The sequence below is a fragment of the Psychromonas sp. SR45-3 genome, assembly GCF_014163575.1.
Taxonomy (GTDB): domain Bacteria; phylum Pseudomonadota; class Gammaproteobacteria; order Enterobacterales; family Psychromonadaceae; genus Psychromonas; species Psychromonas arctica.
On sequence record NZ_JACJDP010000008.1, the window covers coordinates 1 to 57,671 of the forward strand.

A 57,671-nucleotide genomic window follows, 5' to 3' on the forward strand; every position below is an offset into this window, starting at 1 on the left:
CCCTAGCCCAAACACAACAACAAAATCCCACCGTTAAATTTTCCTAAGCCAACAGCTTATTTTAGTAAAGACAAACAGGACGTTTGTCTTAAGCTCGTTCGGTACAGGGACGTACCGTAAGAGCTGGTACGGTTAAAATAAACAGCTGGTTTAGAGAAGAAAATGCTCGGTGTCAGTCTCTTTGCTTCTTTCTCTTCTGATAAGAGAAAGAAGATCGCCGTCAGGGCGAAATGCGCTGCAAATAAACACCAAGATGCATCAATGAGCAAAGACGAAAGCTAAAAAAATAATGTTTATTACTTACATAGATTTTGACCTAACCTTCTTCACCCTTCGTGCCTTCGTAGTTAAATGCTTTTGCTTGGGATCTTAAAAACACAAAGCAACCACGAAGCCGCTATGCTGCACAGAGAGCACGAAGAAAAGCGAAACAAAAACCAGTGAATAAATATAAACTTTAAATGCTGTTTAATAATAGTAATGATTTTGACCTAACCTTCTCCACCATTCGTGCCTTCGTGGTTAAATGCTTTTGCTTGTGATTTTAAAAACACAAAACATTATTTCTAACGTTTTTTACCTAATTTCTTCGGTCACCCGCCCTTGGTCGTTAATTGCTTTTTGCTTTTGCTTAAATAAACAGAGCGGGTATAATCCTGCCTCCCTAATAAACTGAGAAAAATAATGCATATAACGCTTGCCCCAATGGAAGGTGTGATGGACTTTCACATGCGCCAATTTTTAACCCAGATTGGAGGTATTGACCGTTGCGTGACCGAGTTTGTACGTGTTGTCGAATTACCCTTACCTTCTCGTGTATTTTATCGTTTATGCCCTGAATTACGCAATGCTAGTCGTACCGAATCTGGTACACCTGTGCGTGTGCAATTGCTTGGACAAGATCCTGCGTGTTTAGCTGAAAATGCTTTTCGAGCGATTAAGTTAGGCTCAGAGGGGATTGATTTAAACTTTGGTTGTCCGGCTAAAACAGTTAATAAAAGTCGCGGTGGTGCAGTGTTATTAAAAGACCCTGAAGCTTTACATCAAATCGTTAAGGCAGTACGTGATGCAGTACCTAGTGAACATATTGTTAGTGCCAAAATTCGTTTAGGGTATGCGGATAAAAGCTTAGCGATTGAAAATGCGCAAGCCATTGCAGAAGCAGGAGCTAGCGAGTTAGCGGTTCATGCGCGTACCAAAGAGGAAGGTTATAAACCACCCGCGCATTGGCATTGGATAAAAAAAATTAAACAATCAATCGATATTCCAGTGATTGCGAATGGTGATATCTTTAGTTTTGAGGATGCACTACGTTGTATTGAAATCAGTGGTTGCGACCATTTAATGATTGGGCGTGGTTCTCTGGCAGTGCCCAACCTTGCGAATGTGTTAAAAGGTACTGAGGCGCCCTATTCCTGGTTACAAAATTTACAGGTGATGGAGCAGTATTTTCAATGGCTACGCGAAATTGAAGATAAAGAAAAATTTATGCCAAGTCGTATTAAACAGTGGTTGATGTTTATGAAGTTACAGCATCATCAAGCGGATCCTTTTTTACAATCAGTGCGTGCAATCCGTCAGCCAAATGAAATGTTACTCGCTTTACAACAAGCGCAACACACTGAATTAGCTATCTAAGTAGGCGTTTAAAAGTACATCCATTGATTGATTAAAATAAATCGCTACACCCAGTAAATTAGCCCTATTAACAACTATATCGACATCTATCTTCACATAAATTAATGATATTTTAATCCAACCCGTAATAAATTTAAAAAAAGCATTCAAAATCAGTTCTATTTTGTCATTATTAGCCTACCCTTGTTGCAGTAAGAATAATTGTAGGCGCTGTTAGCTTAGTTACATTTGCTTTACAACTTCGCTAGTCTTGTACCGATGACATATAATAGGAATAATATGCCCTTACCCATTTTAATCTGTGATGATTCTGCATTAGCCAGGAAACAAATTGCTCGCTCATTACCCAAAGATTGGGATATTACTGTCAATTTTGCTGAGAATGGCAAAATTGGCTTAGAAACTATTCGTCAAAAAAAGGGAGATATTGTATTTCTTGATTTGAATATGCCGATCATGGATGGTTACCAAGTTTTAGAAGAGATTCAGCGAGATGATCTACCCGCGATTGTGATTGTTATCTCCGGTGATATTCAACCGGAAGCACATCGCCGAGTAAAAGAACTAGGTGCGATTGATTTCATAGAAAAACCGATCAACAATGTTAAATTAATGACCATTCTGGAACAATATGGCATTTATAAACCAGGTAGCCATAATTCACTTACAAGCCCTGAAAGCCTAGAAAAAGTGAGTGTTCGAGATGTATTGCAAGAAGTATCTAATATTGCAATGGGCCGAGCCGGTGACTTATTAGGCCGACTATTAGATGTTTTCATCTTATTACCTATCCCCAATGTAAATACCTTTGAAAGTAGTGAGTTGCACATGGCCCTCACGAATATAGCTAAAGATAATGCTGTTTCTGCCGTCACACAGGGATTTATTAGCTCTGGGATCAGCGGTGAAGCAATTGTTATTTTCCATGACTCAAATTTTGATGAGATGACGAAACTGCTCAAATATGAAAATATGATCTGTGATCATTTAGAGTTGGAAGTGATGAACGATATTTCTAATATTCTGGTAGGTGCATTTTTGAATGGCTTAGCTGAGCAGTTAGATATTCACTTTAGCCAAGGTCAACCTAGCGTGTTAGGGCAACATGGAAAAGTCGAAGATTTGATTAAAAGTCGTCAAAAAGATTGGCAGAAAACATTAACTATCGAGGTCAGCTACAGAATTCAAGATCACGACATTAAATGTGACCTGTTACTTTTATTCACTGAAGAGTCGATTAAAGTCATTCAACATAAAATAGGATACCTCTTAGACCAATGAGTGCAAACATAGAATTAAAAGATATCCACTGGCTCATTGATATGGTTCATAACATAGATGTAGGGCTAGTGATCATCGATAAAGACTTCAATGTCAAAGTATGGAATGGTTTCATGGAAAATCATTCTGGTTTATTAACTGCGCACATGGTTGATAAAAAAATAACCGATGTGTTTACCAGCATCCCTGAGGACTGGTTACAACAAAAAGTGAACAGTGTTTGTTTATTAAAAAATAAAGCGTTTACTACCTGGGAACAACGCCCTTATTTATTTAAATTCAAAAGTTATCGACCGATTACCAGCAATGCTGAATTTATGTATCAAAATGTAACCTTTTTACCCTTAACCGACATAGTTGGTACAGTCACACAAATATGTATGATTATTTACGATGTAACCGATGTGGCATTAAATCGACAAGCTTTGCAAGAAGCGAACCACAAGCTTGAACATTTAAGCCATACAGATGGATTAACACAACTGATTAATCAAAGCTACTGGCAAGAAAGGTGTAAAATTGAATTTAAACGCCATCAGCGGGCGCACCACAAAACATCGATGGTGACGTTAAATATTGATCATTTTAAAAAGATTAATGATACCTACGGGCACCCTTTTGGTGATCAAGTGATCAAAGGCGTCGCAGAAAGTTTACGTCAAAATCAACGAGAGACAGATATTGTCGGTCGTGTTGGCGGTGAAGAGTTTTCACTTTTATTAGTTGATACTGACCTAGCGGGTGCAAAAGTTGCCGCTGAACGCATACGTGCCGCTATTGAAGCAATGCATTTTGACTGTGATGGAAAAAAAGTTAAGGTCACCGTCAGTTTAGGTATTGCACAAATAACGGATAGTATTGAAGACTTCGAGGCTTGGATTAAAATGGCCGAGTTAGGTTTGTACTTGGCCAAAAATAATGGTCGAAATCAAGTCGGATTTAGTGTCCACTAGTCTTATCGATCAGATAATTTAGAGACTGTGACTAAATGACAGCATTTAAAATGAGTATTAAATGCTGTCATTTTTTATCTTGTTCAGAAGCATTATCGGTATAACTAGATTGTCACTAACTAAGTTGGTATAACTGAATCGGTACAAACTAGTTGTTATTGATTGGTAGATAGTCAGTTCTATTAACCCGCAGCCTTTCACTTCCTTGTATTACCTCTGATGGTGAGTTTTCTTGAAACTTTTACTAAAGTGAAATTGTTCATAAAAATTCAGCTCAATAGAAACTTGATTAACGTTATAGTTTTTCTTGTCTATTAAGAAAAAAACGTTTCTAACTTATACCATATTCCGTTAATTTAATGATCAAATATTACGCAGGAAAAAAGGAGCTAGTTTAAGGTAAAAGTTGCCGTAAATGTTGATCTCCTTACAAAACTTTTAATACAAAAATAGTTCCTTTTAACCAGTAAAATTGATCAGTTAGTTAGCTGAGCTGGTATTAATCACGATTACAAATTAGTGATTCATTTGCTCACAAGCGATGAACTATACGATAGAAAAAATGCCCCCGATGAGTTAAACAATCTTATTGCATCACCAAAACATGAAGTGATTCGAGACTAAATACATGATACTTTATTAGCCTATATGAACTCCCTTTCCGAAGCTATTAATGGGCAATTAGACCATGGCGAAAAGGGCTTGAAGCACATTGAATGGGCCTTTTAGACCCAAACCACGCGATGGATTCTCTAACGTAGTACGAGATGATGATACTGACATGCCCACTTAAGGTATCAAAGTCGAAGATAAAAAACAAAAGTTCTAAACGACTATTTAATTTATGCCCAAGTGAAGTCCAGATAAAACTTAGGCATATAAAATATATTTTAATAATGTGTTTATTATGACTCGAGTAATATTATGAAATGGATCAAACAAGGCAATGCCCCTGACTATCGCTTCTCATTAGCCAATGAACGTACTTTTTTGGCATGGATCAGAACCTCACTCGCGTTTTTAGCTGCGGCGATTGGTTTAGATCAATTAGCGCCCAATTTAGCGTCGCCAGCAATCAGAGAAATGCTTTCTTTGGCTTTGTGTTTATTTGCAGCTTTGTTAGCGCTTTATGCTTATTTACGTTGGGTCGCAAATGAAAAAGCAATGCGCCAAAATACAGACCTGCCATACACTAAAATTTTGCGTTTGGTGAGTATTTTCATGACTCTCATCGCTTGCGCCATAATATTGATGATTAGCAATGCCATCTAGCCGTATAGCAAGACGCCATGACGACCCTGGGTTACAACCCGAAAGAACCTCATTATCATGGTATCGAACGCTATTTTTAATCGTCGGTGTTTCGATGTTATTTTTAAGATTAGGGTTCGTTAAAAATGACCTAATTTTAGTCGCAGGCAGTATTATTTTATTGCTTTGTAATATTGGTGTTTGCATCTATGCCTATCAACGCAATTTGTTCGATGTGAAAAGTACTGTACTCACTTCTTACGGCTCAGTAATAGTTAAAAAAATGATCTGTTTTGCTATCATTTTTAGTGCGCTTGTATTTGCATTATCAATCATTATGTCTAGTTATAATCGTATATTTGAATCGTATCTGATCTAGATAAATTACGTCAGATGAATTGTTCAATAAGTAATTGGTGAAACAGAGGGGTAAGATAAATAGTCGCTGTCATGTCATGGCCAAACCAACTTTCTCGATCTGTAATTTAGACTGTACTTATTACTGCTATTTAGAAAAATATAAATTGTATCCAGAAAACTCAGCAACTTCAAAAAATACGCTAAACATAAAAAATCAATAATTGCTTACAAGCTAATGGCCTCATACACCCCGCTCTTGGTGTGAGTTTTTTTACTGATTTATACCCCACCCAACATGGTGTTTGGAGTAATGTTTGTGTGCAGAATGCGTTTTCTCGGGAGGTTAAGTACAGGTAGTAAGTTATTCAGTGATTACCTCAAAGAACGACTTCAAAATAGACCTTAAAATAACGCATCCACTTAATATTAAAACCAATCTTCATGGCTGTATCGCATGAGAAAAATCGATTAACATAAATTCTACTCGCCATCTTTTCTAGCCAATCAACATGCATTGATTTTAGGCTATTGGTACAAAGAGCCCACCGAGAGGCAAGCATCTAGTTTTCATAAGGTTTATAATCCGTAGTTACCGCATCAATGCATATTACGTGCAATTGCAATCCCATCTTTAAGTGTTCGAGAGAATTGTAATTTACGTGGTTTAAAGCGAATACCAGCACGTCGTAATTTCAACACCATACGCGGCTGCAGATTATTAATCACTAAGCCTATCTGCTGTTTATCAAGACTTTCTTTAATCGATTCAATTGCAATAATAGCACTCATATCCAGCATAGTGACTTCCGACATATCGAGTATGATAACGCGAAGGTTGGGTGTGACAATTGAAATGCTTTGTAATGCTTTTTGTGCTGACCCAAAAAATAATGAACCGTTAATATCATAGATAACAATGCTGTCTGAGAGATCATCATAAACTTCATGATCTTTCTCCACTCGCGAGGTATCTGTCAGAGTAATGCTTCGGCGAATAAACAACATAGCAGCTAATCCAATTCCAACGGCTACTGCAATAGTCATATCAAACAGTACCGTCAGAACAAAACATAAAATAAGTACAATAACATCATCTTTAGGTGCAACTTTAACCGTGCGGATAAAATGTTTCGCTTCACTCATATTCCATGCAACGACTAATAGTAAAGCCGCCATCGATGCCATGGGTATATAAGCTAACAAAGGTGTCAATGCGAGTATTGAGCCAAGAATAAATAAACCATGAACGACAGCAGCTAAAGGAATCGTACCGCCTGCTTTGATATTTGCCGCCGTACGCGCTATCGCAGCGGTTGCTGGAATACCACCAAACAATGGAGCAATCATGTTACCAATACCTTGACCGATAAGTTCATCATTGGGGTTATGTTTCTTGCCTGACATTCCGTCAGCGACTACTGCACATAACAAAGACTCAAGCGAGCCTAAAATCGCAATAGTGATCGCAGACGGTAATAGCATTTTGATAAGATCAAAGCTGATACCAATTGGCTGGCCATCTGCATTGGGTAAATTCCATGGCCATTCAAAAGCAGGTAAAATGGCGGGGATACCATCACCGGTTATGCCGTTTATATCATAGTGAAAGCGACTGCCAATAGTCGCAACGGAAAAGTCCGCATAAAAATATTGAATTCCCCAAGCAGTAAGAGAACCAACAAGCAGTGCAATCAGATGGCCTGGCACTTTTGAGTGTACTCGTGGCCACAATAACAAAATGACAATGGTAAGCCCACCGATGAAAAATTCTTGAAAATTGATCGTCGGTAATGAAGAGATGATTAAAGAGAGTTTATCAAGATAATCCCCTTCAAATGATGCAATGCTCAGCCCTAAAAAATCTTTTATTTGCAATGTACCTATAACAACCCCAATACCCGCTGTAAATCCAATAATGACTGGGTAAGGAACAATCTCAATCAGCTTTCCAAGCTTACCTACCCCCATCAAAATTAAAAAGATACCCGCCATAAACCCACTAATTAACAATCCACCGATTCCAAATTGATGAACAATTGGTAACAAGACAACCACAAAGGCAGCTGTAGGTCCTGATATATTTACTTTTGAGCCACCACAAACAGCAATAAAAAGGCCGGAAATAATAGCGGTATATAATCCATGTTGGGGGGGGACACCACTGGCAATAGCTAATGCCATAGAGAGTGGTAAGGCAATAACGCCTACGGCTAACCCCGCTAATACATTTGCTTGAATATCAAAAAGTGTCGGTTTGCTCGAAATAGATTTTTTTAATGCAGAAAACAAGATGTGCTCACTTATAGGCTCTAACGATAAAATTCGATCTTACTCTTTCATCTTACATTTCTCAATAATTCATAAAAAAATAGAAGTTTAACTGAATTATTACCTTTAAAGTAAAGACTAAATTATGCAGTTAGCTAGCAGAGTTGGTATTATATAGCCTGAACAACACTGTTACAGCAGAAACAAAAACAGCGCTAAAAAGCGCTGTTTTTTATTACTTTATTTACTGGGACTTTACTAGGAAATTAAAGACCTAGTTTAGCAAGTTCTTTTTCTACTACAGCGACTGGTAGTGGTATGTAACCATCTTTTTTCACAATACCTTGACCTTGCTCAGATAACATTAGTTTAATGAACTCAGCTTGCAGCGGTGAAAGTGGTTTGTTTGGATGCTTATTAACATAAACGTATAGGAAACGAGATAACGGGTATTTACCGCTAATTGCATTTTCCATTGTTGCTTCAACGAATGGTCCGCCTTTCTTAGACAACGCAACTGCTTTAACACCCGCCACTTTATAACCAATACCAGAGTAACCGATAGAGTTTAAAGAAGAGGCTACAGACTGAACCACTGATGCAGAGCCAGGTTGTTCATTAACAGAGTTCTTATAATCGCCTTTACATAACGCTTTTGATTTAAAGTAACCATAAGTGCCTGATACCGAATTACGACCAAATAATTGAATATCTTTATCTGCCCAGTTCCCTGTCAAGCCAACATCTGACCAACGAGTGGCATTTTTATCATTGCCACATTTTTGAGTAGATGAAAAAATAGCATCGACTTGTTTGATTGATAAACCTTCGATTGGATTATCTTTATTAACGAATACGGCTAATGCATCAATCGCTACGCGAATTTCTGTTGGTTTATAACCGTAATGCTTTTCGAATGATTCTATTTCTTTAGACTTCATTTTACGGCTCATTGGACCGAACTGAGAAGTACCTTCAGTCAGAGATGGTGGCGCAGTTGACGATCCTGCCGCTTGAATTTGAATGTTAATATTTGGGTATTGGCGTTTAAACTCTTCCGCCCAAAATGTCATCATATTTGCTAAAGTATCAGAGCCAACAGATGAAAGGTTGCCAGAAATACCACTTACTTTCGTGTAAGAAGGCAAAGTATGGTCTGCTGCAAGAACAGGTGTCGACATTAATGATGCAGTACCTAAAGTAACCGCTGCGGCTAACATTTTAAGTTTCATTCAAAACTCCATTTTCTACTAAGTTAATTTAGTTGATTTGTATTTCATTAATTATTTAACAAAATATCCATTACGCTTGGTAGCGATGTTGCTTAATATGAAGCTTTAATGTGACACTTTGATTACAAGTGAATTATTTTATTCATTTTTTATTAATTTTTTTATGGGCAGAAATAAAAAAAGCTTATTACATTCTTGCAATAAGCCTTTAAATCAACAAGTTAAAAAATAGTCAAATTATAGAAATTACGTCATATAACTTAACTATTCAATTTATGCTGTTTTATTATTTTTTCTAAAGAAGCGACGTGTCAGTAACAACGGTAAAGCAAATAACCATAACGCAAAACTTGCACCGCCACCGCTACGCTCGTAAGAAGCATCACTATTAACTAACGCTGAAGACTCCCAACAGTTAGGGCTGTTATTCGGCTCAGAGGTTAAATCAGGCGTTAATTTCACCATTATCTGTCCTGCATTAGCTTTATTAGTATAGTCGTCAATTGTATCGTACTGGTAACCTTGAGCCAGGATCACACCGTTATCATTAATCGCCGTTGCACTTTGTAGACGAATTAATGGGTGCGAAACTTTACCATTCGCATCCGCGCTACATAGTAAATCCTCTAAGAACCAACTATCACCGCTGGTATTATCATATAAAAATGCACTTTGTGTACGAGGGCTACCACCAGTAACAGGACCAATTTGGTCATAAGCATCGGCTTTACCGACAATCAGACCACTGTTATTCATATCATAACCTCTACTGTTCGCACCGTCTCTAGCACTACTATCGCCTGCTAAACGTTGTTTAGTCGATAATATTTTTTTATTTAACAGAGGGAAATCAATGCTGTTATTGTCGATATTATAAATAAACATTTCAACAGGTTTATTTACATTTTTAGATGATGAGTATTGTCGATTACCCATTACGATATTATCGTCAGTAATCGTTTGAGCCCATGAGTTATAGTAAGTATCTTCATCATCATAATCACCACTTGCATCATAACTTTCATCTGTTGCTGAAGTAATTACTGTTGGCTCCCCATAAACGCCATCGTCGCTAGGGGTCATGATGATCGCACGTTGACGCGCGCCTAGATCACTATCACTATATTCAAATGATGAAACACCAACCGCAATACCCGCACTATTAATATCTAACGCTGCTGCACTGTATGTCGCCTTACTGCCTTCGTTTGTTGTATTATCATCTAACCACTCGGTTGCCAGAGCAAAACCTGTTATTTCAGTTCCAGCACCGTCGTACTCCCAAGCCCAAGCTTGTGTATCAAAACCGGGGCAATAAACAAGGTCATTGAGAGTCTCAACCTCATTGGTATCACCGCTGCTATAACAAAGGTCAAAATTATCAGTATCATCATCACCACCAGACAATGACTTGCTGCTGTTACCTACAATTAGCGTCTTCTTATCGCCATTGCTGTATTCCACATCACGCATTTTATACGCGCTAGTAAAACCACCGTCGGTATCAAAATCTGGCATCAATGAAACAGATGCAGTACTAGTACTCGCATCAGTGATAAAACCACGACGAACAAAATCACGTGCGGCATCTGATGCGTAAGGCGCAGAGCCATATCCGACAGCAAAACTGCGACTTAATAAACTAGAATCTACAACATCAGTCACTTTAACATCGGTATCGCTGCCAAAACCTTCAACATTGATATTACTGGTTGCACCAAAGAAATAACTACTTGGGTCAGCATTTCCAGCATCAATATCAAACATTGCATTACGCCAAGCTTGATATGCATTTTCAAAGCTTAACTCAGTACTACTCTCACTACCTTTAAATACGGAATCACAAACGTCATCATCATAAAAACAGGTTTGATTAAAGGTAAAAGGTAGCCCTAAATCTATATCTTGTTCTAATTGCGCTTTGAAAGCGTATGCAGCAAATAAACTACCTTCTTCAGTAATAGCTGACGGGAATGGTCCAATATTACTGCCATCGGTATCAACAGATAATATTTCAAAACTATAATAAGGTGTTGTAGTCGCGGCCCAAGCACTGCTTGCAGATAATAGGGCGATAATTGAGATACTTTTTGTGTATTTCATGTAAACATTACTCTCCGTTTTGTAACTCGTCCAATTCTTCCCAACGTGCAAAAGCGGTGTCTAGCTTCTCTTCCGTTTCAGCTAATAGCGCTAAGAATTGGTCGGCTTCTTTTTTATCTTTAGTAAAAAACTCAGGCGTATTAATGGTTTCTTGTAATGTACCTACTTGCTCTTCTAATTGTTCTAGTAAAGCGGGTAAACCATCTAACTCAAGTTGAATTTTATATGACAATTTTTTCTTTTTAGCAGGTGCTTTAGACACCGTTTTTTCAACAGTAGCAGGTGCTGATTTTTTTTCTTTAACCACTTCGATTGGTGCTTCACTTTGCGCTTTATGACGCACAGCATCACTGTAACCACCAACAAATTGTTGAATATTACCATTGCCATCAAAAAACCATGTATGGGTTACTGTGTTATCAACAAAACTACGGTCATGGCTCACTAATAATAAGGTGCCTTGGTAATTTGCTAATAACTCTTCTAATAACTCCAGCGTTTCGACATCAAGATCATTAGTCGGTTCATCTAAGATCAAGAAATTACTTGGTTTTAGGAATATTTTTGCTAATAGGAGACGGTTTTTCTCTCCACCTGATAATGCCTTAACCGGAGTACGAGCGCGATCTGGGTGGAACAAGAAGTCTTGTAAATAACCTAATACATGGCGTTTATTACCATTGATTTCTACTTCTTGTTTGCCTTCTGCTAGGTTATCAACCACGGTTTTTTCAGGATCTAATGCATCACGGTATTGGTCAAAATAAGCTACTTCTAACTTAGTGCCACATTTTACCGTTCCTTGATCCGGTTCAAGATTACCCAGTAACAATTTAAGTAGTGTACTTTTACCACAGCCATTTCGCCCCACTAATGCAATTTTATCACCACGCATGATCGTTGTTGAAAAGTCACGCACAATACGTAAATCATCGTAACTGTAAGTTAAACCTTCAGTTTCAAAGATAATTTTGCCTGAGCGTGCGGCTTCATCGACAATAATTTTAGCTTTGCCTTGTACATTAGTTCGCTCTGAACGTTCTTGTCGTAAAGATTTAAGCGCACGTACTCGGCCTTCATTTCGGGTTCGACGCGCTTTGATACCTTGACGGATCCACGTTTCTTCAATAGCTAATTTACGGTCGAATTCTGCATTCTGTTCATCTTCAACACGTAATGCTTCTTCTTTAGCAATTAAGTAATCTTCATAACCACCTGGCCATGAACTTAACTTACCACGGTCAATATCAACGATACGGGTTGCTAAACGACGAATAAATTCACGGTCATGACTGATAAAAACAATAGAACCTTGGAATGACATTAAAAATTGCTCAAGCCATTCGATAGTTCCAACGTCTAAGTGGTTAGTAGGTTCATCTAATAATAATAAATCAGGGTCATTCACTAACGCTTTAGCCAGTGCGACTTTACGTAACCAACCACCGGACAATTGATCTAATGTGATTTCAGGATCAATGGCTAAACGGTCTAAAATTTGATTAATTTTCGAATCTAATTGCCACGCATCAAGTTGGTCAATTTGTTCCTGTAAGCGTTGTAATTTATTCATCGCTTTTTCACTGCAGTCTTCAGCAATGATATGTAATTGTTCATGGTATTGACTCAGCACCACACCCGCATTTTCCATGCCTGATGCCACAAAGTCATAGGCACTCATGGTACTTGCCGTTGGTGGATCTTGCTCAAGACGCGCGATTTTTACATCGTTGTTAATTAATAACGAACCATCGTCTAATTGAATACGACCATCAAGGACTTTTAACAGTGTCGATTTACCGGCACCGTTTCTTCCTACTAAACAAACACGCTCGTTTGGTTCAATAACTAAATTTGATTTATTTAATAACGCACCACCGCCAAAAGCCAGTTCTGCGTTATGTAATGTTAATAATGCCACGGTTATTCACTCTTTATTAGGTGATAAGAATTGTTTGATTTGAGGTGACGCAAAAGGCCAATCAAGATGTTGGCCGTTTGCGTTTTCTAATACTGGAATACGAATACCAAATGAATCGACTAAGTGTTGTTCGCTAATGATATCGACTAACACATAGTCAACTTGGCATTGCGCTAACAATGCCATTGCTTGCTCACAAAGATGGCAACCATCGGTATGATATAAAACAGGTAAACTCATTTTTAATTGTCTATTACTTATAATTTGTTAACTATGCTTAGTCAGTAACCAACACTGATGGATTTTATCATTACCTTTAAAATCTTCAGGGATCGATGCTTTACTAATATCTTTGACATAAAAACCAAGTGCTTTGATTGCTTCAAGGTCAAGTTTAAAGCCACGTTTATTATTCGAGAAAATAATCTCTCCGTTTGGATTAACACGCTCACTCGCCGATGTTAATAATGCCACATGGTCATCTTGCACATCAAACACATCACTCATACGTTTAGAGTTCGAAAAGGTAGGTGGATCAATAAAAATAAGGTCATACATTTCATGCGCATGTTGTAACCATTTAATACAATCCTGTTGAATAAATTCATGCTTACCTTGAATGCCATTTTCAGTGAAGTTTTCTTGGCCCCAATTTAGGTAAGTATTAGACATATCGACACTGGTTGTTGATTTAGCACCACCTAATGCCGCATGAACAGAAGCGGTTGCGGTGTAACAAAATAGATTTAAGAAATCTTTGCCCTTGGCCATATTGCCAATACGTAAACGTGTTGGACGGTGATCCAAAAACAGACCAGTATCTAAATAATCTTGTAAATTTACAATCAGTTTTGCAGGCCCTTCTTGCACCACTAAACGTTGTTTTTTACTGTCTAATTTTTCATATTGCTGACGACCTTTTTGACGCTCACGCACTTTGATGATTAATTGGTCATCGGTTAAATCTAATAAATAACGCGTAGTTGAAACGATATCTAAGAAACGACGACGTACTTTCTGTGCATCAATTTCTTTAGGAGCGCGGTATTCTTGAATAATTAAATATTCGTTATAACGATCAATGGCTACGTTATATTCAGGTAAATCAGCATCATATAAACGGTAACATTGAATATCTTCGCGTTTAGCCCATTTGTCTAAACGTTTCATATTTTTTAATAAACGGTTAGCAAAGTCTTCCGCATAGATAGCAGGCTTAATTTGCTTAACTGCTTTAAATACGATTTCAGATTCAGATTCTTCAGCCATCGGGAATTCTTGAGTTGGTGTAATGGTTCCCCATGGATTATCATCAGTTGATTCTTTATAAACCACTTCAGCTGCTTTTGCCTGTTTAGGCTGCTTAGCAGGTTTAGGTGTTTCTTCAACAATTGCCGCACCTTCAACTAAACGTTTAGGCGAAATTCGGTAGTTTTTAAGTACACACTCAATTGGACCATTAAAGAATTTAAAGCTTTTGCCTGCGCGCATTCCTAAACAACTTAATAGTTCAGTATCCATCGCGAACATACTTAAGTTCCAACCTGCAAAAGCTTCTTTAAAGTGATGACCTAATTCAGTATATAAACTGATAGTGTCACTAAAACCGCCTAAACGTTCACCGTATGGTGGATTTGAAATTAACAGCCCAGTACTTAATTCTTCAGGTGGTAATACTTTTTTAGCATCTTGCACGCTGAATTCAATTAACTCAGCAACCCCTGCACGTTGTGCATTTTGGCGTGCAATCGCGACCATATCTTTACTTAAGTCAGAGGCATAAAAACGTGTAGTACAATCTTTAACGGCACGCTTAGCATAAACCTGCGCCGTCGTTTTTAATGTTTTCCACGCTTCAGCATCGTGTTTTTTCCAATGCTCAAAACCAAATGTTTCACGTAATGAACCCGGCGCAATATTTAACGACATCATTGCTGCTTCAATAATAAGCGTACCAGAACCACACATTGGATCTAATAAAGCTTCACCTTGCCAGCCACTGCGTTTAACAATACCTGCCGCTAAGGTTTCACGTAATGGTGCTTCACCAGCGATAGTGCGGTAACCACGCAAGTGTAATGGAGAACCAGAAAGGTCAATGTAGATAGAGGCTTTATCTTTATATAAACGACCATTGAAACGAATATCGGCATCACGTTTTTCAACATTAGGACGTTCATCGAATTTTTTACGGAAACGATCCACAATGGCATCTTTAATTTTTAATGCGCCAAACTGTGTATTACGAATTTCGTCGTTACTACCAGAAAAGTCAATGGAGAAGGTTTTATCTACATCAAAATGTGATTCCCAAGGGATGTTGCTACACCCTAGGTATAAATCCATTGGGTCGATCACTTTGAATTCACTTAATTTAAGTAAAACACGAGAAGCAAAACGAGACCATAAACATACTTGGTAACCTTGCTCTAATGAACCGTCAAAGCTAACACCACCAGCAATTTGCTTAGTATTTTCAATACCAAGTTCTTTAAGTTCTACTTCTAATAAAGGCGCAAGCCCTTTCGCGGTGGGGATAAAATAACTGAACATAGACACTCTCATGCAATTGTTGAATAAAAAAATAGGGCATATTATACCTTGCAAACAGCATTATCCCTATGGAATTTTACCTCTTTCTGATGTGTGACTAAAAATAAAAAACGCCTCAAAATAGAAGCGTTTTTAATGTTTGTAGAGTTTGGAAACGAACTTATTTATTCAATAAGTATTTGATACGTGTTTTTAATATATCCGTCGCGATACGGTTTTTCCCACCACGAGGAATAATGATATCGGCATGTTGCTTTGATGGTTCAATAAATTGTAAAAACATCGGTCTTACTGTTTTTTTGTATTGTGACATCACTGAATCTAATGTTCTTCCACGCTCCATAATATCGCGTGTTAAACGACGCATTAAACAAATATCCAATGGTGTATCGATAAAAATACTGGCATCAATTTGGGTGCGCAATGTTGAATCTGTTAGTAATAAAATACCTTCAATAATAATGATTTTTTTAGGCGATAAGTTAATCACTTCATTAGTACGGGTATGCTCAGTGTAACTATAAACAGGGATTTCAACAGATTGGTTATTTTGCAGCAATTTTATATGCTGACTTAATAACTGATGGTCAAAGGCTTTGGGATGGTCGTAATTCGTTTGTACACGCTCTTCCATTGGCATATGGGATTGATCTTTATAATAAGCATCTTCAGAAATAATGCCTATTTGATCGGTGCCTAATTCTTGTCGAAGCTCATTACAAATAGTATGTGCAATTAAACTTTTTCCTGAGGCTGAAGCCCCTGCAATTGCGATAACGACACAGTGATTTTTATTCAAAATTGACCTTCATAAAATTAATTAAATGTTAGAAATATAAAATAGTATAGCGCTGTAATGACAACCTACAATAATGCCCTTAACTTATTTTAATAATGACTTAAAACAGGTTAAGGGCAAAATATAAATTCTATTAACGCTAGATTTGTAAATGTTTACTGTTTGCGAGTAAAACGATTAATAAAATAAGCAACGATCGAACCACAAACTAATCCACCGACATTGGCCACCATATCCAACCATTCACCATATCGGTTTACATAAGGTTGTATTAACTCAATGGTTCCACTTAACAGGGCATACAAGATAAAAACAACCAGCCAATTATTCGGTTTTTTTAACATTAATGGGAAAACCAAAACACTGTATGCAATAAAATGATGGGTTTTATCACTTCCCGGTACGCCTGGTAAATTGGCTAAAGGAGTTAATGATAGTGAAGCAATTATCGCCACTAATAATAACGATAATGCTATCCAATATTTTCTTATTAGCTGTAATAGAGTGTTCATAAAATAGTATGGGCCTTGTTGCTCAAATCTAAGTTAATGTATTAAGTCATTGTCTCAGCTAATTCACTTAGTAACTTATGCTGATGTTCTGTTAGTTCTGTTGGCGTTGGGATCACAACGGTGTAAATTAAATCACCAATATGGTCACTATTCATTGATTTAACACCGCGTCCTTTAATTCTAAATTTACGTCCCATTTGCGTTCCAGCAGGTATTTTCAGATTAATATGTCCACTAAAGGTTGAAGCCTTAGCGGTTCCACCGACAGCTGCCACCGGAAATGAAGTGATTAAATCACAGTAAAGATCATCGCCTTTTCGAGTAAAAAAATCATGTGCTAATAACACTACTTCGACAAATAAATCACCGCGTCCAGCACCTAATGTTCCAGGATTACCTTTGCCCGTAACACGTACTCGTTGCTTATCATTAATACCTGCTGGCATGGTCACTAATAACGGTTCGGTTGTATTCGGTAAACGCACCTCTTTAACACAACCTTCGACAGACTCTTCTAAGGTCATATCGATTTGTAAAATGATGTCTGAGCCCTTTTGTGGCTGAGGTTGGTAACGTTCTTGACGCTGTTGGCGTTGACCGAACATATCACCAAACATATCATTGAAATCACCGCCTTGGCTGAATCCACCCTGTCCAAAACTACCTCGCCCTTGGGCTTGGCCATTTTCAAAAGCGCTATGTCCAAAATCATCATATTGCTGACGTTTTTCTGGATCATTTAATATTTCATACGCCGCTTTAACTTCACGGAATTTTTCTTGCGCAACAGGGTTATCTGGATTTCTATCAGGATGATATTTCATCGCTAATTTTTTATAAGCTTTTTTAATCTCTTTCTCAGATGTACTTTTACTAACACCTAATACTTCATAACAATCACGTTTCGACATTTTTCTCTCAATAATTCCATTGTAGTTACTATAATGCGGCGATATTGTGCACTGGTTTAGTCGTTCGCTGCTTAAACAGCGATAGCCGTTATATAAAATGGTGGCAGTTTTTTAGTGTACAACAAAGCGCGCGAATTATAGCGTAACTAAATTTAAATCACATAAAAATTGCTAAAGGAAAAAACAAAACAGTAGCAAATAAAGTTACTTGTAAATGTTAGTGATAATATCAACGAATCTTTTATCAGAAAATTAGCATACTTTAAAAAGTATGTCATAAAGGGAAGGGTTTATTTTTTTAAAAATAGTGAGGGATTATTATTAAAACTGACAATACATTGTCGACAAATGCAGCTTGTATTTTTTAATGGTTCAGGTAATAAATTTAGTAGAGCCTGTGGTACGGTTAAATCATTACACCAACAGCCCTGCTTCGCTGCGACATCGCATCGATTAGTTTGTAAGCAAAATGGACAAGCATCTTGATTTGTTGGTTCGGTCATTTAAATCATCTAATTTATTTAAGAAGCTAGCATTGCAAAAGTAAAATACAAAGCCCAGTTAAAAGCAAGACCGCCACCACTATTTGGGCTCACTTCAATTCACTAAATAAAGGGCTTTATATTAACTTATACTAATGCGCACTGCATGTATCGTGCTGACAATTTTCATCATGCTGATGATCGTCTTCACTATGTGCATTTGAGTATGCAGCTAATACCTCACTACTAGGGCTATAATCATCATCATTACCTGCAATATAACGTAGGTGCTCCCAAGTCAGCATATAAGCAAAAAACAAACGATGTTGGCGTTTTGTTTTAATGCTTTTTGAGGCAAAGAGTTGGCTACCGGCATAACCTTGTAAAGATTCGATAATGTTAACGTAACGCAACCAAGGCAATGTATTGTGCTTGCTTGGGTTAAAGTTAATTTTATTAAACGCGGTTAATGCATTCCAAAAATGTTTATTGGTATCTTCATTGTGTGTTTTTCTAGCTTCTTCAATTAACGAAAAAAAACTTCTCTCGGTTGATTGCTCAACACTAAGGTAATCCTTTAATTGTGTTATTAAGTGTAACTCTGCTTGATAAAAAAACGCAGCTAATGGAACTGGCTGTTGTGCTTTAAATTGCGTAACAAAATTTTCAAAATTTGTATCCACAGGTTTCTCCGTGTCATTTTAGTAAAGTACGGTCAACTCATTTCATCATGGTCGTGTTATGACGATCAAAAGTTGTTTACTAATAAAATACCAACTCAGCTAACTAGCTGACCCCATACAGAATGAAATTGGTAAAATAGCGATAATAAATGTGTAAACAATCCCCGTTCCCATTCAAGATGCAACATTTAGCAAGTTGTGAGCTGAGTAGCTTTTAAGCAGAGAGTTGAAGAGCTAACTCGTTTAATCGACACTTCACTCTCTTTTTATAACCGCAACAAAGACAACTTGCCTCACCACTTGCACAGTGGTTCATTAGCTCAACAAGTAATTCAGCATTGCAACATTCGATAAGAACTAGCCATTAAAGGTGTAAAACTTGTTTTTACACCTAGTGATAGAGAGTTAACGAAATTAATGGCTCAAAGGTCATCATGTTGCGCTTTATCTTGCTGTTCGAGCTAATGGTCGAAGGAAGCATCTCTATTAGTAACGGGTATAAATAGTAACGGATATAAATTAACCTAATTTATTTTGCAAATAACCAAATGCGGTTAACATCGCTTGCTCTTGGAACTTCTTAAGTCCTAATTCAACCGCTGTTGGTGTATTTTGCGCTTGCTTAAGGCCTTTTTTGATATAGTCAGATGAGATAACTTGTACCTCTACATCACGCATTAATTGCAATGCACCTTCAATTTTAAAACTTAAAGTATGACCTGCAAATTTACCTTTTAGTGCACGTTCACGAATGATCACCTTATCAATTTGGTAATCTTTCATTAACTGCGCAAAATCAAACTGGAACTTTTTTAACGGTTCAGTATTAATAGGGTCATTTAATGTTAGTTTTGTTGTACGCACAGGTGGCACGTCGTAAAGACCGTTTTTAAACTGCATAATCGCAATGACGGCTTCGTTACCTGTTAATTCAACACCACATACTCTCATTTTCTTTCCTCTTATCTTTCGATCATTATCCATCTGCTAATAGTATATTAGCCAAAAAACAAAAGCCCTAATCAAAGATTAAGGCTTTTCTAATAACTCGCTGAACAATAAATGAACATTCATCTGATATTCGCGTCGCAAATTATTTTTTATTTTTCATATAAAACGCGAGTATACACTTTAACTAGTTAGCATGCATACGTAAATTTATCATACGAATAGTTGCGCCAATACCCGCTAGTACTTGGTTAGCATTTACACCACGTGTGGTAAATTGCTCATCACCATCGGCCCAAGTAACGGTACACTCAGTGAAGGCGCTGGTTTTACCACCTGGTGGAATACGTAATTCAAAATCTATCAGTTCAGGGAACACAAAAGCACTTTTATCTAAGACTTTAGTCATTGCACTAATAAAGGCATCAAAACCACCATTACCACTACCACTGCTTTTATAAATTTTATCTTTAACACGCACTCGAATACTTACCGTTGACTCTAAATCGAGCCCAGAGTTAATTGAACAGTTTAACAGTTCAACATAGTTGTAATCGTTACGCTCTAATAAATCCGCAATAATAAAGGGCAAATCATCAGCAGTAATGGACGCTTTTTGATCGCCTAAACGTACAACACGTTTTAATAGTTTTTTCTGTTGATCCGCATCCAGTTCAATATCCAGTGCTTCTAAGTTTTTTGCTAAAGAGGCTTTACCGCTCATTTTACCTAATGCATAACTGCGTGAACGTGCAAAACGTTCCGGTGTCAGTGCTGAAATATATAAACCTCCTTTGCGGTCGCCATCGGCATGAATACCACTAGTTTGCGTAAATACATCAGCCCCTACAATAGGTGTATTATCCGCGATACGTTTACCTGAAAAGTTTTCCACTAATTTACTTAAATTATGGATTTCCGATTCATCAATATTGACTTTTTTGCCTAGTTTATCTTTCAAGACCACTGCGACTTCAGTCAATGATGCATTACCGGCACGCTCACCCAGGCAATTCATCGTACAATGAATAGAAGAAACCCCTGCTTTAACAGCGTACATAGCATTCGCGGTTGCCAAACCGTAATCATTATGGGGATGAAAATCGAATTGTAAACTAGGGAAACGAGTCACCATATCACTTAAACTGGCAAACACTTCATCGGGAGACATCACCCCTAAAGTATCGGGTAACATAAAATGCTCAATACCGGTATCGGCTAGTTGAGTGACCATGTCATAGACATATTGTGGGCTATCTTGGTAACCATTTGACCAATCTTCTAAGTAAATATTAACTTTTAGACCTTGTTCAAGTGCATAATTTATCGTTTGTTTAACATCTGCTACATGTTCATCTAAGGATTTTTTTAATTGCTCAGTACAATGTTTTAAACTGCCTTTAGCTAATAGGTTAAGTACTTTACCACCGGTATCTTTGATCCAATCCACGCTTAAGGTGTGATCAACAAAGCCTAATACTTCAATTCGGTCCACTAAACCTTCTTTTTCAGCCCAAGTATTCAATTTGGTTACCGCTTCTTTTTCTCCTTCAGAAACACGTGCTGATGCGACTTCGATACGATCGATTTTAAGCTTTTGTAATAGTGCTTTCGCTAGGCTAACTTTTTCTGCAGGAGAAAATGAAACTGCTTGCGTTTGTTCTCCATCGCGTAATGTTGTATCCATCAACTGTACAGTGACATTATCTTGAGCCATTGTTTACTCCACTTGTAATCTTAAGAAAAAAAGCTTATTGCAGTCAGTACATTCAGCCTTCACTGCAATAAGTTTTCGATAAAAAAGGCGCAACCAGTGCGCCTTTGATTTTTCTGTTTAAACTATTTTTTGAATAGTTTAAATTTTTATTGATTAAGCGCTAGGCCATAACCATGGAAGACGTTTTTTCTGTGCATTTTCGTACGCAGAAATTTGCTCTTCATGCTTCAGTGTCCAAGCGATGTCATCAAGACCATCAAGTAATGATTCCTTACGGAATGCATCAACTTCAAAAGAGATTGATAAACCACCTGGTGTTGTTACTTTTTGTGCTTCTAGATCAACTGTGAATTCAACACCTTCATTAGCAGAAATTTCAGCCATTAAAGCAGCAAGTTGCTCATCAGTTACGATAATCGGTAAAATACTATTTTTAAAACAGTTGCTATAAAAAATATCAGCAAAGCTAGTTGAAATAACAGTATTAAATCCATAGTCAGCAATTGCCCAAGGCGCATGCTCACGAGATGAACCACAGCCGAAGTTTTCACCAGCAACTAATATCTTAGCGCCTTTAAAAGCCGGTTTGTTTAATTCAAACTCTGGGTTTGGTGTAATGTTATCCGCAAGGTAACGCCAGTTATGGAATAAGTTAATACCAAAACCTGTACGCTCCACTTTTTTCATGAAGTTTTTTGGGATGATTTGATCCGTATCGACGTTACTACGATCCATTAACGCGGCGATACTTGTATGTTTAATATATGGTTGCATTATCTAGCCCCTATTTCCAATCTCGAATGTCTACAAAGTGACCTGCAACTGATGCTGCAGCAGCCATTGCTGGTGATACAAGGTGAGTACGTCCACCTTTACCTTGACGTCCTTCGAAATTACGGTTTGAAGTAGATGCACTACGTTGTCCATCTTCAAGTTCATCACCGTTCATAGCTAGACACATTGAACAACCTGGATCACGCCATTCCCAACCTGCATCTAAAAAGATCTTATCAAGACCTTCTTTCTCTGCCTGTACTTTAACAGGGAAAGAACCTGGTACTGCAAACGCTTGTACGCCAGCAGCTACTTTTTTACCTTTCAGTAATTCAGCAGCAGCACGAAAATCTTCAATACGACCATTAGTACAAGAACCAATAAATACCACATCGATGTGGATATCAGTAATTTTTTGACCTGCATCTAATGCCATGTACTTAAGTGCATTGGCACAAGCTTGTGATTTAACTTCATTTGTGAAATCAGACGGAGAAGGAACGACACCTGTTACAGAAATAACTTGCTCAGGTGATGTACCCCAAGATACTTGTGGTGCAATATCTTCTGCTTTTAATTCAATAACGGCATCAAACTCTGCACCTTGATCAGATACAAGCGATTTCCAGTATTCAACAGCAACAGGCCAATCTTCACCTTTAGGTGCAAACTCTTTACCTTCAAGGTAATCAAAAGTCACTTGGTCTGGTGCAACAAGACCAGCACGAGCACCCGCTTCAATCGCCATATTACATAGCGTCATACGACCTTCCATTGTGAGGTCAGTAATTGTGTTACCAGCGAACTCCATTACATAACCCGTACCGCCAGCAGTACCTGTTTTAGCAATAATAGCTAATGCGATATCTTTAGCTGTTGAGAAAGCAGGTAATTTACCTTCTACTTTCACTAGCATTGTTTTTGCTTTTTTCTGTTGTAATGTTTGTGTTGCCATTACATGTTCAACTTCACTCGTACCGATACCAAACGCTAGTGCGCCAAATGCACCGTGTGTTGCTGTATGGCTATCACCACAACATACAACCATACCAGGGTGAACGAAACCATGCTCAGGCACAACGATGTGAATAACGCCGTTTTGCTTACTGTCCATACCGTAAAGATTAATATCATTTTCTTCACAGTTAGCAGTCATCGTTTCAACTTGTTTTTTTGCAATAACATCAACAATATTAAAACGATCTTTAGTTGGTACACAGTGATCGATTGTACCTAGAATACTATGTACGTTACGTACTTTACGGTTTTGCAGACGAAGGCCTTCAAACGCTTGTGGGCTTGTTACTTCATGCATTAGATGTCTATCAACAAACAAAAGCGGAGAGCCTGCTTCTGGTTCATGAACTAAGTTCGCATCCCAGATTTTTTCATACATTGTTCTAGTCATTGTTTCCCTTACCACACTATTACTTAAAATCTTTTCCCGGCCTAAACATATTTAGATAATACGAATGATTATCAATAAGCAGATCGCGGCGCATTTGTAAAGCCTCATTCTAATTGATCAAGGTCAATCCTACAATATAGTGACCTCACTTTATCTGCAGCAATTAGATATTTATGCACTAATTAATACATTTTATGCACCAAAATTAAAGCAAATGAAAATTATATAATCAATATTTCAATAGAAAAAAGATAACAAACTCCGTAATATAGCGGCATATTAACTCTCTATTAGGCTTACCGTTGATGCAATTTGAACTCATCACTACACTGACACAATTATCTGAGTATATTGCCACATTAGATAACTCTCCTATTTCTTTAGACACTGAATTCGTCCGTACCCGTACTTTTTATGCCAATTTAGGTCTATTACAAGTATCACAAAATGAAAAGATCGTATTAATCGATCCTATCTCGATCGGAGATATCAGTGCTTTTTGGCAGGCGATAGATAACAAAGCCTGTATTTTACATGCCAGTAGTGAAGATTTAGAAATTATCAGGCAACAAAAGGGTGACCTAAATATTAAGTTGTTTGATACACAGGTAGCCTGTGCATTTTTGAATCACGGCGCGTCATTAGGTTATGCCAAAATGGTCGAATTAATAGATGGTGCTGTGTTAGATAAAGGTGAGTCTCGTACCGATTGGTGTGCACGACCATTAACCCAAAAGCAACAACATTACGCCGCCGCCGATGTGTTGTACCTTGAACCGAGTTTAGTTGTTTTACAGGCGCAGCTTGCAGAAAAGAAAATGACCGATTTTTTTGAAAAAGAATGCCAAATGATTTTAGATCAAAAAATGAAACCAATTGACCCGGATAAAGCTTATAAATCTTTAGATAATCTATTTAAGTTAGATAGACACAGCTTAGCCATCATTAAAGCGTTGGCGAAATGGCGATTACAAACTGCACAAGCGCGTAATCTGGCGCTTAACTTTGTAGTGAAAGCTGAGCATTTATGGTTATTAGCTTATTATCAGCCAGCTTCAATCAATGATTTAAAACGCTTAAATTTATTACCCAATGAAATTCGTATTCACGGACAAAATATTTTATCGGTTATCGCAGAAGTGTCCGCACAAGATCCAGAAACCTATCCGCCCCTCATTTCTCGTTTAATTGATTTTCCTGAATACAAAAAAACCTTAAAAGAGATGCGCGATAAAATCAAAGCCTGCGCAGAAAAATATGAGCTACCAGTTGAATTAATTGCCTCTAAACGTGTCATTAATGAGTATTTAAGTTGGTCTTGGAAATTAACTGATCAACAGCGTTTAACAGCGACCAAACCAAAACTGTTAAGCGGATGGCGATTTGAGCTGATCGGGCATCAATTTAACTATTAACATTGGCTGATTTTGATCAGCGAATAAGATAACCGAATCTAAAAACCGTCTAATTCATCTAGACGGTTAGCCAACAGTCTTATATTAATTTCTTTTGTGCATCTGATGCATATCGATTAATACGTAACTAGGGTAATAAATGATAATAAAAAAAACATCGCCCACCGATAAACCAACATGGTTAGAAAGCAGCAAAATTTATCTACAAAAGCGAGTTGCTATATTATTTTTTCTTGGTTTCTCCGCAGGCCTTCCAATTTTATTAGTTTTTTCCACTTTATCATTTTGGTTACGAGAAGCGGGAGTAAGTCGGGCTAGCATTGGCTTCTTTAGCTGGATAGCCTTGGCTTACGCTTTTAAATGGATCTGGTCACCGTTTGTGGACCGTTTATCTATTCCATTGTTAACCACTTGGCTTGGGCGACGACGCTCATGGTTATTGCTATCTCAACTAGCCATTACCGTTGCAATTATTGGCATGGCAATGAGCGATCCTCAACAAAATCTCACCTTATTCGCTATTTGTGCTTTAGTCGTTGCTTACAGTTCAGCGACACAGGATATCGTCATTGACGCGTTCCGTATCGAATCTGCTCCCGAGAAGTTTCAAGCGGCAATGGCAGCGGCCTACATGACCGGATACCGACTCGCAATGATCATGGCCGGAGCCGGTTCTTTAGCTATTGCAGCATTAGTCAGTGACTCACAGGCTTACCAATTATCGGCCTGGTCAACATCATACTTTGTAATGGCAGCTTGTATGAGTGTAGGTATTATTACCACATTTATTGCCCAAGAACCGGAATATGAAAGAGCTTTACAGCCACATACAAAAATACATTTAACCCCTATTGCACGTTTTATGGCATGGTTAGAAATCGCCATTGTTGCGCCTTTTTCAGACTTTTTTACACGCTATGGCAAGCATGCTTTATTAATATTATTACTGATAGGTAGCTATCGTATTTCTGATATTGTAATGGGTATTATGGCTAACCCTTTTTATGTTGATATGGGCTATAGCAAAGGGGAAGTAGCTGCCATTTCTAAGGTATTTGGGGTAATCATGACCCTGCTTGGCGCAGGATTGGGCGGCATATTATTAACACGCTATAGCACCTATACGATCCTATTTTTGGGTGCATTTTTGGTTGTCGTGACTAACTTTATATTTGCTATTTTAGCCTTTGTAGGAAAAGATTTAACGTTATTAACTCTGATCATCTCGATGGACAATATCAGTGCAGGTATTGCGACCACAGCCTTTATCACTTATATTTCTAAACTAACCAATATTGAATTTTCTGCTACTCAGTACGCATTATTTAGTTCAATGATGCTGTTATTTCCGAAATTTATTGCCGGTTTTTCTGGCGTCTATGTAGATAGTTTTGGTTATGTTAACTTCTTTGTCGGATCCGCCTTAATAGGTGTTCCTGTGCTTGGTTTAATTATACTGTTAAAAAAAATCATCGAAGAATAAGCCAATCGATTTAACTATGGCCAATGTAACTATGGCCAATTCAACTATAACCAATGTGACTATAACCAATGTGACGTTAAATATTACATTCTATTATTGATGATTTGAAATATTCAAATAAGTATCATATCGCCGTTTTATTTCACGCACATAAGTCACGGGCTCTTGTCCTCGAACATACCCATAACGCGCTTTGGCTGCATACTTAGGTTGTGATAAAAGTAGCATAGCTTTTTCAACATGATTAAACCAACGATCATCTTGCCAACCTTTTTTCCTCGCTAAGCGAATAGCGTCTCGAACATGCCCTGCACCTGCATTATATGAGGCTAATGTAAACCAGGTTAACTCTGATTTAGGGATCTTATCTGCTTGCATTCGCTCTCTTACCCAGTCCATATAACGAATGCCGGCTTCAATACCCTGCTCAGGATCATGCATATCTTGGATCCCCAATTGCTCAGCAGTACGTGGCATGACTTGGAATAACCCTTGTGCCCCCGATAAAGACTTTGCATTGGGATCAAAGCGGCTTTCTTGATGCATTTGCGCGACCAATAAACGCCAATCAAACCCATACTTCTTAGCATGTTTTTTCACTAAGTCATCAAAAGGAGACATAACACCTGACTCTATTTCAGCCACATAACCTTTGTATTGCTGATCTAAGCGTTTTTTGTTTTTAAAGTATTTATTATAAATTACATTATAAAACAATCCTTTATAATGTTTTTTGATAAAAACATTGATCTCTTTTAATAACGCTTGATTACCCGCTTTGATCCCCCAACTTTGTGCCTTAGGCTCTCCTAACGCCATAAAGGATTGAATATCATCACGGAAGGTTAGCTCTAAATCAACAATATGACTGTCGGCTATAGTCATGTCATACTTTTTATCCGCCACCGCTTCAATAATTGATTCCGTTTCCATATTCTCAGGAACTGCAATCAATTTAACACTCGGCACTGTTTTTTGCAGCTGCAATGAAGTACTCCAGTATGCACTTGAAGAGCGTGTGTAAATTTTATGGCCTTTGAGATCTTGAGGTGTTTCTATTCCTGTGACACCGGATTGCCCAACCACCAACTCAGAAGCATAATGATAAGGGCGAGAAAAACCGATCCCCTTCGCTCTTCTTGCCTCGGTCGGAGTTAAAAAACCTAATGCAATATCTGCCTTATCGTCAATTAAGTAATCTAGCAATGCCACGTTATCTGGAGCAACTATAATCTCGTAACGCAATTTATTTTCTTTAGCAAAGCGCTTCGCTAATTCATAATGAAACCCTAATAATTCACCCCGCCAAATATAATAAGATGAAAGATTATTTCTTAAGACAAAGCGCACTCTGCCCTTAGCTTGTATCGTTTGCCACTGTGTGAGATTGGATTTTTTGATAGTTGATGAAGGCACAACTTTAGTACTTGAAGTATTACCTGTTGTTGAATTCGATGAGGAATGTGTTGTTTTTAGCAACTCAGATACTAACTGCTGCGAATCAATGAAAGCATTCAATTGTGTTAATAAGTATTCATTTTCAATATTAACCGCCCATGCTATATCACGCTTGCCACTTGCTTGAATACTTTTTTTAATATCATCCCGATAGGCTAAAGCGGAGGCGATCAGGTTTGCATCTTGTATCGCAAGGTCATATTCCCCACTCGCAAGTCGATCGTATAAAAGTTCGGTACTAATACTATTATCAATATAACGAATACGCATCTTAGGGTATATTTTCTGCAGTCCTAGCGCGGTTGTTTGGTAGCTTTTACCTTTTTGGATGACCACTTCTCGCCCATTTAATGCACTCCCTTTTTTCAGTGGAGGTGAATGCTTGCCCATAATGAAGTACTCATTACTTTGAATAAAAGCATCACTAAAATTAACGCGTTTTTTACGTGCCGTGGTGATAGTTAAGTTCGCTGCGATCACATCCCCTTCACCTGCAATTAATTTGCTAAATAGTTGATCAAATTTGGTCACCTTAATTTGTTTAAACTGGAGGTTTTGCTGTACAGAGAATTGCTGTAGGTATTGTAATTCGAGGTCTTGAGGATGACCAGCGCGTGGTAAATAAGTTTCACCACCAACCCATGTTAACACGGTCAAAGTAGGTTTTTGGTTGAAAAAATAATGCTTTAAAAGAAAAAAACTCGCTATCAACATCAGCACCGAACACACAATTTTTGATAATAAAAATAAAGTGTTACGTTTATTTTGACCCTGACTCATAGGCTAGTGTTCCTTCAATGATTATAAAAATTCATTTATATGCACAACAGCTTTAGCGCATTAAGTTTATTCACAATAATCGAGCCTGTCCTCCTTTGATCTCAACATTTAAATAATAATAAAATGCAATATACCTTCCTTGAGGGCTTTACATTCAATAAGACAACCAAGAGATAGTTTGTCGCTATTTCTATTTATCTCGCACTGATTATTTTAATCTACAAAGAACCTAAATCGTGGCAATTACAGTATCACTGACTAAAACTAACTCCCTTATAATAGATACCAATTTTGATTGTTCTATAACATGTCTTAGAGCAAAAATTTTAGCGGCCATCCATTAGTCCACTTTGAACTAATGGATGATAGGTAATTTTTAGCACTTATTATTCAGTAGCAATCTCATCACTTTCAGCAGCTTCACCTTGCATAATGGTAATTTCAACCCGGCGATTGCGACGTTGCTCGGTAATAGTATTACCCAGAGTGAGCGGTTTACTGTTTGCATACCCAACCACCTGCATTTTTTTATCTTGAATGCCGTCAACTTTAAGCATTTCATGTGCTACAGATACTGCACGTTGCGCAGATAAGTCCCAATTAGAGCGATATAATTCCGACTGTATTGGTTCATTATCCGTATGACCAGAAATAGTCAATACTCCGGGTACATCCACTAATATTTTCGCCACTTTTGCTATTACAGGCCTAAAGCGAGGCTGTAAAAATGCAGAACCAGCAGGAAAAGATCCTTTTTCTCTTAATCGTATAATTAACTGTTGTCCTAAAGACTCGATTTCTATTGCACCATCAACAATTTCTTCTTTTAAGTTTTCTGCTACTTTTTTAGCTAAAGCTTGCTGTGCAGCCACTTCAGGAGCAGGTACTTCACTATCCGCTTGCTGCGATGATGTCTCTGTTGAAGAGGCATCACTTTCATCATCCCCTTGCGCTCCTACCGAGGTATCCTGTTGTTCCTTAGAAACCTCTTCGTTAGTATCTTCATTAACTTCAACTGCGGTCTCTTGCGCAGGTACATTGGCATCTCCTCCTGAACGGCTACTTTCACCCTCTTCAAAATCTAAATTTGTTTTAGTAATATCAATAGTATTCTGCATAATCACTTCGATTGGTGTAGGGTCAGGTCTTCCTGGACTGAACTCCTGAGCGATCACAGATGTACCTTTAGGGATATCTTTTATTTCCAGTCTGTTTTGAACCCCAAAAGCAAACTCCATTGATCCTGCGATTTGTTTAAATTTAGCAACATCCATTTCAGAAAATGATAAAAGTAAAACAAAGAAGCACATAAGTAATGACATCAAATCGGCAAAGGTTCCCATCCAGGCTGGTAACCCCTCAGGGGGACATTTACATTCTTCTTCCATTATTAAGCTCCTTCACCAGCAGCACCACTACCCCGCTTAGATTCAGGTAAATAGTTTCGTAACATGCCTTCAATAACACGTGGGTTTTGACCGTCTTGAATACCTAAGACGCCGTCTAGAATAAGACTACGATTCAATTTCTCTTCCGCGGCTCTTAGTTTTAATTTATCTGAAATAGGCAAGGCGACCATATTGGCGACAACCGCACCATACAAAGTGGTTAATAATGCGACGGCCATCGCAGGGCCAATAGATTTAGGGTCATCCATGTTAGAAAGCATGGCAACGAGTCCCACTAGTGTACCTATCATGCCCATCGCAGGCGCAACATCACCAAAGTTCTTGAAAATCTCTGCGCCAACTTCATGACGTTCTGCAGTTAATCGAATATCATTTTGCAGTGTACTACGTACCACGTCTGCATCATGGCCATCCACCAGCATATCGATACCTTTTTGCATAAACGGATTGCTAATTTGGGCTTCTTCTAATGCCAAAAATCCACCTTTACGCGCCGCGTCAGCCATCTCAACTACTTTTACAATTAATTCTTCTGCAGGATCTATTTTGAACATAAAGGCTTTCATGGCAATTTTAATTGCCCCAAAGAATTGCCCCATATTATATTTCATCATTACAACAAAAGCGGTACCGCCAAAAACTATCAAAATAGAGGTCATATCAATAAACATATCAATGGTCCCCCCCATCAACATCGCCATGATAACAAAGCCGAAGGCGCCTATTATTCCAACTAGAGTTGCTAAATCCACAGATTAATCCTTTTCAATTTTAATAGTTAAACATTACTAAGATGATAGTATAGCCATTTCTGGTTAGTTTGCAGTCAAAGATATTTTATTTAAAACAACATTTTACATAAGTATTTAAACAGCTAACAACTTCACTGTTTGGGAATTATTTTTAGCCCTTAGTTTGACATCCTTAACAGTCACGGTAATCTTGCACAAAATATTCAAAAGAGATGCCCCATGGCCCTAAAAAAACCTGAAAATATGCAATATGAAGAAGCAATTACTGAGCTTGAACAAATAGTACAGCATCTAGAGCAAGGTGATTTACCTTTGGAAGATGCATTAAAACAATTCGAACGAGGTATTTCTCTCGCCCGTAGTAATAGCCAAAAATTACAACATGCACAACAACAAGTTAGTATTTTAATGCAAAATGATGCACAAGCACCTTTGCAAAAATTTGAAGAATAACTTTTACCTTTATCCCGAAGACTAAGCAGCTTACATGACACTATTAATTTCTACCATGCAGCAACTTCAAGCACGTGTAAACGATCAGCTTGAGCAATATATTAATCATCCCGCTTCTTATTCAAAAACATTAAATGAGGCGATGGCCTATGGTGCCTTGTTAGGAGGAAAGCGTGTTAGACCATTTTTAGTTTATGCAGTAGGGCAAATGCTTGGCAGTAAATTAGAGACACTTGACCCGATTGCAGCATCAATTGAATGTATCCATGCTTACTCTTTAATTCATGATGATTTACCTGCCATGGATGATGATGCACTGCGTCGCGGTAATGTTACCTGCCATATCAAATATGATGAAGCAACGGCTATCTTAGCGGGTGATGCGTTACAAACATTAGCATTTGAAATTTTATCTAATGAAATACCTGCATTACCAGCACAATCGCAATTAAAAATACTTAATATTTTGGCAAAAGCTGCTGGCGAAAAAGGCATGTGTGCAGGCCAAGTGTTAGATATTGCGGCAGAAAATACAGCGATTTCATTAACTGATTTAGAAATGATTCATAATGCAAAAACAGGCGCATTAATTATCGCAGCGGTACAAATGGGCGCGTTAAGCAAAATAGACATCGATGACGCTGAATTTTTGCTCTTAACAAAATTTGCGACCGCGATCGGTTTAGCGTTTCAAGTACAGGATGATATTTTAGATATCATCAGCGATACCGAAACTCTAGGCAAACCTCAGGGTTCTGACCAACAGTTACATAAATCAACATACCCTGCTTTGCTTGGTTTGCAAGGTGCACAACAAAAAGCTCAAGACTTATATCAAGAAGCGCTTCATGCTTTATCACAATTGCCTTATAATACGCAGTTACTCGAGTTGTTTTCTCATTACATCATCAAACGCGATAAATAAATATGCCATTGGATTTAAAAAATTACCCGTTGCTCGCTAACATTAATTACCCAGAAGACCTGCGTTTATTAAAAAAACAGCAGCTCCCTGCATTTTGCGAAGAGCTACGTCGTTTTTTGTTGACCAGTGTTAGTCAAACCAGTGGCCACCTTGCCTCAGGATTAGGTGTCGTAGAGCTTACTGTTGCTTTGCATTATGTTTATCACACGCCTTTTGATCATCTGGTTTGGGATGTTGGGCATCAAGCCTATCCGCATAAAATTTTAACCGGTCGTCGCGACCAAATGGATAGCATTCGACAGTTTAAAGGCTTACACCCTTTCCCTTGGCGTGAAGAAAGTGAATACGATGTGCTTAGTGTAGGCCATTCTTCGACATCAATTGGCGCTGCCCTAGGGCTCGCTATTGCCGCGGGTAAAGAACAAAAAAATCGTAAAGTAGTCGCTGTGATTGGTGATGGTGCTATTACTGCCGGTATGGCTTTTGAGGCATTAAACCATGCAGGTGCATTACACAACGATATGTTGGTAGTACTTAATGACAATGAGATGTCTATTTCTGAAAATGTGGGGGCATTAAATAATCATTTGGCAAAAATATTATCCGGTGATTTATATACTCAGCTACGTGAAGGGGGCAAAAAAGTACTGTCCACTGTACCTCCGATTAAAGAGCTAGCAAAAAAAACCGAAGAACATTTAAAAGGCATGGTTTCTCCTGCGACTATTTTTGAAGAATTTGGCTTCAATTATATTGGTCCGATGGATGGTCATAATGTGATCGACCTAGTGGATACGTTACGTAATATGCGCTCCCATGCAGGACCGCAATTTTTACACGTAATGACTAAAAAAGGTAAAGGTTATAAACAAGCAGAGTTAGACCCTATTACTTATCATGCAGTGCCAAAATTCACCCCCGATGAAGCTTTGCCAGTGCCTAAACCCTGCGCACCTACTTTTTCTAAAATATTTGGTCAGTGGTTAAATGACATGGCCGATCAAGACGAAAAACTAACCGCTATTACCCCAGCAATGCGTGAAGGTTCTGGGATGGTTGAGTTTTCTAAACGTCACCCAGACAAATACTATGATGTTGCTATTGCAGAGCAGCATGCTGTTACCTTGGCAGCTGGTATGGCTATTGCTGATTTAAATCCGATTGTTGCTATCTATTCCAGCTTTTTACAACGCGCCTATGACCAAGTGATACATGATGTTGCTATTCAAAATCTTGGTGTGTTGTTTGCTATTGATAGAGCGGGAATTGTTGGCGCTGATGGCCCGACACACCAAGGTGCTTATGACCTAAGTTTTTTACGTTGCATACCTAATATGACCGTGATGACCCCTTCTGATGAACAGGAATGTCGTAACATGTTATATACAGGCCATTTACTTAATACACCTGCGGCAGTTCGCTATCCGAGAGGCAGTGGAACAGGTGTTGAAGTTGATAACAGCATGACAGCGCTAGAAATAGGCAAAGCCAAGGTGATTGCTGAAGGTCAAAAAACAGCTATCTTATGTTTTGGCACCTTTTTGCAAGCAGCAATTCCCGTCGCAGAGGAGTTAAATGCAACTATAATCGATATGCGTTTTGTTAAACCTTTAGACCAATCATTATTAATCAAGCTCGCACGAACACATTCGCAAATAGTCACTGTTGAAGAAAATAGTATCTTAGGTGGTGCAGGCTCTGCGGTGAGTGAATTCTTAATGTCACAACAATATACGGGAAAAGTTTTACATTTAGGACTACCTGATTCATTTGTTGAACAAGGTACGCAGGCGGAAATTTATCATATGTTACAACTAGACAGTGAAGGTATTGCAGCACAAATTGATGCATTTTTTAACTAACCGTATCTGTTAGTTTCTAGAGTTTATACCTTTTAGCTTATTGCTCTTAAACCTCTTCTACATGCGAACAACAGACCTTAAAGCCTGTTGTTCGTTTAGCCGTCCTGATTTAATAGCGTACTATCTTTGTTAACTTTAAACAGAGACCAGTAGGGAATACCATTACTTGAAAAAATATCTTGCAGGTTAAACTGATTGTTTTGAGCCCAAATTTTATCTTGGTAAAATAGTGGGAAAATCCAGTTATCTTGTTGCAATTTTTGAAAGTAGCTCGCCTGAGATTGAAAGTTTTCAGCAATCTTTTGTTGTTTAAATTTATTTTCTAGGTAACCCGTTAAAAAGCTATTCTTAAATAAGTCCTCATAAATATTATCTTTACTCATCAAATTGGTCTGCCAACTAGAGAGTGCAAAATCGTAATAAAGGTTAGTATTATCCCAAACGTCCTGAGAGCTTACCTCTTGTACCACAAGATTGACGCCAATTTTATCTAGCATATGTGTTAATGCATCAGCAACCTTGCTTGTATTGCCAACATCATCCAGCATAACTAATAATGACATCTGCTTAGGTAAAGGTTGTATCTGTAATATTTGTTTTGCTTTTTCTAAATTGTACTCAGGCATTAACAGTGTATTTTTATCTTCTTTCTGTACCAGGCTATTATCGGTAAAGGCCATCACGGAAGGATGAATTTGGCCATTATCTTTTAGAATGTATTTCAACATACCCGGTTGATTAATCGCCATATGGATTGCCTCACGTACTTTTTTATCACTTAATATAGGTGACAACTGATCATTAATAGCAAGAAATATGGCATTTGATGAGGGTACTTGTACTAGCCGTGTAGCGGTATTTTCAGCAAGGTCATTGATAAACTTATTAGGAATAGCATAACTGACTTGTACATCATTTGCTAAGAGTGCAAACAAACGCGATTGTGGTTTATTAACACGCATAAAACGAAAGAATTTGGTGGGCAATGCCCCTTCCCAATAGTTATTGTTTGCAATCACTAACACCCCTAGCACAGGATTATATTTTTGTACTAAATACGGGCCAGTACCAGACATAGTCAACTGGGTAATAGGCGGCAAAATGATTGAAGGTGGCGTATCTAATAATCTTTTATTACTTTGATAAAAGGCTGAGTCTAAAACAAACAAATTAGTTAAATCATCCAATAACTGAATTTCACTCAATTCAGAACGAATATCGAAGCTATTACTATCATTGGACGTTATGGTCTCTATTTTATTAAAAAATCGTAACTTAGCATTATTTTTTGCCTGCTCAAAAGACCAAATAACATCTTTTGCTGTCAATATATTACCAGAATGGAAATGGACATTTTTACGTAAATAAAAACGAATTGTTTTGTTATTAATTCTTTTCCAATTTTTAACTAAGCGAGCTTCCAACTGTTGCTGCTGATCCCAACGAAACAGTGGATCAAATAATAGGTGCTTAAATTGTTCTTCGATTAATTTTTGATCTGCAAAGGGATTAAATGAGGTGGGTATTTTATCAACGGCAACAGTAATCGCTTGTGGGTTAAATACATTTGTGTTTTGTGCGAAACAACCAACAGCGTAAAATATTGAAGTAATAAAAAACCAACGTAAACGCATATTTACCTCTGACAATTGCTTATAAAGAATAGAATTGGATGAGCAAGAATAAACCTATCGCAGCAAAGATACCAGCCACAATATCGTCGATCATGATCCCGAAACCACCCTCTACTTTTTTATCTAACCAACTAATTGGAAAAGGTTTTAATACATCAAAAAAACGAAATAATAGAAAACCGATACACACCCAAAGAAAAGGAATAGCCATGCCATTTTTAATTTCTGGGTAAACCAATAAAAGCGGCAGCATGGTGATCCAATAACCTACAAACTCATCCCAGACAATCGCTTTATGATCATGCACGCCCATTGCTTCGCTGGTCACGTGACAAAACCAAAACCCAGCAAAACTGGTAATCACTAATACCGCTAGATAATATTCAATACTCAGCATCGCTAATAAATAAAATAGGGGAACCGCTGCTAAAGTACCAAATGTTCCTGGCGCTTTAGGTGCTAATCCACTACCAAAGCCAACAGCAGCAAGGTGTATTGGGTTAGAAAGCTTTAAACCTTTCAAATCATCTCGATTTAACATGCATGTGCGACCTTATTTAAAATGATCCCAGCTACTATTGTCTAATGTAACAAGCTGATCATGATCAGTAAAAATGATTTCTGGTTGTTTATGTCTAGGCAAGTTAGTAGATAAGTCAGAATATATGTTAGTAGATATGTTAGTAGCTAAGCTAGCATATACGTTAGTAGATGAATCAACAACGGCATCAGTAGTCGCTGTCATTGCGTTGATTTTACCAATTTCAAAACACAATAAAGATGATACGTCATTCTCAATTGCCAACTGCTCTTTAAGTAAAGCGAGTTTATGAGGAGAAATGGTAAACAATAACTCATAGTCATCACCACCATTAACAGCAAACTGCCATGCCTGTGAAAGCGTGATAGTGCCTGATTTAATTTCTCCAATCATCGCATTAGAGAAAGGTAAATCCTGTAACCATATTTCAGCGCTACATTGCGATTGCTTTAAAATATGCGATAAATCTTGATTCAATCCGTCAGAAATATCGATGCAACTCGAGGCGTTCCCTACCAATAACTCGCCCATATCTAACCTTGGCTCGGTAAGTTCTAAGGCATCGATAAACGCTTGTGGGTTATGGAGTGATAAGGTCGGATGCTGATTGTCTGATTGCAGCTGTTGCAATTTTACAGCTAATCCTAGCGCCCCATCTCCTAAACAGCCACTCACACAAATAATATCACCTGCTTGAGCTTGTTTACGGGTTAATGCTTGTCCTGATTTTATGATACCTTTTGCCGAGACTGTTATTGATAAAGGCCCCTTAGTCGTATCACCACCAATTAATTGCACATTATACTTATCTGCTAACGCAAAAAAACCGCGACAGAATTCAGCCAACCAAGGCTCATTTATGCTCGGTAAAGTAATCGCTAGTGAGACCCACTTCGCACTCGCCCCCATCGCGGCGAGATCACTTAAGTTAACCGCCAATGATTTATAGCCTAGACGGTAGGGATCTACATTTTCAAAGAAGTGTACACCACTGACTAAACTATCAGTAGTGACGGCAAGTTGATAACCATTAGCGATATCTAAAATCGCACAATCATCTCCAATGCCAATCACCACATCCTGTGATAGATCTGCCTTACGCTGGAAATAACGTGAAATAATGTCAAACTCGCCCTTACTCATTTTCTTTTTAATGACAATTTAGGTTTAGTCGTTGGATTATTTTTTGATGTAGAAGTCGTTTTTACATTTTTATTCACAAATACTTTTTTCGCTTTAGGCGTTGATTTAAAATCTGTTTTTTCACCTTTCCCATAATATGGGCTGCTGTCGTTACTTTGATTCTGACGAGACAACTTGGCACTGTTTGCATGATCGCTTGATTGTTGAGATTTAGGCAAAGCAGTATTGATAGCTGTCTTTGAAGAGCCAGCCACAGCTGCATTAATGTCAGCCATTTCCTGAGCTGATAAATTACGCCATTGACCCGCTTTTAAATTATGAAGTGTGACGTTCATGATCCGCGTTCTTTGCAGACGTGTCACTTCATATCCTAAATACTCACACATACGGCGTATCTGGCGATTTAAACCTTGCGTCAGAATAATAGTAAATACAAAACGACTTTCAACTTTCACAATACACGGTTTAGTGATCGTATCTAAAATTGGCACACCGCGTTGCATCCTGTCAACAAAGCGTTCACTTAATGGGGTATCCACTGTGACACGGTATTCTTTATCATGAGCATTTTCTGCACGTAATATTTTATTAACAATATCGCCATCACTGGTTAAAAAAATCAGCCCTTCAGAGGGTTTATCTAAACGACCAATGGGGAAGATACGCTCTTTATGCTTGATTGCATCGATGATATTTCCGTACACATTTCGTTCAGTGGTACAGGTAATGCCAATCGGTTTATTATAAGCAATATAAATACGATCAGATTTATTTGTCGCTATTTTATTGATACGCTTGCCATCAACAAAAACTTCATCACCGGGTTGCACTTTAGTGCCAAGTTCAGGAACTTGCCCATTAATTTTAACGCGGCTTTGTTCAATTAATTTATCAGCTTCACGTCGAGAGCAATACCCCGAATCACTGATAAATTTATTAAGACGTTTCTCGATATCTTGACTCACAGTAAACCCCAATGTTATTTATTTTATGACTATATACCCATCATACTTCAAGAAGTATGGTCTGGTACTAACTGCATATCAGTACAAAGACAATACTAACAATCATCGCCTAACTCGATTGTTACAATATGAAGCGGTACCTGAATTCAAGTAGCTAAGTTCAAGTAGCTAAGTTCAAGTAATTAAATTCAGATAACCGGACACAATAAAGCTAATACCAATATGCTCTGCAAGTACCACAGTGTTATAAAATAGCCAAATAGTATTACTAGGTAAAATAGGTATCTAGACTAGCGAACTAAAAAGCGAATCTGTAACTTTATGCCTAGTATTTTGGGCGAGTTTTACTGCTGACTTTACATGTTGAAGTGTCATGGATATAAAAACGCTATATTAAAGCATAACGGAGAAGTTAACGGAAATGAAATGCACAGCGATTAACACAATCGTACCGAGAAACGCCAAAAAGTAACTAGATACCTTGCCTTACCTAGCCTTAGCTTTTAGAGCGGTAAGTATTAGCTTCATTTTTTTACCTGTGTCCAGGTTTTATCTGGTCTCCAACTATTCACCCAAGAAGGTAATTTAGCAGCCGGCATCGGTCTTGCGATACCAAATCCTTGCGCGAAGTGACAGCCTAAATGCAATAACGCAACACCATGTTGTAACGTTTCCACCCCTTCGGCAATGACTTCTCGTTTAAAGGCTTTAGATAAACCCATGACACCTTCAACAATAGAAAGGTCATCAGGATCATGTAACATATCACGAATAAAAGTCTGATCTATTTTGATCACATCCACTGGCAACTGTTTTAAATAGGTAAGAGAGCAATACCCAGTGCCAAAATCATCAAGTGCAAACTCAACCCCAAGCTTAATGCAATCAGACATAATTTTTGAAACCTTCTTGATGTCAGCAAGCGCGCTCGTTTCTAGTACTTCTAATTGTAATGAACTTGGATCAACATCTGGGTGTGCATTCAATAACTCTGATAAGCGTTGAACAAAGTTATTCTGTTGCAACTGCAGTGCATCAATATTGACACTGATAGTGGTATGAAGACCTATTTTTTTCCAATCTGAAATTTGTGTAAGTGCACTATCCATAACCCATTCACCAATAATAATAGTCAATTCATGACGATCAACAATCTGTAAAAAGTCATCTGGAGAAAGTAACCCTCTTTCAGGGTGCATCCAACGGAGTAACGCTTCCACGCCAATCATTTCGCCACTACGCATATTCACTTTAGGTTGATAATACAAAACAAATTCATGTTTTTGCAAAGCAGCACGAATACGCAGTAAGTTCTCATGTAAACTTTTTAACGCTATATCCTGAGCCATATCAAATAGATGATAACGGTTTTTACCTTCTTGTTTTGCACTATACATGGCTTGATCTGCATGACGTAAAAGTTGCTCTGCATCAACGCCATCATGAGGATAAATAGTGACACCTACGCTAGCTGAAACGTTGATAGTCAAATGATCGATGGCAACAGGTGCAGAAACTGATTTTAACAATCTCTCTAATAAAGGCTCACAGGCTTCCGGCGCCTCTAAGTTAACTAGTACTGCGACAAACTCATCGCCACCGAAACGAGATAACGTATCCTGATCACGCAGTGTTTTTTGCATACGCTGCGATATTTCAACTAATAATTTATCGCCAACATCATGTCCATGAAAGTCATTAATCGCTTTAAAATTATCTAAATCGAGAAAAACGACCGCTAATGAAAAATTATTACGTTTACATAAGCCCATTGCTTGCTTTAAACGGTCTGCGAGCAAACTACGATTAGGTAAATTCGTTAATACATCATAATGCGCAATATGCTCAAGCTGCTTTTGATGTGCTTTAATCGCAGCAATGTCAGTATAGAAAGCAATAAAATTTTTCACTTTACCTGCATCATCAGACACGGTACTGATGGTTAATAAATGAGGAACAATATTGCCATTTTTGCAACGGTTCCAAATTTCTCCAGTCCAATACCCTTGATAAGAAATTGCTTGCCACATTTCATGGTAAAAATCATCTGAATAATGTCCTGATTTAAAAATATTCGTTTTTTTACCAAATACTTCATCGCTCGAGTAGCCGGTCAACTGAGTAAAAGCACTATTAACTTCAATAATATTATTATTTTGATCGGTAATAATAATGGCTTCTTTGGCATGTGTGAATACACCCGCTGCCAATTTCAATTTATCTTCAGCTAATCGACTGTCAGTGATGTCCACACCCACGGCATAAATTTTCTGTTGCTCTACCGATGCGGTTGCAGACCACATAATTAAACGATACTGTCCTTGTTTATTCATGTATCTATTTTCAAAAGAGTAAGTATTTTCTCCTGCTCCCAAATTCATCATTTCTGATGCTGTATTATCGGTATCATCAGGGTGAAGTAAATCGAAAACATTACTATTTAATAAATCTTCACTACTAAAACCAAGTATCGACTGCCATCCTGCATTCACCTTAAGAATCAAACCATCAAAACTTACTATTAGATGTAAATTCATCGGCAGTTTAAAAAACTCATTTAATGTATCGCGATTATGTTTATCAACCGTCATATCTTTTACAAAAGCACCCATTCCGGTTACCATCCCGAGACTATTAAGGATCAAGGTGTTATACCAGTTGCAATAGATGGTGCGACCGTCTTTAGTGATATTAGGGATGCTAAATTGCTTTCCTCCTTGGTGAGCTAACAAGGAGTCATAATGAGTAATAAACTCATTACGTAATTCAGTCATTACAACCAATTCAATGATGTTTACACCAATAGCTTCTTGTTCTGAATATCCAAAAATATCTTGTGCTGCATCATTCCATTCAGTACAGATAAAATTAACATCCCATGCTACTGATCCTAATGGGGTATTTCGTAAATGTCTTGATAAACTGGCTTCGCTTTCCCTTAAAAATATTTGGCTGTTTTTTAGTTGTTGCTCTGCTTCTAGTCTCGTTTTGGCCATTGCTGAAAAGTTTTTTTGTAAATCAATAAGCTCCTTTGTTTCTCCAACAAAATCTAAATCAGTTTTTTCACCTAATTCAAGTTGTTTACTGGATACTTCAAGTGCTTTAATCGGCTTTAAAATATTTTCCCTTATTACCCAGACTGCAAATAAAGTGATCAATAAGATAAAACCCACAAGAAATATAACAACTCGTGACAATCTTGAGTCGATAATCGCTAATTCATGATCAAAAGGTATACCTACGATAAATCGTATAGCTTGATCATTAATCTCAGAACTTAGTTTTCTATTGACAAATATTCTCATGTAACCGTGTTGATCTTTTCTTATTTGGGTTTGTTCAGCTGATGTTACTTTACTAAAGCTTGGAATATCTTTAGCTGATTTTCCAATGAGAGCTTTATTTTCAGGATAGTTAGCAATGATTTTGTCATTAACATCAGTGATATAAGCAACGGTATTTACCGGTAAATGCGTAGACTCTAGCTTTTTACTCCACCACTCTAGTGATACTACAGCAACGGCCACTGCAACAAGCTGATCTGTTTTAGTATCAATCACAGGATAAGCAAAGTTAATACTGGTGGTCTGGCTAGCTCTATCAAATTGAAATTCACCGATGGCAAAGGATCGTTTAGATATCGCCTTTTGAATATAAGGTCTGTCAGCGACGTTTACAGAAGTCGTTAAAGGGTTCGCATTACAGAGTAATTGACCTTTTATATTAGGTGCGCCCAGATTGACATAAGTCTCTGATAGCTCTTTGATATCAGATAAAAACGCACTGCACTGTGCTGAGTCAGGAGTTAATAACTGAGGATATTTAGATAGTCGTTTTAAGAATTTTTCAGTTTCATCAATAATTTTTATTTGTTCAGCAGCCATATAATCAACAGCATCAATCGCGCGTAACCTAGCAGTTTCGATGGCACTGCTGCGCTCTTCGGTTGCTTGAAAAAAAACAGCAATAAATCCCGGCAATATAATCATAAAAATTAAAAATAATAATCGAGATTTTAACGAATGAAGAAAAGTGAGCATTTCTTTATTACCTTATTTAACATAACACAATGACTGCATTAATATAAAAAGAACTCACCAAATAAAATAACAAAAAAAACTAAAGAGAAAACCCACAAAATGACAAATAAGATTACAGTTACAACTTCATGATTCACACCCTATTCAGCTTAAGTTTCACCTGCTAGGTTGCTTTCTGATTAATCTTTAATAATTCATCTTCACTAGCGATAAAAAGTGGTCACATTCTCTATTTTTCTGTATTTATGATTAAATAATTTTATTATGAGTCACTATTTTCAGCAACATGTCAAAAGAACACTAAAATGACAAGCAAATGATTAAGTCAAATTTAACTTAATTAAATAAATATATCTATGATGTAAACCACTACTTTAGAGTTGAGTTTATGATTTTGTTTTCTTTTTTATCGTTATGTTTCTATACCCGTTACAAATTGAGATGCTTTATTCAGTCGTTAGCTCGTACAGTAAGGCAAGCATCTTTGTTGTTAGAAAGAATTGATTGAACTAGTTAGATCTTCAACTTTTTGCCTAGAAACTACTCACCTCACAACTTACTGAACTTTGTGCCTTGAATGATAACGAGTATATATACTGAGTTGAGCGATTAATCTAAGAGAGGTGAAATGGGTGCATACCCTGTGATTGAAAGATGAAGAAATGAAGAGACGAGGAACATAAAAAATAGACAAAAAAAAAGCTTCGCAAATGCGAAGCTTTTTCTTAAAATTGGTGCCCGGAGACGGACTTGAACCGTCACGACCATAAGTCGAGGGATTTTAAATCCCTTGTGTCTACCGATTTCACCACCCGGGCGATTATCTAAGTTTCTAGATAAGTGGCGCGAATTATATAGTACTTTTTATTAAGTACAAGATGTAATAGTAAAATAACCAAATAAAATCAGTTAATTGATGAAAAATAAAGCAACACCCATTCACTTGCTCTAGTTTTGCAATGGCTAAACAACAATGCCACCCTTGGCAGATTTAACATTGTTTAATATTTTAATCTAAGTGTCCCAAGAACATCACCTTAAAATAAACTGCGGTAACTTCTACTTTAGCCAACTCACCACTTCCTGTAATGGCTCAATAGTATTATCAGTTAACGGCCAATACTCTAAACCAATATATCCGCTGAAATTAGTTTGCTTAATGGCAGAAAAAATTTCAGGATAATTAATTTCTCCACGTTGTAGCTCATGACGACCAGGATGCCCTGCTGCATGAAAATGACCAATATAATCGATATTTTCTCTTATATTATTAATAATATTGCCTTCACTAATTTGCTGATGATAAATATCAAATAACACTTTAACCTTAGGACTGGAAACTTGTTTAATAATATTAAAAGCTTCAGCACTTTTTATTAAATAATAACCGGGGTGATCAATTCGTTCATTTAAAGGCTCAACGACTAATGTCATATCCGCAGCCTCTAGCAATAACGCCGCAGCAGTTAAGCCATCAATTAACGACTGTTTTTGCTGTGCGCGTGGCACCCCTTCAATAAAATCGCCCACTTGGGAAATAATGGTTTTAATTTTTAAACGTTTAGCCACCGCAATTGAATCACTTAATGCTTGTAAATAAGCACTACGCTGTTCAGCGTTTACTAAGCTAATAAATTTAGTACAACAACAGGAAATCGATAAGTCATAGCGTTCAACAGCGACTTGCAGTGCAGTTAAATCTTTATCCCACCAAGACCAGAACTCTATGGTTGAGATGTTCGCGTGCGCCGTTGCTTGACAAGCTTGATCAAAAGATAAATTGCCAAAAACAGCATCGATACAAAGTGAAGGTGATAATTTAGTCCGCTTAATATGCATAGGAACCTTTTAGTATTAAATTATTCTGTTTTTATTCTCACTTAATTACGCATGTATTCAATGACACATGCACTCAAATAAGAATCAACGTTAAAAAATCAAATCAGCTGAAAAAGTTAACCATTTACCATTAATAAGACATTATTAACCTTTCCTGTTAAATTGTTCACATTTATTATACCTTTACTGATGTTTTTTCATAAACTGATCAGGATTAGTTGTAATAACAAAGTCAGCATTTAAAATAATCTAACCCAGTCATATAACCGTTACACTCAAGATAAAAAATCAGTAAGTTGTAAGGTGAAAATATTCTAGGGTTATAGGTAAAGATCTACGAGTATAAATGCTTTTAACACGAAAGGGAGCACTATGAAAATTGCAGTTACAGCCGCGAGCGGTCACTTAGGCGCTAACATTGTTAATGCTTTATTAGCATTTACCTGCAAAAAAAACGTTATTGCACTTGCTCGTACACCAGAGAAAGCAGCACATTTAGGTGTTGAAGTACGTAGTGGCGATTATGAGAACATGGCTCAATTACTGCAATCTTTACAGGGGGTGGATACATTATTACTTGTATCTGGTATGGACGAACCAAGTAAACGAATTGGCCAACACCGTAATGTCATCAATGCAGCCAAACAAGCGGGTGTTAAAAAAATCGTTTACACCAGTATTCAAGGTGCAGAGGAAGGTAACGCTTTCTCACCAGTAGTGCAGAGTAATCGTCAAACTGAAAAAGATATAATAACCAGCGGATTAGAATGGGTGATCGGTCGAAATGGTATTTATATTGAACCCGATATTGAGTATATCGAAAATTATAAAGAAGTTGGGTACGTTTCAAACTGTGCCGATAAAGGTTTATGTGGTTACACAACACGCCAAGAGTTGGCTTATGCTTACGCGCGTATGCTTAGCGAAGATAAACATCATGGAAAAATTTATAATCTACACGGTGAACCGATTTCACAACAAAAACTGACGGACTATTTAAATACAACCTTTGATGCGCAGCTGTCCTATCAATCAATGAGCGTAGAAGAATACCGTCAATCGAGGTGTGCTCAATTAGGTGATTTTCTAGGTTCAATCATCGCTGGTATTTACCAAGGCATTCGTGAAGGTAAAGTCAATAACCCAAGTCACTTTTTACAAGCATCTGGCCGTGAACATCAACGTTGGGATGAGTTTTTCACTCACTTAAAAGAGAAGACTGTTAAATGAATTTTATTGATAGAATCAGTTATTTTTTAACGTTATTTAGTGAGCATTTACTTATTTCATTTTTAGCAATGCTGATTGTAACGGTATTTGGTGTTGCGATTGGTATTTGGGTATTTTACAAACCCAAAGCACGGCGCATTATTATGCCCACAGTGAATTTTTTATACACCATTCCTTCCATTGCAATGTTTGGTTTACTTATTCCACTGGTTGGCATTGGGTTACAAAATGCATTAATTGTATTGGTGTTATACGGTCTATTGCCGATTGTGCACAACACCTATAGTGGTATGAAAGAAGTCCCTTATCATTTGGTGGACGCCGCCAAGGGGTTAGGCTCAACACCACAACAATTGTTTCGCCATATTTACTTTCCTTTAGCATTACCGAGTATTTTATCTGGATTACGCATTACCACGGTGATGGTAATTGCTTTAACCGGACTAGCGGCATTAATCGGAGCTGGTGGTCTCGGGCAAGCGATTTTCCGTGGGCTGAATACAATGAATACGCCATTAATTGTGGCCGGTTCTTTAGGTATTTCATTATTTGCTATTTTAGGTGATAAATTTGTTGCTACATTAGAGAAAAACAATAACCTGCAACGCATTATTAACCGCAATGCGCAGCCTTCACAAAAGCACTTTATCTATCTTAATCTTGGTATCTTAGCCGCGTTGGTGTTGATGTCATTGGTATATATTAATCCTTTCTCTAAGATAAAAGATAGGGTAATTACGGTCGCTTCAAAGCCCATGTCTGAACAATATATATTGGGCGAAATTATGTCGCAGCTGATTGAGAATCAAACCGATATTAATGTCATTCGACAATTTGGTATTGGTGGAGGCACGACCAATATCCACCCTGCTTTACTGTCTGGCGATCTAGATATGTATGTTGAATATACAGGCACCGCTTGGATGAATGTATTAAACCAACAATCACAGTTAAATTTTGAGCAATTACAACAACAATACCAAGATAACTATCAACTACAGTGGCTAGGTTTATTAGGCATGAACAATACCTATGCTATTGCTATCCCTCAATCCATCGCAACACAAAAACAGATAAAAACCTATTCGGACTTAGTACGCCACAGTGTTGCTTTTGACTTTGGAGCTGAGTTTGAGTTTTTTGAGCGCGCAGATGCTTACCCTAGTTTGATCAAGGTTTACCCTTTTAACTTTGCCAAACTCCATGAAATGGATATTAGTTTGCGTTATAAAGCCATTGAAGAAGGCAAGGTTAATGCCATTGATGCCTTTACTACCGATGCACAAATTGAAGCACTCGACTTACAAGTACTGGTTGATGATAAACATTTTTTCCCTGACTATGAGGCAGGTATCGTAATAAGAGAAGCAGTGTTGCAACAATACCCAGAGCTAAAAACAGTGCTGATGCAATTAGAAGGCAAAATTTCTACCGAATCAATGCGTAAAATGAACTATCAACTTGAGGTGTTAAAAGAGACGCCTAAGGAAATCGCGCAAGCGTTTTTAGCAACACTAGGGCATAAAGATGAATAATAAAAAAACAGTGCTTACCGTTAATAATGTGACTTTTTCCTATGATGATAAAGTAGTGCTTAAGGATTTTTCTCTTAATATTGATACTGGCAGTTTTGTTTGTTTAACCGGAGAAAGCGGCTGTGGAAAATCGACATTATTACGATTGATGAACGGGTTATTGATACCACAACAAGGTGATATCAATATAAATGGTGAACAATTAACGTTAGCTAATGCGATTGATAAGCGACGTAGCATTGGGTATATCTTGCAAGAAGGTGCTTTGTTCCCTCATTTAACCGTTTATCAAAACATGATTTATTGTCTTACGCTGTTAAATATGTCTCCACAAGCCTGTCAACAACGCATCGATGAATTGTTACCCTTAGTCAATTTGAGCCATGACCTGTTGCAACAATTTCCAGATCAACTCAGTGGAGGCCAGCGTCAGCGAGTCGGTATAATCAGGGGTATTGCTCATCATCCCGCCATTGTATTGATGGATGAACCCTTTTCAGCATTAGATCCAGAAACTCGTGAAAGTTTACAAGATTTAGTCAAGAGCATTCATCAACAGACCGATACCACCTTCGTGATGGTCACGCACTCTTTAAGTGAGGCTGAAAAACTAGGCACAGCGATTGTTAACATGTAACGCGAACAATTAACGTCAAAAATTGCTTAGGGAAGTGTTAGGACTACTATAATAGGTGCGAGTATAAAAGGTGCTAGGCAGATATAAAGCGAGGTGGATTTGATATAGAAAAGTATTAGACCAGATATAAAGCGCTGTTAGGTCTAATGTAAAAATTAAATAGCTTTCTTCTATTATAAAAATCACTCGAATTTTAAGCAAAAAAAAAGCCTCAACATCTGTTGAGGCTTTTTCTTATAATTGGTGCCCGGAGACGGACTTGAACCGTCACGACCATAAGTCGAGGGATTTTAAATCCCTTGTGTCTACCGATTTCACCACCCGGGCGATTGCTTTAAAGCGTGCTTAAGCAATGAGGGGCATTATAGAGAAATTAATGTTAGTCACAACCCCTAAACAGCAATAAAAGACAATTTATTGACTGACTGCTGATTATTTCAACATATTGATATTTAACAAACAATTTTTGTTTAAAGCACACTCACTAAAACACCAATCAATTTCAATTAAATGACATTAAAGTAAATTGAATTTGAAAAATGGTAGGTAACGTAATGTTGGTACTCCATTTTTATTAAATTTACCCTCAATTCTGGTTAATGAAAGCGGAATTATATTTAAAATCATAAGATTATATTGTTTGGCTATACAGTAGCGTTAGTTTTGCGTACTTCAAGGCGAATTATTGAAGCATAACTGGTTATTGATAAATAATTTAACGAAGAAATCCGCGGAAATAGCGGTGTTGTATCGCTTTGCTTATCCAGAACTGAGGTTAAATTAAGTATTTTAATAAAAATGTCATCTTTTAACGGTACAAATATGCGCACTTTATTTATTATTTTATGGAAGATTATCAATGAAACTTAATTTACTCACCAGCATTATTCTTTCTTCTACCTTAATTGGCTGCGCAAATACACCTTCACAACTAACCAACAATCAGCACAGCATTAAATTGCAAGAAGCAGGTCGATACCAGTCAAATATATTTGACCAAAGTGCCGCTGAAATTGTTACTTTTGATAAGCTAACCCAACAAACATTTGTAGTTAATGCTCAATCTGGTCAAATAGATGTTATAGATAGTCACAATATTGATGCTCCTACCCTAGTTAAACACCTTGATATAAAAGCAGATATTAAGCAGCACTTTAATGCTCAAGCAGGTGCGGCGAACAGTGTTGATGTTTATAACGGTTTATTAGCTGTGGCCATTGAAGCAAAGACAAAAACCGATGCGGGTTGGGTCGCTTTTTATAATACCCAAGATTTAAGTTTTATTTCTGCACATTATGTTGGCGCATTACCAGACATGCTCTCGTTCACGCCTAACGGCAAACAACTTGTTGTCGCGATTGAAGCTGAACCTAGCGAAGGGAATTATGCCATCGATCCTGAGGGTGAAATTGCCATTATAGATATAAAGTGGGAAAACCAAACCTTGTCGAGCAAACTAACCCGCTTAACATTCACAGACTTTAATCAAGGGGCTGCCCGCCATCATGAATTACCACCAAACTTACTTTTAAATGGTTACCAAGCCAGCATCGCACAAGATATCGAGCCTGAATATATTGCAATCAATCAAGATAGCAGCAAAGCCTATGTCGCTTTACAAGAAAATAATGCCATCGCAATAGTCGATTTAGCCACTAAATCCATTCAGCGGATCATGCCATTAGGCTTTAAAGATCATTTAGCGGCAGGTAATGAAATCGATGGAAATGATAAAGATAAAAAGGCATTACTTAACAAAGAAGCTTTACTAGGTATGTACCAACCAGACACGATAGCCACGGTGAAATTGAATAATATTGATTACTTAATCACCGCAAATGAAGGTGATGATCGCAGTGACTGGATAAGTGATTTATCACAAGCCGAATGTGAAGCTGGTCATTTCTATTATCACTTAAAAGATAAAAACTGCAGCGACGATATTAAGTTAAAGGACGCCTTTTCAGCTAAAGTTTATCAACCGCAATTAACAGCAGCAACACTAGACTTATCTAATTTCAAAAAAGGCGGCTCGCAACAGTCAACAGTTAAACACATTAAATTCTCACACTCATTAACAGCTCAACATGGTGACCTAGATGGTGATGGAAAAATCGATCGTTTATTAACCTTTGGTGGCCGATCTTTTTCTATTTGGGATATCGATAACAGTAAAATGATATTTGATTCCGGCAGTGATTTTGAACGTATAACAGCACAAAAATACGGTAACAACTTTAATCAAACACACAATAAATTGAAAGCAGAAAACCGTAGTGCTAAAAAAGGACCCGAGCCGGAAGCATTAACTACGGGCACCATTAACGGTAAAACCTATGCATTTATTGGCTTAGAGCGTATGGGCGGTATTATGGTTTATGATATTAGCCAACCTAAACAAGCACGCTTTGTACAATATCTGAATAATCGCGATATGACAGTAAACCCAAAAGACAATAAACAAAAAAATGCACAGGGTGTTACAACCTATCAAGTTGATGCCGGTGATTTAGGACCCGAAGGATTTAAATTTGTTAGCGCTGAAGATAGCCCAAGTGGTACACCGATTTTGATAGTCGGTAATGAAGTCAGTGGCAGCACTCGTTTTTATCGAGTAATGACAAACCAATAGAGACGGCATTGCTGCCTTTATAAACTTCTGTGTTAAAGCATCTGAGATTATTCAAGCTGATCTTTTATTATTCAGCGCTGAATTTACTTATTAAACTCTGAAGTAAAAGAATATAAAGCGAGTCAGTAAGCTAAAAAGGCTCGCTACAGCTCATTGAGTACTCGTTAAGCGTACTCAACTTAATAAAAATTAAAGTTCGGTTAGCTTTAAGCAATCTATATCAAGCATCTCGATTGGTAACGGGTATATATTAAAATGAGAAGATGAATATGGATCAGCGAGTAAATAATTGAACCTAATCAGTACTTTTCGCTTATTTGAAATTGACAACTAAAATCAGGACGAATACAATCCGCTCTGATTTAGTAAATAGAGTTCCCAACCTACTAAAACATCCACTGCGTGATTGATAACGCACTATAGTGGGGCTATAGCTCAGCTGGGAGAGCGCGACGCTGGCAGCGTTGAGGTCTGCGGTTCGATCCCGCATAGCTCCACCACTTTTTTCAGTATTGCTCTGTCATTTTGATTCAAAGCAACCATTCCCAATTTGGCTATATTCGAAAGAGATTCCCTTTCAAAACAACCATATCAAAGTGACTTTCTAGTTGAGATTCAAAACAGTTATTGATAAATAACGATCCACAATAACCATTCTTCTGGTCGTCATACTTTTTCTCGTCGTGCCCTTTTTCTCATAGCAAATTTTTCACAAAAATACTATTTCTCACTCGTTTCTGGCTTTGCTTCTATTTTTGCTTTACGACGCTGACGAATCAACCCTTCTTGAATAGAGGATGCAACCAATTTACCATCTCGCGTAAAAAACTTGCCTGACACTAAACCACGGCCATCGGATGCAACTGAACTTTCTACAGAATACAGTAACCACTCATCTAAACGGAAATCATGATGGAACCACATAGAATGGTCAATAGTGACCACTTGCATGCCTTCAGTGAAGAAAGAAACACCGTGTGGTTGTAGAGCGGTAGGTAAAAAATTGAAGTCAGAAGCATAAGCCAATAAATAGCGATGCACACGCAGGTCATCTGGCATACGCCCATTAGCTTTAAACCACACTAAACGGGTAGCAGGTTCAATTTCTGGTTCAACAGGGTTAATTAATGTCACCGGTCGCATTTCTATCGGTTTTTCAGCAACCAGTTTGTCACGAATAGAAGCTGGTAATAGATCAGAATGTAATAAAGCCATCTCTTGCTCAGAAATAAGATCTTCTGGTGCAGGTGCTTCAGGCATCTCATCTTGATGCTCAAAGCCCTTTTCAGGTGCTTTAAATGAAGCTGTCATATAAAAAATAGGCTTACCATTTTGAATCGCCTTGATTCGCCTTGCAGAAAGCGAATTACCGTCGCGAATTCTTTCTACATCGTAAACAATAGCCCGATCTGTTTTACCTGGACGTAAAAAATAAGAGTGAAAAGAGTGGACTTGCTGCTCTTTTTTAACGGTTTCTTTAGCCGCAGAAATCGCTTGTCCCATGACTTGACCACCAAATACTGCGCCAAACCCTAAATCTTGGCTATCACCACGAAACAAATTTTCTTCTAGCTTTTCTAAACTTAATTGCTTTAACAGATCGTTTAATACTTTACCCATTTTTAACTCCCAAAAAAGGGCGTGTAATACGCCCTTGTTTATTATTTAAAAAGTAGTTGAAGCTTATAAAGCCATGAGTAATTCACGTACTTTTGCAAAATCAACAGGGAACTCTTTTGATAATAGAGGCAATTCTGCACGTGATGCTAATTCTTCAGGAATGAAAATGTCACGCCCTAAAATATCTTCAACACTTTCTTTAAACTTAGCAGGATGCGCTGTACATAAGAACAAACCAGTTTCGTTATCTTTAAGCTGTTTCGTCAACTCATGATAAGCAATTGCGCCATGTGGCTCACATAAATAACCTAGTTTATCCATTTCGATCAAGGTGTCTTTTGTTTCTTGATCCGACAGCTTGCCATAACCTAGTTCCGTTAATGACCAGCCTTTAACTTTAAATAGCTCTTCAATACGTGGCCAGTTATTTGGCGCACTCACATCCATCGCATTTGAAAGTGTTGCTACAGTCTTTTTCGGTGCCCATGTGCCTTCTTGTAAATAACGAGGCACCGTATCATTTTCATTGGTTGCAGCAATAAAACGTTTAATCGGTAATCCCAACGCTTTAGCTAATAGCCCCGCCGTTAAATCACCAAAATTACCACTCGGTACCGAAACCACCAAGTTATCACGTTGTTCAACAGATAATTGTGCAAAAGCTTCAAAGTAGTAACAAATTTGTGCAACAAGACGACTAATATTAATTGAGTTTGCAGAGTTTAAACCCACTGCTTGTTTTAACTCTTGGTCATCAAATGCTTGTTTAACCATCGTCTGACAATCATCAAAGTCACCTTCAATCGCAACCGTTGTGATATTGCCACCTAATGTACAAAATAATTTTTCTTGTAATGGGCTAATTTTTCCTTTTGGATAAAGGATAACAACATTAATATTTTCCATGCCGTAAAAAGCATGCGCAACAGCAGCGCCAGTATCACCTGATGTGGCGGTTAAAATAGTGATTTTTCCATCGTCTTTGAATTGCGCTAAACACTGCGCCATGAAACGGCCACCAAAGTCTTTAAAGGCTAACGTAGGCCCATGAAATAGCTCTAATGCATTAATGTTTTCAGTGACTTTTTTAACTGGAGCAGGAAAAGTAAAAGCATTAGATACGATTTCATAAACAGCTTGCTTGCTTAGTTCATCACCAATTAAATGCGATAAAATTTCAGTTGAGCGATCTACTAAATTCATTTCTAGTAACGAATCGATATTGTCTAATGGAACAATAGTCTCAGGGAAAAATAAGCCTTGGCCGCGCCCTAACCCTTGTTTAACAGCCTGTTGAAAGCTGACTTGTTCGCTGTTGTCTTTAATGTTGTATAAATTCATAATTCTTTTCCTAACACGCGTGCACCTTGTTCATCAAGGTGACAAATATGACAGAAGCCCTCTTCATTTTGAAGGAAATTTTCTGTTAACCAAGTTTTTAATAATTCTGCTTGTGACAAATCACTCATCACTGCAAATACCGTTGGACCAGAGCCAGAGATCCCCATCGCCAGTGCACCACTTTGTTGTGCAAATAAACGCGCTTGATCAAAGCCTGGAATCAATTGAGAACGATAAGGTTCAGCAATCACGTCATTCAGCATTAACGCTGCTAATGCGGGTTGTTCACTATGACAAGCATGCACAAATGCACCCAATCGACGGCCATAAGTCAAGGCATCAGACAAGCGATATTGCGATGGTAATATGTCACGTGCCGCGGCAGTTGAAATAGTAATACCAGGATAAGCAACCACCCAATACCACTCTTTAAATGAAGGAATCGTCTGGCTAATGACTCCCCCTTCATTAATCATCAATTGCATACCACCAAGGTAACAAGGAGCAACATTGTCATAATGCACACTGCCACTAATTTTACCTTCCATTTCACCCATAATAGTTAACATCACATGCTCATCTAATAGATAATCATGCCATGCATTTAGCGCTTCTAACGCAGCGACTATAGAGCTTGAACTAGACCCTAAACCACTACCCACTGGTAGATTTTTTTCTAACGTCAATGACACCGGTAATATTTCTTTATGCAGTTTTGCCAGCTCTGCTTGGTAAGCTAAATAACAGTCATAAACAATATTACTCTTAGAATCATCGGGTAATTTATGTGCATAAGGGCCAACACATTGTAATGAAAACCCATAATCACCTTTAGTGATCTTAACGCGGTCACCTAATGGAGAACCGTCAATAGGAGTTAATGCACCACCTAATACGTCAAATCCCACACTTACATTCGCCGTTGAGGCCGGTGCATAAACAACAATAGACATATTAAAACCCCTGTTTCTGAATTTGAATACTGTTCGTAATACACATTACGCAAGTATTTTTAAATTGTTTTATAGCAGCAAAAATTGCAACCATGCTAGAACTCCTGTTTCCAGTTCAATGTGCGAAGTACATCAGCAAACACACCAGCGGCTGTCACTTCCGTACCAGCACCATAACCGCGTAATACTAACGGGATAGGTTGGTAATATTGACTATAAAATGCGAGTGCATTTTCGCCATCTTTTACTTTATTCAATGGATCGTTTTCATCCACAGCCATAATACTACATTTACATTTTCCATCTTCAATACTGCCAATATAACGTAATACTTTACCTTCTTCATTGGCTTTATCTTGCAACTGTTTGAAGTACTGATCTGCTTCTGGCAAACGTGCCATAAACTCATCAGCCGTTCCTGTATCATCAAAACCAGGCGGCAATGCTTGTTCAACTTCAACATCATCTAAGTTGATGTCCATGCCCGATTCACGCGCTAAAATAAGTAACTTACGAGCAACGTCTGTACCACTTAAATCATCACGAGGATCAGGTTCAGTAAAACCAAGATTACGGGCTTCAGAGGTGACATCTGAAAATGATTTCCCATCATCTAACTTGCCAAAGATGAACGATAAAGAGCCAGATAAAATACCATTAAATTTAACTAAACGGTCACCTGCGTTGAATAGGTTTTGTATATTTTCAATCACCGGTAGACCAGCACCCACGTTAGTGTCATATAAAAACTTACGACGTTTCATTAACGCAGTTAAACGTAATTGATGGTAGTAATCCATGCTACTTGTGTTAGCTTTTTTATTGGCAGTGACTACGTGGAAACCTGCGCCTAAAAAGTCAACATAACGCGCTGCAATACCATCATTACTAGTACAATCAACAATCACAGGATTAATGATATGCGAACCATTAACGAGGTTTTTCATCGCCACTAGCGATAACTCTTCAGTGGCATCTTTTAATAAATCGCGCCAATTGTTTAGATCAACACCATGAACATCCAATAACATTGCACGGCTATTCGCCACACCACAGACTCGAATCGCTATATTGCGCTCTGCTAAATAGGTTTGTTGACGATGAATTTGGTCGATTAACGCACCACCAACACCACCACAACCAATCACAAATAAGTCTATAAATTGCGTACTGCTAAAGAAACTGTGATGACATGCAATCACTGCTTCATTGGCTTTTTTCTCAGAAACAACAGCAGAGATAGAACGCTCAGAAGACCCCTGTGCAATCGCTGTCACATTAATAGATGCATCGGTCAGTGCAGTTAGAAAACGCGCAGCAACGCCCTTTTCTTTTTTCATGCCATCGCCAACAAGCGAAATAATGGCTTGCTTGTCAATGACATCGATTTCTTCTAGTAAATTATTTTCAAACTCTAGGCTAAATTCTTCTATTAACGCATCAATCGCCTGTTGTGCATCGTTTGAATAGATACAGAAACTTAAACTGTATTCCGATGAAGATTGTGTGATCAAAATAATCGAAACACCCGCACGAGAAACAGTCGAGAAGATACGACCGGCCATGCCAACAATACCTTTCATACCAGGGCCTGAAATACTTAGCATACTCAGCCCTTTAAGATCTGAAATGCCTTTTACACGTAACTTCTGATCACTTTTTTGTGCACTAATCAAGGTACCTTCCGCTTGAGGATTATGTGTATTTTTAATAAGACAAGGAATATGGTGCTGCGCAATCGGAGCGATAGTTTTTGGATGCAATACTTTGGCGCCAAAATAAGAAAGCTCCATGGCTTCAGCGTAGCTTAACGATGTAAGTAATTTTGCATCTTTAACTAAACGTGGGTCACAGCTATATACGCCATCAACATCGGTCCATATTTCACAGCATTCTGCTTTTAAACAAGCCGCTAAAACCGCAGCTGAATAATCTGAACCATTACGTCCTAAAACTAATGTTTCACCTTCTTCATTACCTGCTGTAAAGCCCGGCATTAAATAGATAGCATTAGCAACAATCGCATCTTGTGCTAATAATTTACGTGATGTTTTAATGTCTATTTGTGCTTCTAAATAACCACCTTTAAAAGAGATTAACTTTTGCTGAGGCACAATCACTTCAACATCTTGGCCTTTAGCAATAAGAAGTTGCTTCATACAAGCAACACTTAACACTTCACCTTTACTTAAAATGCGTGCTTCGATGCTCGCCGGACATTGACCTAACAAACGCACGCCTTCTAATAAATTACTTAACTCAGCAATTTCATTTTCAAAGGTATTACGTAATAGATCGTCAGCTAATTCAGCGTAGGTTTCTTTTAGGCCTTTAATGAGCTCAGAGAAGATTTTTTGAATTGCAATTAAATGCTCATCAGCAGACAATCCTTGGCTGGTTTTTTCTACTACCGCTACCAAGTTATTGGTCACCCCTGAAGGCGCTGATAATACAAGAGCGATTTGAGACTGTTGCTGATTATTAATAACAATATCAGCCACCTGATTGAAACGTTGAGCATTTGCTAATGAAGTGCCGCCAAATTTAAGTACGCGCATCGTACCTCCCTGCTTTAATACGAAAAAACCCGCTTTCAATAGCGGGCTTTATGAATGTATAGATTTTCTTTTTTACAAATAGCAAAAAAAGCTGCGAACTAAGCGCAGCTTTCTTCGGTTTGAACGGATAAAATAAAATAAAATACATGTGTGTTAATAGTTTCATTATTAATTAAATTTATGATGAGATTATATCAAAGCTTAATGCGTACTGGAACAAACAACCGATCTAGCTTGCAATTAATTAGCATAACAAATAACAAAATGTTAATTCCCCCCCTCTGTGACTTGATAAATATCAAATAGACAAGGTAAAACGCTTGTTTAAATCCATAATAAGTTGTTATCTATATGTTAAGTAATTACACTTTAACCACTGAAAACTGAGACTTTTTAAACTGCATAGAATTTAGCATGATTAATTGTTTAAAAACGGCTGAAATTCTGCGAGCCATGACAGTTTCACTCAACCTAATATTATCCCGCACAGGTTGAGCAAAGCATTATTAATTTTTATAGGAGTCAATTCATGTCTAGCGCTAACATTTTAGTTGTAGAAGATGAGTTAGTAACAAGAAGTACATTAAAAAGCGTTTTTGAAGCCGAAGGTTATCAAGTATTTGAAGCTAATGACGGTACTGAAATGCACCAAGTATTAGAGCAAAATGAAAT

The 57,671-nt window shown here is 37.7% G+C and carries 43 protein-coding genes and 3 tRNA genes (1 of these 46 running past the window's edge); 16 read left to right on the top strand and 30 right to left on the bottom strand.

The features are described 5' to 3' along the window. Positions 1–684 precede the first annotated feature (684 nt). From H5084_RS06405 to H5084_RS06425, 5 genes are all read left to right on the top strand, one after another. On the top strand, positions 685–1,638 hold the full coding sequence (locus tag H5084_RS06405; RefSeq protein ID WP_182689933.1) for a tRNA-dihydrouridine synthase: 954 nt from the start codon (positions 685–687) through the stop codon (positions 1,636–1,638). Positions 1,639–1,917: 279 nt separating this feature from the next. Beyond that, complete coding sequence (locus H5084_RS06410; RefSeq protein ID WP_028869844.1) at positions 1,918–2,919, top strand: response regulator; 1,002 nt, start codon at positions 1,918–1,920, stop codon at positions 2,917–2,919. Continuing rightward, positions 2,916–3,872: a diguanylate cyclase gene (locus tag H5084_RS06415; protein ID WP_182689934.1), complete on the top strand. Its 957-nt coding sequence runs from the start codon at positions 2,916–2,918 to the stop codon at positions 3,870–3,872. The genes H5084_RS06410 and H5084_RS06415 overlap by 4 nt, the downstream gene beginning before the upstream one ends. A 924-nt stretch (positions 3,873–4,796) precedes the next feature. Further along, entirely contained in the window at positions 4,797–5,144 is a 348-nt protein-coding gene (locus H5084_RS06420) for a YidH family protein (RefSeq protein ID WP_028869842.1), read from the top strand. Beyond that, on the top strand, positions 5,134–5,502 hold the full coding sequence (locus H5084_RS06425) for a DUF202 domain-containing protein (RefSeq protein ID WP_182689935.1): 369 nt from the start codon (positions 5,134–5,136) through the stop codon (positions 5,500–5,502). Before H5084_RS06420 ends, H5084_RS06425 begins: the two co-directional genes overlap by 11 nt. Before the next feature lie 578 nt (positions 5,503–6,080). On the opposite strand, the gene dauA is transcribed toward H5084_RS06425, so the two are convergent. The 15 genes from dauA to leuC all read right to left on the bottom strand — a co-directional run bounded on the left by dauA (position 6,081) and on the right by leuC (position 23,794). Continuing rightward, on the bottom strand, positions 6,081–7,772 hold the full coding sequence (dauA, locus tag H5084_RS06430; RefSeq protein ID WP_028869839.1) for a C4-dicarboxylic acid transporter DauA: 1,692 nt from the start codon (positions 7,770–7,772) through the stop codon (positions 6,081–6,083). Positions 7,773–8,017: 245 nt separating this feature from the next. Next, positions 8,018–8,983, bottom strand: coding sequence for a PstS family phosphate ABC transporter substrate-binding protein (locus tag H5084_RS06435; protein ID WP_028869838.1), 966 nt, complete (start codon positions 8,981–8,983; stop codon positions 8,018–8,020). 273 nt (positions 8,984–9,256) lie between these two features. Further along, a complete protein-coding gene (locus H5084_RS06440) occupies positions 9,257–11,086 on the bottom strand; it encodes a DUF3466 family protein (RefSeq protein ID WP_182689936.1) in 1,830 nt (609 codons plus the stop codon). Between the two features lie 7 nt (positions 11,087–11,093). Next, a complete protein-coding gene (locus H5084_RS06445; protein ID WP_182689937.1) occupies positions 11,094–13,007 on the bottom strand; it encodes an ABC transporter ATP-binding protein in 1,914 nt (637 codons plus the stop codon). A 6-nt stretch (positions 13,008–13,013) separates the two neighbouring features. Continuing rightward, positions 13,014–13,247: a glutaredoxin family protein gene (locus tag H5084_RS06450; protein ID WP_182689938.1), complete on the bottom strand. Its 234-nt coding sequence runs from the start codon at positions 13,245–13,247 to the stop codon at positions 13,014–13,016. Positions 13,248–13,274: 27 nt separating this feature from the next. Next, positions 13,275–15,560, bottom strand: a complete 2,286-nt coding sequence (gene rlmKL, locus H5084_RS06455) for a bifunctional 23S rRNA (guanine(2069)-N(7))-methyltransferase RlmK/23S rRNA (guanine(2445)-N(2))-methyltransferase RlmL (protein ID WP_182689939.1) — start codon at positions 15,558–15,560, stop codon at positions 13,275–13,277. A 160-nt stretch (positions 15,561–15,720) separates the two neighbouring features. Further along, on the bottom strand, positions 15,721–16,359 hold the full coding sequence (gene udk, locus H5084_RS06460; RefSeq protein ID WP_028869833.1) for a uridine kinase: 639 nt from the start codon (positions 16,357–16,359) through the stop codon (positions 15,721–15,723). A gap of 155 nt (positions 16,360–16,514) precedes the next feature. Beyond that, positions 16,515–16,871, bottom strand: coding sequence for a VanZ family protein (locus H5084_RS06465; RefSeq protein WP_182689940.1), 357 nt, complete (start codon positions 16,869–16,871; stop codon positions 16,515–16,517). A 41-nt stretch (positions 16,872–16,912) separates the two neighbouring features. Then, complete coding sequence (locus H5084_RS06470; RefSeq protein WP_182689941.1) at positions 16,913–17,782, bottom strand: DnaJ C-terminal domain-containing protein; 870 nt, start codon at positions 17,780–17,782, stop codon at positions 16,913–16,915. Positions 17,783–18,072: 290 nt separating this feature from the next. Then, positions 18,073–18,285 carry a cysteine-rich CWC family protein gene (locus tag H5084_RS06475; protein ID WP_182689942.1) on the bottom strand — a complete coding sequence of 71 codons (213 nt, stop codon included), beginning with the start codon at positions 18,283–18,285 and terminating at the stop codon, positions 18,073–18,075. 131 nt (positions 18,286–18,416) lie between these two features. Beyond that, positions 18,417–18,947: a hypothetical protein gene (locus H5084_RS06480; protein WP_182689943.1), complete on the bottom strand. Its 531-nt coding sequence runs from the start codon at positions 18,945–18,947 to the stop codon at positions 18,417–18,419. 519 nt (positions 18,948–19,466) lie between these two features. Next, a complete protein-coding gene (locus H5084_RS06485) occupies positions 19,467–19,898 on the bottom strand; it encodes a DUF3010 family protein (RefSeq protein ID WP_028869829.1) in 432 nt (143 codons plus the stop codon). A 184-nt stretch (positions 19,899–20,082) separates the two neighbouring features. Then, complete coding sequence (locus tag H5084_RS06490; RefSeq protein ID WP_182689944.1) at positions 20,083–21,612, bottom strand: alpha-isopropylmalate synthase regulatory domain-containing protein; 1,530 nt, start codon at positions 21,610–21,612, stop codon at positions 20,083–20,085. 153 nt (positions 21,613–21,765) lie between these two features. Continuing rightward, positions 21,766–22,386, bottom strand: a complete 621-nt coding sequence (gene leuD, locus H5084_RS06495) for a 3-isopropylmalate dehydratase small subunit (RefSeq protein WP_028869827.1) — start codon at positions 22,384–22,386, stop codon at positions 21,766–21,768. Between the two features lie 10 nt (positions 22,387–22,396). Continuing rightward, positions 22,397–23,794, bottom strand: a complete 1,398-nt coding sequence (gene leuC / locus H5084_RS06500) for a 3-isopropylmalate dehydratase large subunit (RefSeq protein ID WP_037072059.1) — start codon at positions 23,792–23,794, stop codon at positions 22,397–22,399. Between the two features lie 305 nt (positions 23,795–24,099). Here leuC and rnd point away from each other — a divergent pair, with 305 nt between their 5' ends. Together rnd and H5084_RS06510 are read left to right on the top strand one after the other, a co-directional pair. After that, entirely contained in the window at positions 24,100–25,209 is a 1,110-nt protein-coding gene (gene rnd / locus H5084_RS06505; protein ID WP_182689945.1) for a ribonuclease D, read from the top strand. A 139-nt stretch (positions 25,210–25,348) separates the two neighbouring features. Continuing rightward, a complete protein-coding gene (locus H5084_RS06510) occupies positions 25,349–26,692 on the top strand; it encodes an AmpG family muropeptide MFS transporter (protein WP_037072058.1) in 1,344 nt (447 codons plus the stop codon). Positions 26,693–26,785: 93 nt separating this feature from the next. Here the strand turns inward: H5084_RS06510 and H5084_RS06515 are convergent, their stop codons facing one another. From H5084_RS06515 to pomA, 3 genes are all read right to left on the bottom strand, one after another. Next, positions 26,786–28,930: a transporter substrate-binding domain-containing protein gene (locus H5084_RS06515; RefSeq protein WP_182689946.1), complete on the bottom strand. Its 2,145-nt coding sequence runs from the start codon at positions 28,928–28,930 to the stop codon at positions 26,786–26,788. 386 nt (positions 28,931–29,316) lie between these two features. Then, positions 29,317–30,318, bottom strand: a complete 1,002-nt coding sequence (locus tag H5084_RS06520) for a flagellar motor protein MotB (RefSeq protein ID WP_037072056.1) — start codon at positions 30,316–30,318, stop codon at positions 29,317–29,319. A 2-nt stretch (positions 30,319–30,320) separates the two neighbouring features. Beyond that, positions 30,321–31,091, bottom strand: a complete 771-nt coding sequence (gene pomA / locus H5084_RS06525; protein WP_182689947.1) for a flagellar motor protein PomA — start codon at positions 31,089–31,091, stop codon at positions 30,321–30,323. A 219-nt stretch (positions 31,092–31,310) separates the two neighbouring features. On the opposite strand from pomA, the gene xseB reads away from it, so the two are divergent. Genes xseB through dxs form a run of 3 tightly spaced genes read left to right on the top strand, consistent with a single transcriptional unit; the run spans position 31,311 to position 34,331 of the window. After that, entirely contained in the window at positions 31,311–31,544 is a 234-nt protein-coding gene (gene xseB / locus H5084_RS06530; protein ID WP_028869821.1) for an exodeoxyribonuclease VII small subunit, read from the top strand. Positions 31,545–31,578: 34 nt separating this feature from the next. After that, positions 31,579–32,469, top strand: coding sequence for a (2E,6E)-farnesyl diphosphate synthase (gene ispA, locus H5084_RS06535; protein ID WP_028869820.1), 891 nt, complete (start codon positions 31,579–31,581; stop codon positions 32,467–32,469). Between the two features lie 2 nt (positions 32,470–32,471). Further along, positions 32,472–34,331, top strand: coding sequence for a 1-deoxy-D-xylulose-5-phosphate synthase (dxs, locus tag H5084_RS06540; protein WP_182689948.1), 1,860 nt, complete (start codon positions 32,472–32,474; stop codon positions 34,329–34,331). A 95-nt stretch (positions 34,332–34,426) separates the two neighbouring features. Here the strand turns inward: dxs and H5084_RS06545 are convergent, their stop codons facing one another. The 7 genes from H5084_RS06545 to H5084_RS06575 all read right to left on the bottom strand — a co-directional run bounded on the left by H5084_RS06545 (position 34,427) and on the right by H5084_RS06575 (position 44,493). Beyond that, positions 34,427–35,965 carry an ABC transporter substrate-binding protein gene (locus tag H5084_RS06545; protein ID WP_182689949.1) on the bottom strand — a complete coding sequence of 513 codons (1,539 nt, stop codon included), beginning with the start codon at positions 35,963–35,965 and terminating at the stop codon, positions 34,427–34,429. 19 nt (positions 35,966–35,984) lie between these two features. Then, positions 35,985–36,506: a phosphatidylglycerophosphatase A gene (locus H5084_RS06550; protein ID WP_182689950.1), complete on the bottom strand. Its 522-nt coding sequence runs from the start codon at positions 36,504–36,506 to the stop codon at positions 35,985–35,987. Positions 36,507–36,518: 12 nt separating this feature from the next. After that, positions 36,519–37,649 (bottom strand): thiamine-phosphate kinase, encoded by a 1,131-nt coding sequence (gene thiL / locus H5084_RS06555; protein WP_182689951.1) that lies wholly within the window; start codon positions 37,647–37,649, stop codon positions 36,519–36,521. Then, complete coding sequence (rluF, locus tag H5084_RS06560; RefSeq protein ID WP_182689952.1) at positions 37,646–38,614, bottom strand: 23S rRNA pseudouridine(2604) synthase RluF; 969 nt, start codon at positions 38,612–38,614, stop codon at positions 37,646–37,648. The genes thiL and rluF overlap by 4 nt, the downstream gene beginning before the upstream one ends. Positions 38,615–39,138: 524 nt before the next feature. Continuing rightward, entirely contained in the window at positions 39,139–42,654 is a 3,516-nt protein-coding gene (locus H5084_RS06565) for an EAL domain-containing protein (RefSeq protein ID WP_182689953.1), read from the bottom strand. Between the two features lie 732 nt (positions 42,655–43,386). Further along, positions 43,387–43,472: transfer RNA gene (locus tag H5084_RS06570), tRNA-Leu, on the bottom strand. Between the two features lie 241 nt (positions 43,473–43,713). Beyond that, entirely contained in the window at positions 43,714–44,493 is a 780-nt protein-coding gene (locus H5084_RS06575) for a TIM barrel protein (protein ID WP_182689954.1), read from the bottom strand. A 372-nt stretch (positions 44,494–44,865) separates the two neighbouring features. Here H5084_RS06575 and H5084_RS06580 point away from each other — a divergent pair, with 372 nt between their 5' ends. The 3 genes from H5084_RS06580 to H5084_RS06590 are packed head-to-tail and all read left to right on the top strand — an operon-like array spanning position 44,866 to position 47,895. After that, positions 44,866–45,723 (top strand): SDR family oxidoreductase, encoded by an 858-nt coding sequence (locus H5084_RS06580; RefSeq protein ID WP_182689955.1) that lies wholly within the window; start codon positions 44,866–44,868, stop codon positions 45,721–45,723. Next, positions 45,720–47,258: an ABC transporter permease/substrate-binding protein gene (locus H5084_RS06585; RefSeq protein ID WP_182689956.1), complete on the top strand. Its 1,539-nt coding sequence runs from the start codon at positions 45,720–45,722 to the stop codon at positions 47,256–47,258. The genes H5084_RS06580 and H5084_RS06585 overlap by 4 nt, the downstream gene beginning before the upstream one ends. Continuing rightward, positions 47,251–47,895: an ABC transporter ATP-binding protein gene (locus tag H5084_RS06590; RefSeq protein WP_182689957.1), complete on the top strand. Its 645-nt coding sequence runs from the start codon at positions 47,251–47,253 to the stop codon at positions 47,893–47,895. Before H5084_RS06585 ends, H5084_RS06590 begins: the two co-directional genes overlap by 8 nt. Before the next feature lie 241 nt (positions 47,896–48,136). Here the strand turns inward: H5084_RS06590 and H5084_RS06595 are convergent. Beyond that, positions 48,137–48,222: transfer RNA gene (locus tag H5084_RS06595), tRNA-Leu, on the bottom strand. A 532-nt stretch (positions 48,223–48,754) separates the two neighbouring features. On the opposite strand from H5084_RS06595, the gene H5084_RS06600 reads away from it, so the two are divergent. Further along, positions 48,755–50,527, top strand: a complete 1,773-nt coding sequence (locus H5084_RS06600; protein ID WP_182689958.1) for a choice-of-anchor I family protein — start codon at positions 48,755–48,757, stop codon at positions 50,525–50,527. 424 nt (positions 50,528–50,951) lie between these two features. Beyond that, positions 50,952–51,027: transfer RNA gene (locus tag H5084_RS06605), tRNA-Ala, on the top strand. A gap of 220 nt (positions 51,028–51,247) precedes the next feature. On the opposite strand, the gene tesB is transcribed toward H5084_RS06605, so the two are convergent. The 4 genes from tesB to thrA form a co-directional block, all read right to left on the bottom strand. After that, positions 51,248–52,147, bottom strand: coding sequence for an acyl-CoA thioesterase II (gene tesB, locus H5084_RS06610; protein WP_028869665.1), 900 nt, complete (start codon positions 52,145–52,147; stop codon positions 51,248–51,250). A 63-nt stretch (positions 52,148–52,210) separates the two neighbouring features. After that, positions 52,211–53,488 carry a threonine synthase gene (gene thrC / locus H5084_RS06615; RefSeq protein ID WP_028869664.1) on the bottom strand — a complete coding sequence of 426 codons (1,278 nt, stop codon included), beginning with the start codon at positions 53,486–53,488 and terminating at the stop codon, positions 52,211–52,213. Then, positions 53,485–54,441: a homoserine kinase gene (gene thrB, locus H5084_RS06620; RefSeq protein ID WP_182689959.1), complete on the bottom strand. Its 957-nt coding sequence runs from the start codon at positions 54,439–54,441 to the stop codon at positions 53,485–53,487. Before thrB ends, thrC begins: the two co-directional genes overlap by 4 nt. Before the next feature lie 95 nt (positions 54,442–54,536). Further along, the gene (thrA, locus tag H5084_RS06625; RefSeq protein ID WP_182689960.1) at positions 54,537–56,999 is read right to left on the bottom strand and encodes a bifunctional aspartate kinase/homoserine dehydrogenase I; all 2,463 of its coding nucleotides are present in this window, start codon (positions 56,997–56,999) and stop codon (positions 54,537–54,539) included. Positions 57,000–57,528: 529 nt separating this feature from the next. Here thrA and arcA point away from each other — a divergent pair. Further along, a protein-coding gene (gene arcA, locus H5084_RS06630; protein ID WP_028869661.1) for a two-component system response regulator ArcA crosses the window boundary here: on the top strand, positions 57,529–57,671 show its 5' end (the start). 574 nt of this gene lie beyond the right edge of the window; only the first 143 of its 717 coding nucleotides appear in the window; the start codon lies at positions 57,529–57,531; its stop codon lies off the right edge, out of view.

Excerpts from the sequence above, each read along its gene's own strand:
- ispA (WP_028869820.1), top strand. The coding sequence starts at position 31,579 with ATGACACTATTAATTTCTACCATGCAGCAACTTCAAGCACGTGTAAAC.
- H5084_RS06490 (WP_182689944.1), bottom strand. The coding sequence starts at position 21,612 with ATGGCTCAAGATAATGTCACTGTACAGTTGATGGATACAACATTACGC.
- H5084_RS06475 (WP_182689942.1), bottom strand. The coding sequence starts at position 18,285 with ATGACCGAACCAACAAATCAAGATGCTTGTCCATTTTGCTTACAAACT.
- rnd (WP_182689945.1), top strand. The coding sequence starts at position 24,100 with ATGCAATTTGAACTCATCACTACACTGACACAATTATCTGAGTATATT.
- xseB (WP_028869821.1), top strand. The coding sequence starts at position 31,311 with ATGGCCCTAAAAAAACCTGAAAATATGCAATATGAAGAAGCAATTACT.
- thrA (WP_182689960.1), bottom strand. The coding sequence starts at position 56,999 with ATGCGCGTACTTAAATTTGGCGGCACTTCATTAGCAAATGCTCAACGT.
- H5084_RS06470 (WP_182689941.1), bottom strand. The coding sequence starts at position 17,782 with ATGTCGAAACGTGATTGTTATGAAGTATTAGGTGTTAGTAAAAGTACA.
- dxs (WP_182689948.1), top strand. The coding sequence starts at position 32,472 with ATGCCATTGGATTTAAAAAATTACCCGTTGCTCGCTAACATTAATTAC.
- H5084_RS06575 (WP_182689954.1), bottom strand. The coding sequence starts at position 44,493 with ATGCATATTAAGCGGACTAAATTATCACCTTCACTTTGTATCGATGCT.
- H5084_RS06515 (WP_182689946.1), bottom strand. The coding sequence starts at position 28,930 with ATGAGTCAGGGTCAAAATAAACGTAACACTTTATTTTTATTATCAAAA.
- H5084_RS06565 (WP_182689953.1), bottom strand. The coding sequence starts at position 42,654 with ATGCTCACTTTTCTTCATTCGTTAAAATCTCGATTATTATTTTTAATT.
- H5084_RS06485 (WP_028869829.1), bottom strand. The coding sequence starts at position 19,898 with ATGAGAGTATGTGGTGTTGAATTAACAGGTAACGAAGCCGTCATTGCG.
- H5084_RS06585 (WP_182689956.1), top strand. The coding sequence starts at position 45,720 with ATGAATTTTATTGATAGAATCAGTTATTTTTTAACGTTATTTAGTGAG.
- H5084_RS06450 (WP_182689938.1), bottom strand. The coding sequence starts at position 13,247 with ATGAGTTTACCTGTTTTATATCATACCGATGGTTGCCATCTTTGTGAG.
- H5084_RS06600 (WP_182689958.1), top strand. The coding sequence starts at position 48,755 with ATGAAACTTAATTTACTCACCAGCATTATTCTTTCTTCTACCTTAATT.
- H5084_RS06550 (WP_182689950.1), bottom strand. The coding sequence starts at position 36,506 with ATGTTAAATCGAGATGATTTGAAAGGTTTAAAGCTTTCTAACCCAATA.
- H5084_RS06435 (WP_028869838.1), bottom strand. The coding sequence starts at position 8,983 with ATGAAACTTAAAATGTTAGCCGCAGCGGTTACTTTAGGTACTGCATCA.
- H5084_RS06465 (WP_182689940.1), bottom strand. The coding sequence starts at position 16,871 with ATGAACACTCTATTACAGCTAATAAGAAAATATTGGATAGCATTATCG.
- thrC (WP_028869664.1), bottom strand. The coding sequence starts at position 53,488 with ATGAATTTATACAACATTAAAGACAACAGCGAACAAGTCAGCTTTCAA.
- H5084_RS06510 (WP_037072058.1), top strand. The coding sequence starts at position 25,349 with ATGATAATAAAAAAAACATCGCCCACCGATAAACCAACATGGTTAGAA.
- H5084_RS06440 (WP_182689936.1), bottom strand. The coding sequence starts at position 11,086 with ATGAAATACACAAAAAGTATCTCAATTATCGCCCTATTATCTGCAAGC.
- tesB (WP_028869665.1), bottom strand. The coding sequence starts at position 52,147 with ATGGGTAAAGTATTAAACGATCTGTTAAAGCAATTAAGTTTAGAAAAG.
- H5084_RS06420 (WP_028869842.1), top strand. The coding sequence starts at position 4,797 with ATGAAATGGATCAAACAAGGCAATGCCCCTGACTATCGCTTCTCATTA.
- H5084_RS06545 (WP_182689949.1), bottom strand. The coding sequence starts at position 35,965 with ATGCGTTTACGTTGGTTTTTTATTACTTCAATATTTTACGCTGTTGGT.
- leuD (WP_028869827.1), bottom strand. The coding sequence starts at position 22,386 with ATGCAACCATATATTAAACATACAAGTATCGCCGCGTTAATGGATCGT.
- rlmKL (WP_182689939.1), bottom strand. The coding sequence starts at position 15,560 with ATGTTCAGTTATTTTATCCCCACCGCGAAAGGGCTTGCGCCTTTATTA.
- thiL (WP_182689951.1), bottom strand. The coding sequence starts at position 37,649 with ATGAGTAAGGGCGAGTTTGACATTATTTCACGTTATTTCCAGCGTAAG.
- leuC (WP_037072059.1), bottom strand. The coding sequence starts at position 23,794 with ATGACTAGAACAATGTATGAAAAAATCTGGGATGCGAACTTAGTTCAT.
- H5084_RS06410 (WP_028869844.1), top strand. The coding sequence starts at position 1,918 with ATGCCCTTACCCATTTTAATCTGTGATGATTCTGCATTAGCCAGGAAA.
- H5084_RS06590 (WP_182689957.1), top strand. The coding sequence starts at position 47,251 with ATGAATAATAAAAAAACAGTGCTTACCGTTAATAATGTGACTTTTTCC.
- H5084_RS06415 (WP_182689934.1), top strand. The coding sequence starts at position 2,916 with ATGAGTGCAAACATAGAATTAAAAGATATCCACTGGCTCATTGATATG.
- H5084_RS06580 (WP_182689955.1), top strand. The coding sequence starts at position 44,866 with ATGAAAATTGCAGTTACAGCCGCGAGCGGTCACTTAGGCGCTAACATT.
- H5084_RS06520 (WP_037072056.1), bottom strand. The coding sequence starts at position 30,318 with ATGGAAGAAGAATGTAAATGTCCCCCTGAGGGGTTACCAGCCTGGATG.
- thrB (WP_182689959.1), bottom strand. The coding sequence starts at position 54,441 with ATGTCTATTGTTGTTTATGCACCGGCCTCAACGGCGAATGTAAGTGTG.
- H5084_RS06405 (WP_182689933.1), top strand. The coding sequence starts at position 685 with ATGCATATAACGCTTGCCCCAATGGAAGGTGTGATGGACTTTCACATG.
- H5084_RS06425 (WP_182689935.1), top strand. The coding sequence starts at position 5,134 with ATGCCATCTAGCCGTATAGCAAGACGCCATGACGACCCTGGGTTACAA.